Raw genomic sequence first — 57,671 nt, 5'->3', positions numbered from 1 at the left:
AGATTCTATTATATCAAATCCACAAGTTATTACTTTATCTCTTGTAATTTTTGCACTCAACTCTCTATTGTTATTTTTAGCCATATCAATAATTTTTTTAGCCCAATTTTCTGGTAATTCACCCAAAGATAAAAACTCAACATTTTCTGTCAGCGCGCACTCTTTTGATATCTTGTCTGACAATAGACATGGAAGGCCATTAATTTGCCATTCTATAACAACCAAAGGCACTCCTTCAAACAGGGAGGGAAGAATCATTCCATCCATTGCATTTAAATAATCTGAAATCAAATCCGTTGTTCCAGTAAATATTACTCCAATATTCGCTGCCTTTTGTTCTATCTCACTTTTTAACGGACCATCTCCAATCATATAAAGTTTTGCATCTGGCTCCATTTTTCTGATCTCTCTATATATTTCAACCAAAAAGTCATGGTTCTTTTGCGGATAAAATCCCCCCACATGACCTATGGCTATACCCCCATTTATTGATAATTTTTTGCGAAAAGCTCTTTGCTTCTCCTGGTTAAAAGAAAAATAGTCTATATTTCTTCCATTTTTTAAAACTTCGAAATTTCTATTCGGAAATAACCAATTCCCAGCTTCTGTTCCACATGATATAGCTTTTGTGCAAAAGCGGTAAAATAATGGTCTTAACATTTTATCTGCTTTAACTTGATCACATTTAGTATTATGAGAATGTGCAATTCTTATTTTACAACCACCTAGATATGATGCAATCATCTCTATAGCCATAGTCCCACTATTTCCATGAACATGTACAACATCAGTTTTTTTTCTTCTTATAAACATTGATAGCTCAATTGCATATTTAAAGGTGTGTGTTCTTCTATTAGGAAAGTCGACTATTGTACATCCTAACTCTTCAATCTGTTTTCTTAAATTTGGTTTAGAGTCTATTGTTGCTGCGACATATATCTTCAATCCAGAAAGATCCATCGCTTGCAAATATGAAATGATTACGCTTGTTATTCCATCATATATTAAACCCACTGTACTAATAATCAAAATATTTTTGTTATCCGTCATTTTCTTTTTTCCTTAAACATATCGTTTACTATCATCTCTAGCTCTTCACAGAACTTTTTATTATTGCTAGAACTACCACCATGCATATCTTCAACAATTTCATCGAAGTTCTTTATTACATCCCCCAACTTATCTACATCGACCACACTAATAATGGTTCCCATCCTCTTTGCAACTTCCTGCGTAAATTCAACTTGATGATCATTGACATGTTCATCATACTTCTTCTGCCTAGGAACTACAATCGGTATTTTTCCTACTTGTAACGGCATAATAAAACTAGACGGTCCACCATGAGTAATTATTATTCTTGCCTCATCTACAAACTTTGCCATCTGCTGAAATGGATACAATTTCTGCCACGTACAATATTTGGGCTCGTATGTACTATATCCAGTTTGAATTACAACTTCTTCTTCTATCATTCCATCTCGCTTCATACTATCTATATATTCAATTAGCCGATTAAAAGGTTGTTCATGTGTACCTACTGTGACAAAAATCATTTTTCCACCGCCTTAAAATATACTTCCTAGATTCACCGCTTTCGGATATACCTTTTTCATTTCTTCCCACTCAACAATAAACATATCTACAATTGGATATACCAGCTTTCCAGTCATAGTTGGTTTATCAATTCTATCAAAAACTTCTATGTAGATTAGTTTTGCTCCAAATAATTTTCCAATATAAAAAAATGGGATTGCAGGCGCAGCACCTGAAGATATAATAAGATTAGGTCTCTCTTTGAGGATAACCTTCAATGCTCTAACTGTATTGATTATGAGAGCCTTGATACTACGATTGCTTGGGTAATAACATGGATACATCTCTTCACCTTGCAGAAGACTTCTAGCATCTTCCTTATCAAATGTAACCCAAAATCGCTCTTTATCTTTCCAAAATGGTTTCAACATATATAAATGTGTGAGGTGTCCACCTGAGGAACCAACCAGGCATAATTTTAACTTTTTTTTATTGTTATTCATTAGTCCTATACTCCCGCTCAATATTTAATGTTGCGCAACTCTCAAAGATCTTCACCGCTTTATAGATTGGAACTCTTTCAGATGCGGAAATTTTCTCCCTTACTTTTCACCGTCTGCTCTTTGATAACCCAGCATTTCCACTGGAGTTCTTTAATTCATACTCCCTTTCATTTTTACAGCAATACCGGTTTACGGAATTTTCCTGTCAGACTAAGCTGCTCCCGTTTTACGTTGGATGTATCCCATCCTAACTGCACACTTCCGCTTCGCCTTGATAACACCAATTATTCATGGTACCTATTCGGATGCTTCTACAGCTACTTAAAGAACATCAAGCTGATTATGAATCATGGATATGATTTCACTAAATGCTTTACATTAATCCTTGCCGGAGAACTGTATCTGAATAATATCCTAGAAAAGCTGTTCATGAAGCCTAAAAAAGCGAATTACGGTTTGTTACACCTACGAAAACCTGAATGATTATGAAATCACTGACTACATCATCTACAATCTTTCTACTGAGCTACCAGCTAATCATCGAAGATGCTACCCTAAGTGCAGTTCATGGCTACTGCCAGGGAAACCCCCGCCTGATTAATAACCTAATGACGGATGCTCTTTCTTTAGTCGCTACTGGACAAGAAAGTTATTGATACTGATGTAATTATTGCTGATATTTATGCACATGCTCTTAATTAAATCAACTGAATAATTAACAGATAGTCTACGACAGAGTTTCGTTGTTATCGCAGCTACGGTATATTATTGCTAATTATCTCGACCCTCTCCCAAACACCACAACTCCAATCGTTTTAAATATCAACTTCACATCCAACCCAATATTCCAATTATCAATATACTCCAGATCCAACCTCACAACCTCTTCAAAGTCCTGTATATCACTTCTCCCACTAACCTGCCAGAGTCCAGTTAACCCCGGTCTTAAGTTCAGCCTCCTCTTATGTCTCGCCTCATACTGCACGAATTCATCCTGTGTAGGCGGTCTTGTTCCCACCAGACTCATATCTCCCTTTAAGACATTCAGAAACTGGGGGAACTCATCCAGACTTGTCTTGCGTATGAACTTACCAACCTTTGTAATACGGGGATCATCTGTCATCTTGAACATCAATCCCTGCATTTCATTCTGCTCCATCAGCTCCTTCTTACGCTCTTCTGCATCGATATACATAGAGCGGAATTTGTATATCTTGAATTTTCTGCCGTTCTTGCCCACACGAACCTGAGAGAAGAATACAGGTCCCTTCGAATCTATCTTAATGGCCGGGGCTAGAAAGAGCGTAATAATTGCAGTAATTAGTAATCCGACAAGACCTCCTGCTATGTCTATGATTCTCTTTAAGATTTCCTGCTTCGGGTCGAAGATACCGGTGGAGAAGGTTATTACCTGATGTCCGGCAAAGGTCTCAAGGGATTTCTCCTTGAAGCGAAACATTGGATTAACTTCGATATTAGCATGTACAATAACGCCCATCTTCTCAAACTCATAGATTGCATCGTTCATATTAAAATCATATCGATAGGGAAGGTTAATGAACACCTCGTCCACTACATTCAATCTGGCTATCTCAATAAGATTAGTGCTGCTGCCAAGAACCAGAATCCCCTCAATCTTCTCACCTATCATATCTTTATCTACAATGGCAATGTTGCTAAGCTGTATTGACCATTCATGTTCATTCCGTATTCGTTTAATAACATCAGAAGCCCTGTCTGAAGTGGTAATCAACAGAACCTTATTACTGGAAATGCTTTTTTTATAATATGCAAGCATGTATACCTTCAGGTAACTTCTAAGTACATATGTTATCAGATAATTGATAATAAAAAAGATTCCCACAAATAATCTTGAGAAGCTTCCACCTTGCTTTGTCACATACAGATAGATTACCAGGACTGCAAGCAGCATCAATTGATCCTTGAGAATGGCGATGCCTTCTTCTCCGAAACCCCTCTGAAAGATAGTCATTCGCTTATTATCTGCTTCAAATATTACAACGTAAGTCAGCAGTAAGACAAACAACGTACTGCCATACAGATTCGTCATGTAATCCGGACTTAATTTACTGTACCGAATAAAAACCGCTAGTATAAATGCTATTAAAAGACCTGTCAAATCAACTACAAATAGTACTAAATCTCCCACATTCTTTTTCTTGCTTCCCATATGTACCCCAGCCTCTTAAGTATATGCATAAAAAAATAAAGGATACAGTAGTAATGCCGGATCGCATCCACCACATATATCCAGTTAATTTGCTTCTATGTCTTACATTCTATATCCCCCATCACTATGCCTATGTATGCTTTAATATCTCCTGGTCCTTCTTCTTATCGTATAGATGATATTTCTTGGATAATCGTCTGCACAATACCAGTGCTATAATCAATCCAGTAATAAGAAGTAAGAGTAATAAAATATTAATACCGTCCATCTGAAGCTGATTTTCTGCTATAGCTAATAAGAATACCAATCCCTGTCTCATACAACTTCTCTCCCCTATAGGTGCTTATCCTATTTCTTGATGATCAAAGCTGACAATATTGAGATATATAAGCATAATACATAATCCTTTACCGGTTATATGGTAAACTCATTATATTCTTAATTCCAAATATTGTCAATTCAATGGTTTTGTGTTTACAAAAATTCTGCAATATGTATACTTTATAATCAAAATAAAATCTCTTTTTGAATATAATGTTCATACAAAATATTGTTCACATAGTTTGTGAATAGGGTTTACTGCTTTACTATGATATATTATAGCTGTATAAGATTCTTTATCAACCTGTGACAGGAAATGTGACGGACTTTTTTCCTATATCCTTTTTTATTTTTATCAGTTATCATTACCGTATGTGCCATAATATTTGCCATAGTACTTACCGTAATATTTTCCGTAATATCCCTTCTTCTCCAATTGCACTTTATTGAGTATTGCTCCTAATATTCTGCAATTCGACTTCTCCAGCTGAGCTTTTACATCCTTCGCAAAGCGATAGCTTATAGCATTGCTTTCTATTACAAGAACCGCTCCGTCGGATATCTTCGCAACCAGTGCGCTGTCAATAACAGAACCCAGTGGCGGTGTATCAATTAATACATAATCGTATACTTCCCGCAGCATTCCCACCATATCATGAAATCTCTGATGTTCCAGAAGTTCTGCCGGATTCGGTCCGAAAGTTCCTGCAAATATCACATCCATATTCTCGATGTCTGTCTCAAGCATTACTTCATCCAATTCATTCTGGCCGGATAGGTAATGAGTCAATCCGTACTCCACCGCTCCTACTTTATAGCGGCCTACCATAACAGATTTTCTGAGGTCGGCATCTATTAATATTACTTTCTTCCCCATTTGCGCAAAAGATACCGCCAGATTAAAAGAAACACTGGACTTTCCTTCATTGGGTGTACAGCTGGTAAAGGTTATTACCTTAATATCACTTCCACAGAACTGAATATTGGTTCTTAAGGTCTTATACGCTTCATTGGCTCTATAATCAAGTTCTGCTCTTTTCTCAAATTTAATCTTGTTCATTTTCAACCTAACCCCTTCCTGCCTTCTTTCTATTCCCCTTCTTCAACTGCCTTCTTCTCTTTCTCTTATCAAGCTCCATCTGTTTCTGTGCGCCGGTCTCTATAGGAATTAATCCAAGAGTATGTAAGCCAAGATATTTCTCAATATCTTCTGAATCCTTAATGGTATCATCTAACAAATAGAGAACAACAATAATTCCACCGGACAGCAGAATACCAATCAATGCTCCGATAATTGTATTCTTCTTTATATTGGGACTGGAGGGATTCGGCTGCAGATAACCTTCTTCCACAACGGTCGGTTGCGAGGTATCCATGATCTTAGCAATTCGGGTAGTAGATACAGTTGCAAATTCATCAACGATACGCTTCGCCAGATAAGGGTCCGGATAATCGGCTGTTATCTCAAGGATACGGGTATTCGCTGGGTTATCGATAGTAATTACATTTAACATATCTTCATAGGTCATATTTAATTCCAGGTTGTCAATGACTTGTGTTACTACCGGTCTGCTCTTAACCAGGACCATGTAATCCTGGGTAAGCTGGGTACCAAGCTGTAAATCCTGCAGCGCAAGGCTGGTAAGGGAAGTGGATTTATTTAAGATATATAGCTTCGTGGTAGAGGTGTAGATAGGTGTTAGTAAAAAGCTGCTTATAAGTCCCGCACAAACTGCCGTAAGAATACCGGATAGTATAATTATCCAGATACGTGCCCGAATCAGGTGGAATAGTTCCAGTAAATCAATTTCAATCTCGTCGTTGGTATTTTGTTCCATTGTGGTGCTCCTCATAAGTATTTATTTTCGATAATTTTGCCGGGGTTATCAAGAAACAGTTCCTTGGCATATTGGGAGTCTGTAAGTTTCTCCACAATCTGATAGGCTTTTTGCATTTCTGGAGCTCTGGTATCATTATTATGGCAGTCAGTTGCTATAAAATGAATGAGCCGATTCTTAATCAGTCTTCTATGCTGCGCAGTACGCTTATTAAGAAAACTGCCAAGGAGGCTATCAGCATTCATCTGAATATATACCCCCAGCTCTCTTATCTCCTGTATCAATTCTTCGTCTTCCATCAGACACTGATATCTTTCAACATGGGCAAGAATAGGTGCATAACCTGCCAGAACAAATTCTCTTAAGCCCTGATAAAGAGTGTTGTACTTCACACCTACGGAGAATTCTATCAGTACATATCTGCTTTCTGCCAGTGTGAGTGCTTCTCCTCTAACTACTGCCTCTAATATTGCTTCTCTATAATACAACTCATTGCCCAGATATAGTTTTATATCCGCGGACAGTTCATCGGCTTCTTTTTGAACCTTTTCAAGTACTTCCTTTAATTGTAAAGGATTTTTTTCTCTCTTACCGGTGCCATAATGCGGTGTGGCAATTATTGTCTGTATTCCTTGTTCCTTTGCCTGAAGAAGCATCTTCCTGGTTACTTCCATTGTGGAAGCACCATCGTCTACCTCCGGCAGTATATGAGTATGGATATCCATAAAAATACTTGTATTCATCTTTAAAACCCCTAAGATTTACTTATATTGTTTTTCATATGCTCAGTCAGCAGAAATAAAAGAATTGCTGCTATACTTCCAAGTCCCGCCAGATATAGGTAAACCTTGATATCCCAGCTGAAATAGTTACGTAAAAATGTATTGTAATACTTTGGCTGGACTGTAACTTTGTTATATATCTTTAGCAAGAGTAAAGCAATTGCCGCCCCACCGGTCAGTACACTGGCTGTAATAACACTGTAATTTATATAGCGGATTGCTCTGTGTTTATATTTGTGCATTCGAAATAGCAGAAAGCTAATAAGAAGTATTAAGCCTATTATGACAGGTAGTATAAAAGTTACTATTCGAATACTGCTGTATTTCAACCGGCTGATGGAATTAATAAAGTCAAACTGTATTCCTCTTCGATATTCCTGAATAATTCTTTCCGTAAGCTCTTTTGTCCCTGCCTCCAAATCCTTTGTTACTTCTATATTTTGCTGTTCAAGGTAATCTCCTATATTTGCTTCCAGTGTGGCTTTTAATTTGTCCGTCTTATAGGAGGGTCCTTTTCCCGCCAGTACATCCTCTACATAATATTTTCCGCCAATGTATACTCGTTGCAATGTAATTGCATCCTTTAATATACTTTCCGGTAACCCGGCCTCCTTAAGAATGGATTCCGACCGGTCATAGATGATGGAATATGTCTCATTGTAGAAATTGCTTTCATTTACCTTCGCTTTTATTACTTTGTCATTAAAGGCTCCGCTGAACAATCCCGCTATGAATAAGAGAAGTAATAACATAATTGCCAGCAGGAAGGAAAATACCGAGCTTATGAGGTTTTGTAACCGGTCTGTATTATGTTTCATCCGATGTTCTCCTTCAAACATGTAACGAATCAGCAGATATTCTTCTGCTAATCCTTCTGTCCATCTGTTTTGTCGCAATATACAAAAAACCTTTGATTCCTATCACCAATTAGCTTACCAAAAGGATAACAGGTATATAAGATCAGCTGCTCCTTTTCGCCTATTAAAGAATATGCGGTTGTATCCGAGGCCTCTGCCACCTTGGTTTCTGTAACTTTATAGGTAAATATCCCGTAATTGGTTTGGATTTCAATGGTATCACCTGCCGCAATCTTCTCCAGAGGCTTAAAGTAAATGGAATCATGTCCTCCTATCAGTATAGGTCTTCCCTCTCCCGGCAATCCGCTGGCTATGTACTGCCCTGCACCCTTTTCCAGTAACTCATCACTGTCACCATAATAAAGCGGTACCTTCATATCAATATTTTGACATAGGATATTACCATAATGAGCCCCATATTCGGGTATCTGTATATCTTTGATATTAAACTGCTTATCCGCAGTGAATAAATCTGTGAATTCACTATTATATTCGTTGGAATAGCTTGGAGCACCTTTTTCAATTAACATATTCATATTCGCTCTTGCCATTGCAAGAAGAGGTCTTCCGCCGGCATAAGAAAGTGCGGAAATAGCCAGTATAAAAATCACCGGATGCAGAAGATACTGCATCATTTTCTTATTCTTTCTCTTGCTCAAGATTTCTGTTCCTCCTGTCGGAAAAACCGGAATTTCAATGTAATGATTATGCTTATAACAAGCATTATTAGCAAGCCGATTCCAATAATGAAAGCTGTGGTTAAATCATATCCGGTATTCTTTATGACCGTGTTAACTACAACTATACTGTTATTCTTCTCATTCTTTACGGTTACTTTATTTTTATCCTGATCGGTCTTAGTTACTGTGACCGGTTGTTTTCTGATTTCATTAAGGATGACTTTATCATCCTTTTTATCTTTGTTATCGTTGTCTGAATCATTCTCCTTTGTTCCAGTTGCCTTATCCGGCTGCTTCGTATCGCCGGAAGACTTACCGGAATCCTTCCCATCGCCTACAGTATCTGTACTGCTGCCATTCCCGGAATCTGTTGACCCAGTATCTGTATCTCCCTCTATTGCCGGTACAAGATATCCTTCTGATATGCCTTGCCCAACATTGGAAAACATTGTTGCAATAGCTTCGTCTTTCTGCTCTGCTGTCAGATCAATTCCATCTTGATTCAGATAGCTGCTCAGCTGTTGGATAAAGGTCGGATCTACTTTATACTTCTCCCCGTTTAATTCAAATACCCCCTGTGCCGCACTGACTACCGCCGCTTCGTTTGCATTCAGATCACCAGCCTGCACCATCTTAACATTCACGAAGAATGAAAACAGGATGCCAAGAGCAATGATATATTTCGTTCTATTTGTCAAGTAAGTCTTTGGCACTATATACTCTCCCTTAAACAAGAAAATGTACACCAAGCAGGCCGCTTAAAATGCGTCCTGCCCGGTATACTGTTTTATAAAATATTGTAATTACATCTTAATAATAAGTTACTGTAAAAGTAGGAACTGTGTTAGAAGTTGAGTTTGTAACTTTAAATACCAAAGTCTTATTGTCACTCAGCTTAGATAACTCATAAGTACCAGCCTGTCCAACAATAGTTATAACTGCATCACCTGATCCCTGAGGGGTAACTGTTACGGTGTATTCTCTGTTATTTAAGTCTCCGCCTTTAAAGGTTACATGCTTTACACCTGAACCTGCAGTACCTGTAATTTCAGCAGTGGTAGTATTATCAATTTTATAACTTAATGATCCAATACTATTCCATAAAGAAATGGTTCCATTGCTGTTGTTCAGCAGACTAACCAGTTCATTCAGCATTGCCTTACTTACTGTATAAGGCTTATCATAGCTGACAACTACACTTTCAAGGCTTGTATAAGCAACCGGAAGAGTATAATTATAACCGCCGGTAATAGCACTGCCGGTTACTGTTGCAGTCTTTAAGATAGGTGTTGAACCACCAGTTGATCCGCCTGTAGTAGTTCCGCCTGTATAGCCCTCACCGGTAACTTCTTTTGTTGTCGCATTGGCACCTGTACCAACGGTAACAGTAATCTTTACATCACCTGTAATGGTAGGAATAGCTGCTTCTGTTGCAGCTGCTACGGTTGACTTCTCAGCACCTTTTAACAGATTTAATGCTACGGGAGCATTAGCCTGTAATGCAAGGGGAAGAGATGAGGTTACCTTTGCTTTTTCTGCATTAGCAACTACAGGAATCGGTGCGGTAGAAGTTCCGCTAATTGTAAGTGTAACAGCTGTATCTACAACGACATTGCTTACAGCACCATTATTTACAAGAGTAAGAGTACCGGCACCGGCACTAACAGTAATTGCGGTGCTTCCGCTCTCTGCAACAACGATTCTTGCACTGGGTGCAGTAACTGTAAGTTTGTTTCCCTTAGCAGCTTCTGTCCAGGTGGATGCTTTAATTGCTTTTATTTCGATGTTCTTAAATACTCCGCTGTTCTCAACATCTGCCTTGGGTGCATCTACTACTAATTTCTGAGCAGTATATTTGCCAGCTGCGATCTTAAAGGTATCAGCAGCATCAGTCTTTAATGTAATAAGTGCTGCTCCGCTGCCTAACAGGCTGTTAAGTTCTTTCTGTGTTGTAACGGTACCCGCTTTATCAGTTACCTGAACTACCACCTTAACGCTCTTGCCGCTTAAGGTCTTTGCTGTTACGGTTGCTTTACCAGTCTTTACTGCTGTTAATTTGCCTTTGGCATCTACTTTTAAGACTTTGCTGTTGCTGCTTGTCCAGCTAACTAAGTCATTGGATGTTGCAGGCTTTAATGTAGTCTTTAAGCTGTATACCTGTCCCTCATTCAGAGCAGTAACTTTGTTACTTACAGCAACAGAAGTTGCAGGGGTTCTAACTGTTATCTTAGCGGATAACGGGTATGTAGACTTAGAAGTCTTTACCGTACAGGTAATGGTTACAGAACCTTTTGTCTTACCAACGATAAGTCCATTCTTATTAACGGTTGCAATCTTAGCATTGCTGGATTTCCATGTGTAGGAAGCTCCTTTAACCTGATTGTTTACATCCAGGTCAAGTTTCTTACCAACTAGTACGGAAGCTGTTGCTTTTGATAATGCAGGTTTTGCTGCTGCTTCTGCGGTATTAGTAATACCAACTAAAGACAGAACCATAGCGAGAACCAAAAGCTTAGCAAGCATGCTCTTCAACATAGTTGCGCTCTTTCTCATCATTTCGACACTCCTTTTTTGTAATATAACCCTTTTTTATGTCCATCGGCAGAACATATTCTCCCGCAAATGGCAAAACTTAATTATTAAAACAATTATTAATATTATATACTTATAATCTAATATGGCAATGTGTGACAAAATATGTGACAGGTTTTTCTTGACATTACAAATCTATACATTATAATTTAACTTGATGGTACTAATAGACTATATACTTGTTTTTATTTTTGTTTTACAAATTTATCTACAGCCAAAAACAAACATATAATCTTTTAATCTCTCATTTTTTACTGTTACTCCCCTGTTCAGAACCTCATACTTCGTTTACCATCCTTTGCTGAATCTCCGGGTAATAACAATTAACATATAAGATTGAATGCTTTTCAGCTTACAAATTACTATATGAAAAGGACCGCTAGCATTCTCAACTGTGATGAATCAAGCTATTCTTCAATAATTAGCTAAGCGAATGAAAGGATACGACCAATGAGCCAATTCAGTAAAACCTTAAAAAGCTTTGTGGGCACATCTAACTTATCTATACAGGCCTTGTCTAAAAATAGTGGAGTGGATAGAAGTTTTATCCATCATATTCTGACCGGAAAGCGTATTCCGTCAGATAGGGCCGTATTAGAAAATATTATGAGAGCCCTGGCTTTGACTCCTTCCCAGGCAGACGAAATTAGGTCTTTATATAACATGGAGAAAATTGGAGAGAGTCTGTTCAAACGGAATACGCTCATAAAAGAGCTCCTTGAAAACTTAGTTGGCTTTGACACCACTCCGCCACATATCCCGTCATACTATAAGCATGATTTTACTCATTATCCGGCAGCTACAATGCTCACCGGAACTTTACATATTAACACGGTTGTAAAAGCCGTCCTGGAAGAGGAATCCTCCAAATCACAGGGATTCGTGAAATTGATTATACAGCCGGATTATAAATTCCTGAATGATATACTGCTTACTCTGGGGAATTCAGGCAGCCCCTTGCAGATTGAGCATGTCTTCTGCCTACAGAATGATCTAAAAGAGGATAGTGAGAATTTATATAATATCACGGCATTTCAGTCTGTTTTACCTTTATTACTGTCCTGCCCCCATTATGAGTCCTATGTGTATTACGACAATATCGGTTCTAAATTCAATTCCACCACCCTTTTTCCTTACTTAATTATAACCTCTGATATCGTTATCGCATTAACGGCAGATTATCAGAATGCAGCTCTTTATATTGATGAGGATTTTTATGATGTTTACAGTGATCTTTTCAATAATGTTTTAAGAAGAAGCTCTGCGTTAGCAAAAAAAATAATTGATCCAATGGATTTTTATATGCAGTACTCCGTTTATGAATCCGGCGCCAGCGAAAGAAAAGAAGGCCTGACTTTTACGTCTTCCTTGTTTTCACAGCCTCGCCTGGAATATTTCCTGACTGACGATATATTAAAAAGATATATAATTGACTTTCCCAGAAAAGATGAAATACTGAAGTTAATGATAAACAGAAATCATTATTATGATGAGAAGCTTCGTTCCGGATATGAATGCACATCTTACTTTACAACTGAGGGATTGGATGCTTTCTGGAATACAGGGCTTATTGCTGAAATACCAGCTCAATTCTACCATCCCCTTGCTAAAGAAGATTGCCTTATCTTGTTAAAGAAATTATACGATAGTATTCTTCTCAAATCCTATAAAGCATGTATTATAAACACTCGTAAATTACGTATATCGGAGAAGTTTATAATATCAGCTATGAATGAAGTAAATGTATTTTTAATGTATAAACATCCGACGAATGGAACGTTTCACTTGGAAATTAATGAGCCAAGTATATCTATGTCCTTCTACCAATTCCTGACTCTTCTAGGAGATAGTGATATGATATACACGGAAGAAGAAACAAAAAGCATTCTGCTTCAGAAGATTGATGAATATGAGAATGAATTATGTAAAAGAAAGAGGGAGGCATAAAGCCTCCCTTTTTTACTATTCTTGATGTTCTTTATCACTGGCTACTTTTGAAGCTAATGGCAATAGGCATCCGCCGACAAGATTTCCAAGAGCGATTACATTAATATATAGAAACGCCTTGCCGCCCCAGGCATTTGCAAAGGAAAAATAGAACATATCCGCAATACTATGCTCATAACCTGAAAGAATAAAGACCATGACCGGCAGAATCAATGCCAGATATTTTCCCACACCATCTTTGATATTCGTAAATCCAAGTACTGCTATACACATTAACAGTCCGCACATAACTGCCATGATAAAAGTACTGAATAGATTATCTGATAGCTTAAGTCCTACCAGTTCTACTGCATGCTCTAAGTATTGGGATTGTTTCGTAGCCCGGAGGAGATAGCCACAGGCTGCTGTACCTACTGCATTCCCCAGGTATACTAACAATACCGTACCAAGAAATTTAACAGGCTTGTTTAAGATCAAACATACCTTACCGGTAAATAAGTCCAATCCGAAGGTATAGATCGTAAATAATCCGATTGAGAATAAAAGAGCACCTACTACATGATTCTCTGCCCTTATGTATATCATTCCTCCAACGCTGATGGCAACTCCGCCCATAACCGCTCGTATAAAAGTCTTCACAATAACTCCTTTCGCAAATACATCATTCCTTATGTCATATTTTCTATTAACTGTATCTAAATGAAGGATAAGCTCTTCTTTGGTTTCTCATACCTCCACAGGACACAGACCAGTACTATTATAGCACATGTGTTTCGTATGATAATCCCCATTATACATAAATATTTATCAATAAGGCACCGAAGATTTATGAAATCTGTTCGTTTATTGCCGACATTTTCCCACAAAAAGGAAGTTCATTGGCTAAGGAAGGAAATATCTCCTTCCTCCGATTCAGAATCCCTAAAACCTTCGATGCCTTTCTATTACAAAACCATAAAAATCAACTATTTACCGTAACTGTTTCTCAATCAGACGCCCATGTATAGCTCTGATGGCTTTTAAGGTATCTTCTTCATTGACCAGCACAGTAATTCGCAGCTCAGATGCATAAATCATCTCGATTGTAATACCTGCTTCATAAAGAGCTTCAAACATACTTACCGCAATTGAAGGATTCGACATCATTCCTGCTCCGACTGCAGATACTTTCGCAATGTTATCTTCTATTCCTATCTCCACTGTCTGTGTACTTTCTTCACTGTATTTTTTCAGTGTATCGGCGGTTTCTTTCAATCGGTCTCTAGGAACTGTAAAGCTGATATCTGTGGTATTATCACTTCCCGGTGACATTAGAACCGAATCGGCTCCGATATGCTGTTCTGATAATTTCAAGAAAATCTTATACATTTCCTTTGTTGTCTCTTTGATGCCTTTTAATTGAATTCTGGCTGTGTTCTTATCCGCTGTTACACCACTGACAAGCATTTCCTCCATTGTGGTACTCTCAAGGCTCTGTGTTATGCTTATCATTCCTCTTTCCAAGACACCTGTAACATCCTTTCTGCCGGTCCAGTCACAGACTCTTGTACCTTCTATATCCTGAAAGCTTGATTTCACTATAATTTCCACTCCAAAGCGCTTCGCCAGCTCCACAGAACGGTTATGAAGTACCCCTGCTCCCAGGGTAGCTAACTCCAGCATCTCATCGTAGGTAATTTCCTTTAATTTAACGGCTGTGGGCACTAGTCTGGGGTCTGCTGTGTATACCCCGTCCACATCGGTATAGATTTCGCAAACATCTGCTTTTAAGACTGCCGCCAGCGCTACTGCTGTTGTATCTGAACCGCCGCGCCCCAGAGTTGTATAATCCCCTTCTTCACTTATACCCTGAAAACCGGCTACAATTACAATCTTCCTCTGAGCCAGAGCTTCTTCCATTCTGGCCGTATCAATCCGCTCAATTCTTGCATTTCCATAGGCTCTGGTGGTGTAGATTCCTGCCTGAAATGCATGAAAAGAAATGGCCGGGACTCCCATCGATTCCAGAGCCATGGCCATTAACGCTACAGATACCTGCTCCCCTGTGGTGAGCAGCATATCGATTTCTCTTTTAGGTGCATTGGGGTTTATCTCTTCTGCTTGTGTTAAAAGTACATCGGTTTGCTTTCCCATAGCGGAAAGCACCACCACTATATCGTTGCCTTTGTGATATTCTTCGGCACATATCCCGGCTACATGCAGTATCCGTTCCTTATCGGCTACTGACGTCCCACCGAACTTTTTAACAATAAGCATATAATGCCTCCTTTTATACTCATAAAAGGCTTTCAATGCTCCTGCACAGAAATTAATTATTCTATACCAACGTCTTCTGGTTAACTGTAAGTATATTAAAACTATTGCATTTCAAATAATTTCAATATCATTTCATATCCGTTTTCCACCAGATTTCCGCTGCCAATAGCAGCCTCTTCCGTGTATTCCCAGGAGTTATCAAGCTTTTTAGTACTGTCATAGAGTACGAAGGGAACAGGATTTCCTGTATGGGTGCGCAAATGAATCGGTGTCGGATGGTCAGGCATTATTAACATTCTGTAATCCACCCCTTGTTTATCAAGCTGTTCTTTTACTATCCCTATTACCCTTTTATCTAAATACTCTATTGCTTTTATTTTATTCACAGTACTGCCTTGATGACCCATCTCATCGGGGGCTTCTATATGAATATATACAAAATCTTGATTATTTTCTGTAAGTTCTTTTACTGCTGCCAGCGCCTTGCCTTCATAATTGGTGTGAAGGGTTCCATCGGCTCCTTCCACTTCTACTACCTGCATCTTTGCGCCAACGGCAATTCCTTTTAATAAATCAACTGCAGATATCATTGAACCTTTTTTCCCGAACTTTTCTTCAAAGGCGGTAAGGGAAGGCTTCGTGCCGGCTCCCCAGAACCAAATGGAATTGGCTTTATGTAAGCCCTTTTTTGCTCTTTCTAAATTAAGGGGATGATTATTCAGGATATCAAAGCTCTTTTCCATCATCTCTCTTAAAGCTTTTTCTTCCGGAAGATATTCTCCGATTGCTTTTCCCAAAATATCATGGGGAGGTGTTAATTCTACAACCTCTCCTTTATCCCATATCGTCAGATGACGATAGCTGGTTCCAAGGTAATACTTATATATATCTGTTTCCAAGGCCTTTTTCACTGCCTCTAATAACACAGCTGCATCCTCTGTGGTTATTTCACTGGAGCTGTGATCAATAATAGTCCTATTGGAATACGCAGTATCTTCTTCTGACAGGGTAACGATATTGCAGCGCAGGGCAATATCCGTAGCTTTCATATCCACTCCGATGCTTAATGCTTCAAGGGGTGACCGACCCGTGTAATTTTCTCTTGGGTCATATCCAAGGACGGACAGGTTGGCGGTATCACTTCCTGGCTTCATCCCAGCAGGGACCGTCTTTGCAAGACCGATTTCAGACATCTTTGCAAGTTCATCCAGATAGGGAGTATGTGCGTAAGCCAATGGTGTTTTACCGCCAAGCTCTTCCAAGGGTTCATCTGCCATTCCATCACCAAGTACAATCACGTATTTCATAAAGCCTTCTTTCCCGGAATTCTTCTTTCCGCTGACACTCTTACTTCATTTATCAACTTATATGTGTTTTTCTTAGATTCTGTTAACAGTTAATGAAATGATAACTGCGCTGTTATCCCAATTACTTAAGAATACTTTTTAAAACATAATGCGTATACGATTTAATGTTTTTCCGATTCTTTCTGCTTTCTCCTCATAAAGGGCTTCACTTAGAAATTCAGTAATAAATGCATAATCAGAATCTCTGCCCTCAGCTTTTATTTCTTCAATCTCCCCGAAAGTCTCCTGTATTAGTTCTTTTGTCTTATCATCGCAATCTGCTATCCGTACAAAGAAACGATGCTCCACAGCCTTAATATCTGTTAATTCAAGCTTTCTGCTGCTCCAAAAGGTCATAATATTCGTACCGATATGCTTTGCAGCATCTACAACATCTGCTACAACAGCGCTGGCAGTGGGAAGCTTTCCGGCTCCGCTTCCATAAAACATAACGTCTCCGATTACATTTCCTCTGACAAATATTCCGTTAAATACTCCGTTAACACTAAACAAAGGGTGAGTTGGTTTTATTAACATAGGTGCAACCATTGCATATACCCTGTTACCGACTTTTTTACTGGTAGCAAGGAGCTTAATACTTGCTCCCATAGTAGCAGCATATAACACATCAATATCTGAGATTTCCGTTATACCCTCAATATAGATATCCTCGAAATCCACCTGCATGCCAAAGGCCAAAGAAGAGAGAATTGCAATCTTTCTGCAGGCATCAAAACCTTCCACATCCGCTTTTGGATTACGCTCTGCATATCCCATAGCTTGTGCTTCCTTTAAGGCTGTATCAAAGTCTGCATTGTCTGAGCTCATCTTCGTTAAGATATAATTCGTGGTACCATTTAAGATACCTGTTATTTCTTCAATCTCATCTGCTGTCAAAGACTGATTCAAAGGACGGATAATTGGGATTCCCCCTCCTACACTGGCTTCAAAGAGGAAGTTTACCTTCTGTGCTTTCGATAACTCCAATAATTCAGCGCCATGCTTCGCCACCAGCTCTTTGTTGGAGGTGCAGACACTTTTTCCTTTCAGAATAGCTTCTTTCACAAAAGAATAGGCAGGCTCTACCCCTCCCATTACCTCTACAATGACTTTAACTTCAGGATCATTTACAATAATACTGTAATCATGAACAATTAGATTCTCAACAGGTTCTCCTTTAAAATCTCTTAAGTCCAATATATACTTCACATTAATATCATGACCACAGCGCTTGCTGATGCTTTCGCCATTCATATGCAAAACCTCAACTACTCCTGATCCCACTGTGCCATAACCTAAAATTGCTATATTTACCATGTAAAGCTCCTTTCTGTCAATCCATCTTATGATTTCATTCTGTCGGCTTTTCCAGTCTAGTCTGTGTTTCAAGTCTGTGTCGAGGATTTCGCAGGCACATACTTGCGCAGGAAAAATATCTTTTCTTTTTTCTTCGATATTCAAGTCTGTGCCGAGGATTTCGCAGGCACATACTTGCGTAGGAAAAATATCTTTACATTTTTTCTACTACTCTCTAGCCAGGATTTTCGTATAATGTATTCCTTCCAGAGCCTCAATGGCTTCAAAGATAATTGCTGTATCTTCGAACTGCCCCGGTATCTCTATACTTAAGGTCAGAGAAGCAATTCCATTTACGGGAATACTCTGATGAATGGTTAATATATTCACGCCATTCTTTGATACGCAATTTAATACGCTGGATAAGATACCTGGTTTATCGTCTATCTGCAGCATGAAGGTAATTGTTTTTCCCCTCGTATTCTCATGGAAAGGAAATATATCGTCTTTATATTTATAAAAAGAGCTTCTGCTGATACCAACTATATCCGCAGCTTCCTGAACGGTGACTACCTTCTCAGAATCTAAAAGCCTTTTTGCCTCCACTACTTTTAGAAGAACCTCCGGCACTGCTTTTTTCTTAACAATGAAGTATTTGCCTTCATCCATGGACGCCCCTCCTGTATTTTCATTTTCGTTTTGTATGTATACGAAATACAACTGTCTTTCACAGAAAGATATCTTACCATATTTTCCACTCATTTGCAACAGCTTTTGAATAAATTATCAATCTTAAGACAAATTATTCATTTTACAAGCTTTTTATCCACTCTTTTTATCCATTATGCACTGTAAATTGCTGTCTATACACTTTTCTTCCCCGTGACTGCAGATATCCTTAAGCCCTAATTGATTTTAGAAACAAAAAAAATCTCCAACCATAATTGATGGTTGGAGATACTTGATTTTATTCTATCTTGCCAATATACCTTCTATATTTTCCTGCTCATTTATGGAAAGTATTCCGTCATGATCTAAAAGTATGACCATTCTTCCGTTTAAATTAGCAACATTTCGAATATAGCTTGTGTTAATTCCCCTTACAATAGCAGGCGTCTCACTGATATTTTCAGGAGGTATCTCAATGATTTCCTTTACGCCATCCACTTCAAAAGCCATGAGTATTCCATTGGATTTTGTTATAATCAATCTGGAATCCTCAGTTACAGGTTTATCCGGTAAGCCAAACTTTCTTCTCAGCGAAAACACCGGAATTACATCACCTCTCAAATTCATAATACCATGAATATAGGAAGGTGCATTAGGAACGGGAATTAAATCTGTGAACTTTTCAATAGCATTTACAACCATTATATCCAGTCCGAATTCTTCATTATCCAAAGTAAAGATAACCTGTTTTGACAATAGACTTTGTTTCGTCTGCAGACTGCCATTCGCCTGCGTAGACTGTTTTGTAATCATTTTAGGTACCCCCTTTTCATTTGTATACCAATAGCTTAGTCTGATGGTTGGCCTATACTGGCCCACTTTAAATAAGCATTAATAAACGGATCTAAATTACCATCTAAAACACTGGCCGCATTTCCAATCTCCATGTTAGTCCGATGGTCTTTTACCAAAGTGTACGGCTGCATAACATAAGATCTTATCTGACTTCCCCAGCCAATTTCTTTTATTTCACCGCGAATTCCGGATTCCTTTTCCAGGTTTTCCTGCTGCTTCAAGAGATAAAGCTTCGCTTTCAGCATCTGCATCGCTTTGTCTTTGTTCTGGAACTGAGAACGTTCATTCTGGCATTGAACTACAATTCCGGTAGGAATATGCGTGATTCGGATAGCTGATGAGGTTTTGTTAACATGCTGACCACCGGCACCGCTGGAACGAAAAGTATCAATCCTTAAATCCCCTTCATCGATTTCAATTCCGGTATCCTCTTCAATATCAGGCATTACATCACAGGAGACGAAGGATGTCTGCCGTTTTCCTGCCGCATTAAAAGGTGATATACGAACCAGTCTGTGTACACCTCTTTCAGACTTTAAGTGACCGTAAGCATTCAGACCGTTTATCTGGAAAGTTACGGATTTTATACCGGCTTCTTCTCCATCCAGATAATCTATTACCTGAGTTTCAAAACCTTTCTTATCCGCCCACTTCTGGTACATACGGTAAAGCATACTCGCCCAGTCACAGCTTTCTGTCCCACCTGCTCCGGCATGAAGGGTCAATATGGCATTGTCCTTATCATACTCCCCTGAGAGAAGTGTATTCAGTCTCATCTCATCCAGGTCTTCCGTGAATTTATCAAGCTCGGCTTGTATTTCCGGTATTAAACTCCCATCTTCGGTCTCATAAGCCATCTCAAGGAGAGTCTCAATATCTTCATATTCTCTCTTCAGACCATTGTACTCATCTACAATATCCTTTAGATTCTTTAGTTCTTTTACATATCCCTGGGATTTCTCAGCACCGTCCCAAAAGTTCGGCTCTTCCATGATATGTTCTATCATATCGATACGCTCTAGCTTATTAGCCAGGTCAAAGTGAATCCCCCACTTCAAGTAATGGCTGTTTGTAAGTACTTAGCGTATATTTCATCTGGTCTAACTCAACCACTCTATCACCTCTTTTCGAAATTCTGTTAATTAATTTTTCCATGGCAGAATTTATATTTCTTTCCGCTTCCACATGGGCAGGGATCATTAGGCTGAACCTTTTTCGTGGTTCTTCTTACAGGTCCTTGCTGAACAGAATCATCTTTATTCGTACCGGTAACTTTTGCTACCTGTTCTCTTTCAACATTCTGCTCTATTCTTACATGCATCAGAGCTTTCACGGTATCTTCCCTGATTGCATCTGTCATTTCATCGAACATTTCAAAGCCCATAAACTTAAACTCTACTAAAGGATCTCTCTGTCCATAAGCCTGCAGACCGATACCCTGACGCAGCTGATCCATATCATCAATATGATCCATCCACTTACGGTCAATTACACGCAGGAGGATAACACGTTCTACTTCACGAAGCTGTTCTTTCTCCGGGAATTCCGCTTCCTTCTCTTCGTAAAGCTTAATAGCATCTTCTTTTAACTTCTGCATTAATGCAGCCTTTTTCATACGGTCAAGTTCCTGTGCATCAAATGCAATGGTCTCTAAAGGTATGATAGGAAGCAGCATTGTATTAAGTTCTTCCAAATCCCAGTTCTCGGAAAGCTGATCATCACTGATACAGGTGTTCACACAATCCTCCACGGTATCTGTTATCATCTTAAATACGGTATCTCTCATGCTTTCGCCGTCGAGAACCCTTCTTCTTTCCTTGTAAATAATCTCTCTTTGTTCATTATTTACCTGATCGTATTCTAACAGGTTCTTACGGATACCATAGTTGTTATTCTCTATCTTAGTCTGAGCCTTTTCAATTGCACTGCTTAACATCTTGTGCTCAATCTGTTCTCCATCGGGAAGCCCCAGGGAGTTGAACATATTCATAAGACGCTCAGATCCAAAGAGTCTCATTAAATCATCTTCCAGGGATATATAGAAGCGGGATTCTCCGGGATCTCCCTGACGACCGGCACGTCCTCTTAACTGATTATCAATACGTCTGGATTCATGGCGTTCGGTACCTATGATCTTAAGTCCGCCAAGGTCTGTCACACCTTCTCCCAGTTTAATATCAGTACCACGGCCTGCCATATTAGTAGCTATTGTAACAGCTCCTACCTGTCCAGCATCTGCTATAATTTCAGCTTCCAGCTCATGGAATTTCGCATTTAAAACTTTATGAGGAATGTTCTTTTTCTTTAACATATCACTTAATTCCTCAGAAGCTTCGATGGTAATCGTACCAACCAGAACCGGCTGGCCCTTCTTGTGAGATTCCATTATTTCAGATACTACTGCATTTAATTTCTCTTTTTTGGTCTTATATACGGCATCCTGTCTGTCCACACGTGCTACAGGGATATTCGTAGGCACTTCGATAACATCCATACCATATATATTACGGAATTCTTTTTCTTCAGTAAGAGCTGTACCGGTCATACCGCATTTCTTAGCATATTTATTAAAGAAGTTCTGGAAAGTAATTGTTGCTAATGTCTTACTCTCTCTATTTACCTTAACTTTTTCCTTTGCCTCAATTGCCTGATGAAGTCCATCTGAATATCTTCTTCCGGGCATAATACGTCCGGTGAACTCATCTACGATAAGAACTTCATCTTCTTTTACAACGTAATCCTTATCTCTGGCCATCAGGTAATGCGCTCTTAAAGCCAGAATAATATTATGCTGTATTTCAAGATTTTCCGGATCTGCAAGGTTCTCAAGGTGGAAGAAACTTTCAACCTTTTCAACACCTTCTGCTGTAAGGTTAACTAATTTATCTTTTTCATTAACTACAAAATCGCCTTCTTCTTCAACATCCTCATTCATAAGAGCTGCCATCTTGGTAAGTTCACCGCTGACCTTACCCTTTGTAAGCTGTCTTGCAAGGATATCGCAGGCTTCATAAAGCTTTGTGGATTTTCCGCTCTGTCCGGATATAATAAGAGGGGTTCTTGCTTCATCGATTAATACAGAGTCCACTTCATCGATGATAGCGAAATGCAGGCCTCTTTGTACCAGCTGCTCTTTATAGATAACCATGTTATCTCTTAAATAATCAAATCCAAGTTCATTGTTGGTAGCATACGTAATATCACAGTGATAGGCTTCTCTTCTCTGATCATTATCCATGCTGTTTAAAATAACGCCAACTTTAAGACCTAAGAATTCATGAATTTGTCCCATCCACTCGGAGTCACGTTTTGCAAGGTAATCATTTACTGTTACAATATGAACACCCTTCTCTTCAAGGGCATTTAAGTATGCAGGGAAAGTAGAGGTAAGGGTCTTACCTTCACCGGTCTTCATTTCAGAGATTCTTCCCTGATGTAATATGATTCCGCCAAGTATCTGTACACGAAAGGGTCTCTGTCCCAGTGTTCTTACTGCTGCTTCTCTTACCACAGCATAGGCTTCCGGCAAAATGTCGTCTAGTGTTTCACCGTTCTTTAACCTATTTTTAAATTCAACGGTTTTATTCTTTAATTCCGCATCGGAAAGTGCCTTGATGGATGGCTCCAATGCCTCAACCTTGTCAACTATAGGCATAACAAGTTTGACTTCTCTTTGACTGTGGGTACCAAAAATTTTCGTTACGAGACTCATGTTTTTCACTCCTGTATTTATTCAATGGATACAATATAAGTTAAACTAAGTTTCTTTCCGCAAAAAAACTGCTTTCAACTTATATAAGATAAATTCTGGTCAAATAATTTTTTCATAAAATACATTGTATCATTTCCCCAGTTAGTTAGCAACCTTTTTATACGAAATGCCTTGCTAACTGCATGGCGGGAGTTTATGGAAGAAATCTGAGACAGCTTATCAGATGTTCAAATTTCCTCTTTAAGAGATTAAGAAAAAGGGGGAACTGTATTAACAGTCCCCCCTTTCTATATTATTAAATCCTATAAATCCTTAAGTATCTGACTAAAATTCCGGTTCAATCAAACCGTAGGTATTGCCTTTGCGCTTGTAAACCACATTTACCTCATCGGTTTCTGCATTGCGGTATACAAAGAAATTGTGGCCTAAAAGTTCCATCTGAACACAAGCCTCTTCCGGGTCCATTGGTTTAATAGCAAACTTCTTGGTACGAATAATCTTGATATTGTTCTCTTCTTCATAAGCATCATCAATAAACTCTTGATTTAAGTTTATAGTTGCCTGCTTTTGTTCAATTAATTTATTTTTATATTTTCTTAACTGGCGTTCAATAACTTCTTCTACAAGGTCGATGGAAACATACATATCTGTGCTTGTCTGTTCTGCTCTTACCATGCTGCCTTTCATAGGAATCGTTACTTCTATTTTCTGCCTTTCTTTCTCAACACTCATAGTTACATGAATTTCAGTATCAGGAGTAAAATATTTTTCAAGCTTTCCAATCTTTTCATATACAGCTGTTTTGAGACCTTCAGTTACCTCGATGTTTTTGCCGCTTATTATAAAACGCATATGAATCAACTCCTTTTAGCTTTTTTACTATTGCTTAACATTATTATAACACATTGCAGAATATGTGACAAGTTCTTTCCGTCAAAGCAATTCTATAAAAAGAATTATTACTACTATCAAACTTGTACATACTCTATCTAAAATATTCGGCCAACTTCCTATCATTGTACGTCTTATTTTATAATTATTTGACAGTTACATTTATTTACATATCATTACATTAAATTTACATAATTATGATATTATCATAATCTACAAAACAAATATTCTACCTTGACACTCCCCCTCATATTCCACAACCGTGGTGAAAACCTGTGGATAATGTGGATAACTCAGTGTATAACTTTTAATAGCCGAAAAAAACGGGCTTTTTATATGTGGATAACTTTTGGATAAACACATATAAACTTTTCACTCCCATCTATCAACAATTTTGGAGTGGTATATTTTGTGCATTTTGTACAGGCCTTCTTTTGTCAATCATATTTCTACTAAAATCTTATTTTCTTCAAATAAAGAAATTCACCTTAATTATCTAAAAATTCTATTAAAAGAGCTTTTTAACCGCCTTTTTTAGAAAATTAATTTTATTCAAAAAAATACCGCAGTTAGTTTAACCTAGCTGCGGTTTTAATATACTATTTTACAATTCTTTTTACTTTATATGGTGTACGGTAATTGTACTGTGATATCTTTATGCCATCTCTTTCATTGCTGGCATTTACTACCTTACCATTACCAATGTACATTGCTACGTGATTTACAGTTCCGCTGGAATTTGTATAGTAGATTAAATCTCCTGGCTGTATATTGCTTACACTGACTTCATATCCTGCACCTGCTGCCTGAGATCTGGAATCTCTTGGTATGCTGTAGCCGAAATGAGAATATACAGAATATACAAACCCGGAACAATCCGCTCCGTTTGTTAAGCTTGTTCCGCCCCATACATAAGGATTACCGACGAAATTCAATGCGTAGTTTGCGATTGCTTGTCCGTTTCCGGATCCTGAAGAACTACCGGAGGAGTTGTTTGAACTGCCTGAGTTAGAACTACCTGAGTTGGAACTGGAGCTCTGGTGGGACTGCTGATTGGATGATTGTCTCTGTGCTTCCCTCTCTTTGGCAAGCTCTTCCAATCTATCTGCTTCTGCCTTCTTAGCTGCTTTTTCTGCTGCTATCTTAGCCATTTCTTCTTTTATTGATATAGCATATTTGAATTTAACATTGATTGTGATGAAATCCTTTGATACAAAGCCATCTTCTCCCTGGTCAATTTCAATCTTGGCCCACTTGTTAAATTCTTTTGATATGTAATAGGTTTCACCCTGAGGTACCATGGTAACGATTGTTTTATCTGTTCCCGGCTTCTCTCTTACAAATAATGTTTCCGTATTTACTGTAGCATACTTATCAGCATATTTATCAACCAGCTTCTCAGCTTCAGAACCGATTGCAAGGAATTCTTTATTAATATATCCCTTTACATCACCTGATTTAATCTTAACCCAATCACCTTTTGTAGCCAATATATCTGTTGCACAACCCTTGTAGAGTTTACCGACAATCTTGCTGTCTGTGTTAGGTTTCACTCGAATATTAACATAATTATCCGCTATGGAGATTCCTAGATTTGCATAGGGTGATTTTACTTTTTCAACTTTGTCACTGCTTGGCTCTTCTTTTTCTTTCGCAAAAGTATCAAGCAACTTTTCCGCTTCTCCCTTTTCTACCTCGGCAGTAGCTACATAATAGTTATCAAGAACTGGCATGATTCCGGCCAGCCCGGTATCTGAGACACTCTCAGCCGCCTGTACTCTGACTCCTGCACCCAGGGTAAGTAACAGCGCAGCAGTACATAAAGACGCCTTAACAGCAGTACTTCTAAGCATTTGACATGTAACCTCCTTACGGTTTTTTGCGAATGTAACAATTCAATTAAATATATATTATCATTAGTATAAATCTTTTTTAAATGTTACAAATTTATTAAAAATCATAAGGTTATTATATCAAAGCATACTACTGCTGTCAACGCATAATTTAACAAATAACATGGTTTATTTATCCATTGTTGCAAAATCAATCAATTAATTCTGAATTTTCTATTAATAATAACCATTATAAACTATTAAGATACTTTTCTACACCTGTAATGGCATTGGCACCATCTGAGGCGGCGGTTATTATCTGCCTTAATTCCTTTGTACGGATATCTCCTGCTGCAAATACTCCTGGAATATTAGTCAGACAGGATTCATCTGCCTTAATGTACCCGCCGGGAGCCAGCTCCAGGACATCTTTATATACTTCAGAACTGGGGTTGTATCCAACTGCAATAAACACACCATCCACTGCTATTTCTGTTTCTTCTTCCTTTTTAATATTCTTTACTTTTATCTTATCAACTACTTCACTGCCTTGAATCTCTTCAACCACACTATCCCAAAGGACTTCCACATTCTCCATGGAAAGAAGCTTTGTCGTATAAGTCTTGGCAGCTCTGAACTCATCCCTTCTATGGATGACATATACCTTTTTGCAAAGCCTTGCTAAAAATATAGCATCTTCAACCGCTACATCACCGCCTCCTACTACTGCGGTAACTTTATTCTTAAAGAAAGCTCCGTCGCAGGTAGCACAATAGGATACTCCCATGCCGGAAAGTCTTTCTTCCCCTTCCACCATAAGCTTTCTTGGGTTTGCTCCCGTAGCGATAATAGCTGTCTTAGAGCGGTAAACCGTACCATCTTCCAGTGTTATGACCTTTATTCCATCCTCAACTTCAAAGCGTTTTACTTCACCGGTTACAAAGGGCAGGTTCATCTTATCACAATGTTCTCTGAATCTGGTGGCAAGCTCAAAGCCGCTTATCCCAGGAATTCCAGGGTAGTTATCTACTTCGTAGGTGTTGATTATCTGGCCTCCGCTAATAGGTGCTTTCTCTATTACAATAGTATCCAGTTCTGCTCTTCCTGCATAAAGAGCTGCTGTTAATCCTGCAGGACCGGAACCTATCACAACTAATTCATAAATCTTATCCATTAATAATTCCTCCGTTTCAATTTCTATCTTCATTTTTTGTATTACCGGTGATAATTATACTTCCGTACTCAAGCTGCAATGCTGCCGTCAGAAATTCCACCCGCATACTGATTGTTTACAATCTAATTGTACTTATATTGTAACATATTTTTTGAAAAAGAAAAGCCCCTAGTGTATTTTGATTTACACTATGGGCATTTATTTAAAAAAAGAAATTCTGTACACCGTGTATGATACCATATATTACGGTAACAAACCCCTCATCCTTTGATATTCCTGTAGAGAATCTTCCCTGATATTCAACTATTATCATGATAATAAGACAGATGGCCATTCCTATAATCAGGCTTGGTGTTAAAAAGTGTGTCTTTGTCCGTTCTTTAAAGATACTCTTCACATGTTCCCACCTTCCAGAATTATCTGCCAGGACACGGAACACAAAGAATGCAAGAAGCGTGGAAATTGCAGCAATAGGAATCATGTAGATAATGGTAGTTCCTAAATCAACCTTCTGCGCACTGTCTAATATAGCTTCTGTGCCCGCAAGACCATTTATCCTTGACTGAAGTGCCAGGCTCATTACAGAAGAACTATTAATGATAAAATGTATTATCATCGTAGAGAGTATAGAACCAGTTGCTTCTATTACTAATGCAAATACTACACCCATTACAAAGGCATAGGAAAATTGATTGAAATTCTGATGAATAAGTCCAAATAAAAAGCCGCTTAAGAATATCCCTTTTAAAGTACTGGTCTGACGGTAACTTTGAAACAATACACCCCGGTAAACGCTTTCTTCCATAAGGCAGGGTACCAAAGCTACCATAACCAGACTGACCAGAAATCCATTTTTCCCTACCAAATTGCTGATTACCTGAGTGGTGTCATTATTAACAAAAAGCATGGAGATGGCATTAATGAGTCCCATAAGAGGCATAATCAAATAGGCAAAAATAATGACCAACACTATGCTGCCAACACTGATTGACCGAAAGCCAATGGTTTCGGCTAGTCCTTTTCTTTGTTTCACCAAATAAAAAACGGAAGGAATGATTAATAATAACTGCGAAATGATTAATATTAATAAATAATTACCTGTGCCCTTATATATTAAGCGGTTGATTAGCGCTCCTGCCAACGTCATCAATACGGTAGCCAGATATATTCTGCCAGCTGATTTAGCCTGTTCCATGAGTCTACTCCTGTCTGTCCTCACACTTTTTCACTAATACATGCAGCCATTCATCCAGATTCGCCTCACTCAAATCGTCATTGCTTTTCCAGATGTCCAGCAATTCTAGTTCAGAATGCCCAGAGATGAACTCTTTCATGGCCTTCGTCTTAAAATCTTTAAAATACCTGCCATTGCGAAATCCATCGAAATCACCATGCCCAAAAGACATATATAATATTCCCTGTGGTTTCAGTGCCTTTATCACTTTTTGAAATACTCCATCAAAATCATCGGAATTGATATGTAGGAGTGAAGCATTGGCCCATATACCATCAAAGACCTCGTCAAAATCCAGTTCTTCAAACCGCATACAAAGAACATCCTGTCCGATATGAATGGATGCAAGTTCACAAAGTTCTTCCGCTCCGTCAATTGCAGTTACATCATAGCCTCTTTGAATGAATTCAAGGCTGTCCCTGCCGGAACCGCAGCCTAAATCCAAAATGGCCATACCATCTGAAAGCGCTGCTAAAAATTTTTCTCTGTTATCTTCTGTATTGCTGTCTACCGTGTTTTCAAAGTAAAGATTTGCATTCTTATTATAATAATCTATCGAGTCCAAAAATTTCCATCCTTTCAATTTAACGGACATTTGGCCGTGAGACCATTCAATGCCGGTTGTTCCCCATGCTTACTTACAAATGAGCTATGGCTTCTATTTCAATTAATACATCTTTCGGTAATCTTGCTACCTCTACACAGGAGCGGGCCGGAAAATTATCTGTGAAGAAAGATGCATATACCTCATTCACCAAAGGGAAATCTTCCATATTTTTAATAAAAACAGTGGTCTTTATTACTTTATCAAGATCTGAGCCGCTGTCTTTTAAAAGTGCTGTAAGACTTGTTAGTACCCGTTTTGTCTGTTCCTTTATATCACCATTAACAATAGTACCGTCCACCGGATTAATCGGTATTACACCAGAGGTATAGACCAGGTCATTCAGAATAACAGCCTGTGAATAGGGGCCAATTGCTGCCGGTGCATTGGATGTGCTAACTATTTGCTTCATTGATATACCCTCCGTTTTTTCATATTAAGAACTATTATATACTATATAGAAAGTATTTTCACTACTTTTTATAAAAATTACATTTTTTATATATTTTTATGAAGCTTGACCCAAATTCATGACATACTAATTACAAGATGAAGAGTTGCCAGGCACCTTAAACAAAAAGAACTTGTATCATAAATAGGAAAGGTATGATACAATAAGATAAATATGTTATATTTTAGAAGAGGTCATTATGTATAGTTTTAACAGCAGAGTACGATACAGTGAGGTATGTACCAATAAAGAGTTGGACTTTTATTCCATCATAAATTATTTCCAGGATTGCAGTATATTTCACTCAGAAGATGCAGGTGTAGGGCTTGACTATCTTGAAAAGTACCACAGAGTGTGGCTGATGAACGCCTGGCAGATTAAGATAAACCGCTTCCCCGTCTTTGGAGAGGATATTACCGTGTCAACCTGGGCTTATGATTTTAACACTTTTTATGGTTACCGTAATTTTATGATAGAAGATGCGGATAAGAAGGTTCTGGCAATTGCTAATTCTGTATGGGTGTATATGGATACCCAAAAGAACTGTCCTGCTAAGATTGAAGAAGATGTTCTAAAAGCTTATAAACCGGAGGCTGCCTATCCCATGGAATATGCTCCCCGTAAGATTCTTCTGCCAGGTAACTTTGCTGAAGCTCCAGGCTTTTTCGTACAGCGAAGGAATCTGGATACCAACAACCATGTAAATAACGGCGAATATATCCGTATGGCAGAGGAATACCTTCCCGAAGACTTTTCTGCTACCCAGATGAGAGCGGAATACAGAAAATCAGCTGTCCTCGGAGATGAAATTATTCCACTAATTCATAAAGATGATGATACCTTTATGGTTGTGCTGGCAGATATCAATCGAAAACCGTATACTATCATAGAATATACCAAAAGATAATAAGGTGTAGTTTCTATGTTTTTTAGGGCAGTATCCCAGACAAATCTGCGATATGCAAAAAGTTAGCTTCAAAAATATCCAATGCGCAAAAGCGCATCACATGGAGGTAATATGATAAAATTAGGTGAATTACAGGAACTTGAAATGAGTAAAAGTACCGATTTCGGTATTTATTTAAAGGAGCAGGGCTCCACAACAGAAGAACGTATCCTTCTGCCAAAAGCACAGGTTCCAAAAGATATAAAACCCGGGGACACCCTTTCCGTCTTTATCTATAAGGATTCTGATGACAGGCCCATTGCTACTACCCTTACCCCAAAAGTTACATTAGGTACGGTTGCCTTATTACAAGTAAAGGAAGTAACCACCATCGGTGCTTTTCTGGACTGGGGACTTGCCAAAGACCTATTGCTCCCTTTTAAAGAACAAACAGAGCGTGTCCATACCGGCGAACAGGTTTTAGTTGCCTTATACATTGATAAGAGCACCAGACTTTGCGCTACCATGAAAATATATGATTATTTGCAAAAGGACTCTTCTTATAAAAAGGGTGACAAAGTCATCGGTACTGTATATGAAGTCATCCGAAACTTTGGGGCTTTTGTAGCTGTGGATAATCTATACAGTTCACTGATTCCGGAAAAGGAATTAAAGAAAAGTCTAAAACCCGGTGACAGCGTTGAGGCACGTGTTACCGCTGTAAAGGAAGACGGCAAGCTGGATTTGAGCTTAAATGAAGAAATCCCTGTTCAGATTGATGCAGATGCGGATATGGTGTACAAGCTTCTAACAGAAGCCGGCGGCTTCCTGCCTTACCATGACAAGACGGAGCCTGCCCTTATCGCTGAGAAATTCGGTTTAAGTAAAAATGCTTTTAAGAGAGCCATCGGAAGGTTAATGAAAGAACAAAAACTTCGTATTACAAACGATGGAATAGAAGAAATCAAATAAAATAAGGTTCTGACTATAAATACAAACAAGGGCAACGAAATATCTTCCCTTGTTTGTATTTATCTCACAACCTTTTCGCCTTAAAGATTCCCTTTCGTACCACCGCGATTTTGCAGAAATCTCATCTTGGAATTTTCTTTGAATTCTTTCTTCTTCTCTTCCGGTATCTGCTCGTACAGACTGCCAAAATGGCTGGAGAGTTTATCCTTGCAGTTCTTGCAAAAACGACCTGTCAGTATTGCTGTTCCACATAACTCACATTGCAGGGAAACCATAGAATCTTCCGTAAAAGAAAGTCTTTCCTCTCTGATCCACTTATGAATCTGCATGGTCGTAACTTCATTCTCTTCTGCAACTTCCTGTACCCCTGCTTTGGGATGATTATAGATATACTCTTTTACCTGGTCGAATTTATTATCCAAGGCTTTCAAGCAGGCCGGGCACAATGGCTGCCCTCCTATATAATTAAAAAGTTTACCGCAGCTCTTACAATTTCTAACATCCATATTTTATCCTCCTTAGTAACCTTTGCCTATGCATATACTTGCAAAGTAAACCTCATCAATACCGTTTGCCTTAAGTATCTTCGCACATGCATCTATGGTGCTCCCTGTGGTATATATATCATCTACTAAAAGTACTCTTTGAAGCTTGTGTTTATACCTGCTTCTCTCTTTATGAGAAAATGCAAAAGCCTCTGAAATGTTACGAAAGCGCTCTCTGTCATTTAATTCCTTTTGCGGCAGAGTTTCCTTTGTTCTGATAAGTAACTCAGATAACACCGGTATATGAAGTCTTTCTCCCAATCTGTCGGCCAGAACTTCCGCTTGATTATAACCTCTAATCAACTTCTTATTCCTGTGGATGGGCACTGGTACAAGGACATCCGGCGATATATCCTTAATTGCTTTTCCATACTTCTTTAATAATTCATCTATATAAAAGGCTGCATATTCCTGTCTTCCTTTATATTTAAAGGCAGCCATGGATTTTTGCATGTCCTGGTTATAAAGCCATAGACTAAATCCTCTTTCAAAGTAATGCTTACGTCGTTCACAGTCATAGCAATATTCCTTTTGTTCCAGCTCTACGGGTTTTCCGCACCTGCTGCATTTAGGTTCTGCAACGGGAATTAATTTAGTCCTGCAGTCTATGCAAGATAACTCTCCTCTGCAGTCAATAATCTCAGAGCATACAGGACACCTTCTGGGGTACAGGATATCAAGCAGCGCATCCAGCATAGACAGCACCTTTATCTAATATCTGATATCCCGTTATTTTCCTTATATCCTTCTCTCTTTTTCTTTCAATGACCACCAATATTGTTTCCCCCATATTTAAAACAATAACTTTTCCTTTACAAATAGCAATCAATATTTTACAAATTATTTATAATATGATTATACCTTAAAATTACAAAATTTGCACTAGTTCTTTTTGTCCTTACAGGAATACACATACTATAGTTCTTTTATTCTCTCGGTAAGACCCGAGTACCTTCTTTGTTCACTTTCATTATCAATCATCATCTGTACGGTCTCGGTACTGCCTACAATGGTTACACAATTCTTTGCCCTTGTAACAGCAGTGTAGAGAATATTTCTGTTTAAAAGCATCCTGGGGCCGGTAAGAATCGGCAGCACCACTGCAGGGTACTCACTTCCCTGGGATTTATGGATTGTGATAGCATAGGCAAGCTCCAGCTCTTCCAGCTGGTTAAAGGGATATTCCACCATCTTTCCCTCATCAAATTCAACCGTTAACTGCTCTGCAAAATGGTTAATTTCTTTTATAATTCCGGTGTCTCCATTGTAGACACCCATTCCGCTTTCAGTGGTAATACCATATCGGCTTTTACTCTCCCATGCTAACTGATAGTTATTTTTAATCTGCATGACCTTATCCCCTTCACGCAGAATAATATTATGATATTCCTTCTCACGCTTCTCAGGGGAAGGTGGATTCAGATATTGCTGTAACACTCCGTTTAACTTTTCTACCCCAAGTTCTCCCTTTCTCATAGGTGTCAGCACCTGGATTTCAAAGGGAGATGCATTGACATAGGCAGGCATCTTATCTCTTACAAGAGCTATGGTGACACCAATGACATCTTTTACTTCTTCTCGCTTTAGAAGGAAGAAATCCTTGGACTTATTGTTGAAAGCTATTTGCTCTCCGGCATTAATCTTATGAGCATTTACAATAATATCACTCTCTTTAGCCTGACGGAAAATCTTTGTCAGCTTTACTACATTAAAGGCATGGGAATTAATTATATCTTTTAGCACATTACCGGGTCCCACAGAAGGCAGCTGGTTTACATCTCCTACTAAGATCAATCTGGTTCCTACCGTTACTGCCCGTAGGAGTGCGTGCATCAGAGTAATATCTACCATCGACATCTCATCAATAATGATGACATCTGTTTCCAGAGGATTTCCTTCATTTCGCTCAAAGATCTGTTTTCCATCCATATCTCCGGACATTTTGGAGATTTCTAAAAGCCTGTGAATTGTCTTCGCTTCATAGCCGGTAGTTTCTGTCATCCTCTTCGCTGCTCTTCCCGTTGGAGCTGCTAAGAGTAAATCCATCCCCTCTGCTTCAAAGAAACGGATAATGGTATTAATCGTTGTAGTCTTACCGGTTCCCGGCCCTCCTGTAATTACAAGTATGCCGTTCTTGGCGGCTTCTATTACAGCAGTTCTTTGCAATTCGTCCAGTTCTATCTCAAACTGTTTCTCAACACTTCTTAACCGCTGCTCAATTTCTATCAGAGGCAAATCATATTTGATATTCAAATCACTTAACATCTTTGCCGTATTCAATTCTAAGTAATAAAGACCTGCACTGTAAATATGTCTTTCTTCACCATTGGTCTTTATAATTATTTTTCTCTCTACGGAGAGATTATTCATCTGCTCTTCTATGCCTGCGGAGACGATTCCGAGCAGTTCGCAAACCTTTCGGTGCAATAAGTTCTCTGGCAGATAGACATGTCCATTTGCGCTTCCCTGTAGCAGTACATATAATATAGCTGCTTTAATACGGTAATCTGATTCGGTACCTATTCCGACTTTGGCTGCTATTTCATCTGCAAGCTTAAAGCCTACTCCGTTGATATCCTCTGCTAAACGATAAGGATTCTCCTTAATGACCTGATACATGCGCATTCCATATTCCTTATATATCTTTACAGCCAGTGCTGTAGTTATACCATATTGCTGCAGAAATATCATTGCTCCACGCATGTCTCTCTTATCATTAAACTGCTTGGCAATCTCCCTTGCCATATGATCGCTGATACCTTTTACTTCTGCCAGACGTTCCGGTTCTTCTTCAATAATCCGAAAAGTATCACCTTTGAATTTTCTTACAATACGAGCGGCTAGTGCACTGCCAACACCCTTTATGGCTCCCGAACCCAAATATTTTTCCATAGAGTCTAAATCTTCCGGTTCTTTAAATTCGTAGGTTTCTATTAAAAATTGTTCTCCGTAAAGCTGATGGGCGGTATATTTACCGGTACATCTTATAAATTCTCCCTCGTTAATAAAGGTAAACGTACCGACGCAGGTGGTTTCCTCCTCTTGCTTTACAAGTGTCAGAACAGTATATCCATTTTCTGCATTACGGAATACAATCCTTTCCACATAGCCTTCTATTTCTTCCGCCATTTTTACACACCTGCCTTTTACACTGATTTTTACCGTTTTAACCTGATCTAACCTTTTAATACATGATCTAACCTTTTAATATGTGATCTAACCTTTTAATATGTGATCCAACCTATTTAAACTTGGTAAATTATAAATTACGCCCAGATAATAATCATACCACCATCTTTTATAGAATGCAGTATAATTATTTTCTAGGCGTAAAATATATTCTATGTAACTATGTTAAGAATTACGCTTCATGGATTCATACAACATCTGTGCAATCCCCATTCCGCCATTATCAACTATGTCTTCTGCGTATTTCTGATAAAGAGTATCCCCAAAATAGGATACATAAGGACTTTCTTCTTCCTCTGAACCAACTGATTTTTTCATTTCTTTAAACATCTGTTCCACCATATAAGATTCAAAGGTCTTGCAGACATCCATCAATTCGTCATCCGAGGCATTTTTAAGGTTTTTATTTAAGGTATCCTCAATCTTTGAGCTGCTCTTAGTCGAATTCGCCTGAGCCAAAGCAGCATCTACCGAATAATTACCGCCAATGCTAATACTCATTTCTTATCTCCTATCTGCGAAGATTGTTTGCCTGCTGAAGCATCTCATCCGCTGCATTAATTGCCTTGGAGTTCATTTCATAAGCCCTTTGAGCAACAATCAAGTCTACCATCTCTGTAGCTGCCTGAACATTGGAATTCTCAAGATATCCTCTCTTCACGGTGCTCTTCTTTAATGCCGCATCCTGACCTTCAATTCTGGCACCGCCGGAAGCTGCAGTTTCTTTTAAAATACTGTTGGAAGTTTTCTCAAGTCCTGCAGGATTATTAAACTGAACAAGTCCTATCTGAGCTAATGTCTTCACTGTTCCGTTCTCTGTGTAATAGAAGGTTCCGTTCTCATCCATCTTAAGCAGGGAAGTATCAAGATCACTGTCAAATACTATAGGTGCACCGGAAGCATCCAATACCGGATAACCCTCTGTGGTTGCAAGGGCAATTCCATTGGTTCCCATAGAAAGTCCGAAGGTTCCGCTTCTGGTGTATCCAACGCTTCCATCACCTGTCTGAACCATGAAGAAGCCATTTCCTTCAATTGCAAAATCGTAATCGTTATCTGTCTGCTTCAAAATGCCTTGTGTATATTGGGAAACGATAGCTGAGTTTTTAACACCAAGACCGGTCTGTGCGCCTACAGGCTTTACACTGCCGGTATTATCTGTCGTTTTATTCTGAATTGTCTGATACAACAAGGATTTAAACTGAGCAGTTTCCTTTTTATAACCTGTCGTGTTAATATTGGCCAGGTTATTTGATATGGTATCTACATTGGTCTGCTGGGAGATCATTCCGGACGCTGCTGTCCATAGTGAACGCATCATAGGTTTCATTCCTTTCTTTTGCATAAAACTCTCTTACTATGCTAAAATCAAATGTTTAGTACTGAATTAGACCTTGCCTACTGAATTGGCAGCCAAATCAAGAGTTCCGTCAATGGTCTGAATTACCTTCTGGTTGGCTTCATATGCTCTGGTGATAGCAATCATACTGGTCATTTCCGTTATTACATTCACATTGGATTGCTCTGTATAACCCTGCTGAATACCTGCTGTACTGTCCTGTGCTGTTGCACCTTCCAAGGGCAGATAAAAACTGTCCCCCTGTTTCTTAAGGTATTTATAATCCGTAAAGTCTGTCAGCTTTATCTTATCAACATAAACTCCGTCTGCGTATATACGACCGCTTTCATCCACCTTAACATCTGCGGTATCATTGGGGATCGTTATCTCTCCGCCTTCGCCCATTAAAGTGTTGCCATTTACATCTACCAGCTTGCCGTCCTGATTCATCGTAAAGGAACCGTCTCTTGTGTACTTTAAGACTTGATTTCCGTCCTTATCCGCAGTGGATACGTTAAAAAACCCTTTTCCTTCTATTGCAAAATCGAAGGTATTGCCTGTACTTCGAAGGGAACCCTGATTATAATCCGTATAGACTTCCCCTATTTTGACACCAAGGCTCATCTTGCCGATTTTTTTATCTGTATAGCTTTCAGACATGTCCTTGATCTTATATGTCAATAAATTATTGAACGATTGATTACTGACCCCATCCTTTTTATATCCTGTTGTAGCTGCATTGGCCAAATTATTGGTAATAACATCAAGGCGTTTCTGCTCATTGACCATACCTGTCCAGGATGAAAATAACCCTTTAACCATCTTAACTCCCATCTGTGCCCTTCAGACAGCAAAAAATCTGGGGCATACTCCTGTGGTTTTCTCTAACTTATCAGTTAACTTCATTCAGGAATATCAAACTTTCATCTGATATTCCTGAATGAGAAATGTTCTATATTTATTTATCGGATGGTTTACAATTTTTCTTAATCCCTGGAGCCACTTAAATATTCAATATATTTTCCGGTACCGATAGCTACAGCTGTCATTGGATCTTCCGCTGTCATTGTATTAATACCTGTTTTATTTTCAATTAATTCTTCCAGTCCGTAAAGAAGGCAGCCACCGCCGGTTAAAACAATACCCCTGTCAGCAATATCTGCTGCCAATTCCGGAGGAGTTTTCTCCAGTACGCTGTGCACTGCTTCTACAATCTGAGAGGTTGTCTCTTTTAAAGCTTCTTCTGTTTCATCAGAAGTTACGGTTATAGTCTTTGGAAGTCCTGTAACCAGGTTACGTCCTCTTACATCCATGGTAACAACTTCCGGTCTCTTATAAGCAGAGCCGATATTAATCTTAATCTCTTCGGCAGTTCTTTCACCGATTAGAAGATTATGCTTCTTACGCATGTATCTGACAATCGCCTCATCAAAGTCATCACCGGCTATCTTAATAGAGGTGCTGACTACGGTTCCGCCTAATGAAATAACCGCGATATCTGTGGTACCACCGCCTATATCAACAATCATATTACCGCAGGGTCTGTAAATCTCGATACCTGCTCCGATTGCTGCTGCAATAGGTTCTTCAATAATTTTAACGTCTCTGGCGCCGGCCTGATAGGTGGCATCCTCAACCGCTTTCTTCTCTACTTCCGTTACACCGCTGGGTACGCATACACTGATAATAGGCTTACGGAAGCGATGTTTGCCTACTGCCTTCTGGATAAAATACTTCAGCATCTTTTCTGTAACGGTATAATCGGATATAACTCCCTGTCTCAAAGGACGGACAGCAACTATATTACCGGGTGTTCTACCAAGCATCAGTCTTGCTTCTTCCCCGATTGCTCTTACTTTGTTTGTGTCCCTGTCAAAAGCAACAACGGAGGGCTCTTTTAAAACCACACCTTTGCCCTTTAAATAAACCAATACGCTCGCTGTTCCTAAATCAATACCTATATCACTGCCTAACATATCTTTATCTCCTTTCAGATTCTATCCTACCTGTGGCGCCTCCGGCAGACAAAAAATTCTGAGGCGTTCTCCAATCAAAAGTGAACATTATGTTTCTTCCGACTCTTTTGTCATTTTCTCGTATGGCCGGTATCTATGTCATGTTTGGAATTTACATTTCTGGTTTCCGGTTGTTCTTCTTTCGGAAAAATATTCTGACCCGGATATATTTTGACAGTATTACAGCTTTCACTCTAATTTTTTCCATAAAACTGTCAATTAAACATACTCTTTTCTATTATATACATATTTATGGTTTTTTTCAAAGGAAATTTTAGAAATAATAGAATCTTAAGATTTTTTCATGTTTTATAGGACAAGAACAGAAAAAGTATGGGGATCTGCTGAAATCTAGGAATACAATGGAGGGGCAAAAAATATAGGCTTTCACAATGGGACGGCAATTTGCACAAAGCAGAAAGACTCATGCGCTGGTTCCAAGGCGCATTCGTTCTTTCTGCTTTGTGCAAATTGCCTGTGTATATATTGACGTAAGGTTTTGATGCTTAGTTTTAAAATATCATAAGGTATTTATTATTTATACATTGACATTAGCTGTGAGATCACGGGGTTTCGGATGTGAAATGTTCATGCTATTCTCCAGCAATCTGATTGTAAGTATTACACATTACTTTTCATCAATATATAATAAGGTCTGCAGCAGAACATTGGCACCTTTCAGACAGCTTTCCACAGGGGTGTACTCGATTTCACAATGGCTGTGCCCCCCTATGCTTGGAACAAATATCATGGTTGCCGGTACTATGTCAATTAGGAACTGGGCGTCGTGTCCGGGACCGCTGTAGATTCTTCTGTTTGTATATCCATACTCTTTGGCGCTTTTTTCTACTAGATTTACTAGCTCTGGGGTAAAAGCAACCGTATTTCTGGTCCAGGCTTTTTCATAGGTCAAATCGCATTTCTCAACAACAGAGGGCAGACTCTCGATAACAGCAAGTACCTGTTTTATCACATCCGTGTCTTGATGTCTGGCATCCAGGGTAAACTTTACTTCATCCGGTATGATGGTATGGATATTCGGATGGCAGGATATCTTTCCGGTGGTATATACTAATTTCTTATCCAATTTATCCAGTTCATCATGAATATACTGAATTGTTTTTGCTGCTGCGTACAGTGCATCCCTCCTGTAAGGCATCGGCGTTGTGCCGGCGTGCCCTGCCTGACCGGAGAGTGTGAATTCATAGTTAATCATACCACAGACACCTTCTACAATTCCGATGTCTATGTTTTCCGCTTCCAATACCGGTCCCTGCTCAATATGAAGTTCTACCAAGGCAGCACATTTTTCAGGAGTTATCCGGTTCTTCTCTTCTCCTTTATAGCCGCTGGCCTCCAGGGCTTCACCAAAAGTATAACCTGGGATATCCTTCGCAACGGATGCCAGCATGGATGCTTTATCAAATTTTCCACAAATAACACCGGAGGACATCATAGCAGGTTCAAAGCGGGCACCTTCCTCATTGGTCCATACTACCACTGTTATTGGGTGCTTATGGGGAATCTTCTCACTTACTATGGTCTCAGCTGCTTCCATGGCAGAGATTACACCAAGAATACCATCATAATTCCCCCCTTGCCTTACTGAGTCCATATGGGAACCTGAATAAATCGCCGGTAAGTCTTCTGTTCCAGGAATAGTGGCATAGATATTTGCCATATCATCTGTCACTACTGCAGCGCCGATTGCTTCCATTCTCCGAACAAATTCTGCTCTTGCCGCCAGGGCTTCTTCCGATAGGGAGAACCTTGTAATTCCTCCTTTTTTTGTATCCCCGAATTTACTGAACGTCTTTATTTTATCTTCCATTCTTACGAAACTGCATGCCATATTAATTTACCTCCATTTTCGTTTATCCTATACAACCTGACTAAACATAAGCTTACCGGCAGTATATACTTAGCCAGTAACATTTACTTAACCGGTGGCATTCACTTACCAGCGGCAGTCACTTACCGGTGGCAGTCACTTAGCTGACGGCAGTCACTTACCAACGGCAGTCACTTACCAACGGCAGTCACTTACCGGTGGCAGTTATTAGCCGGTGGCCTCTGCCAGTTTGCTTATCCTCACTCCCGGGGTAATTGCCTCTGCCGGGCAGACTGCAAGACAAAGATGGCAGCCGACACATTTTCCCGCATTCATAATCGGTTTTCCTGTTGCTTCGTCCTGTCTTAAGGCCTGATGCCCACCGTCATAACAGGATATATAACACCTCCCGCAGCCAATACATTTTTCACGGTTGAACTTGGGATAGCAGATACTCACACGGTTTAATTCCTCTGCGGGTATTATGTTAGGAAGTGCCTTTCCAACAATATCTGAAATACTTTTTAAGCCCTGTGAACTCAGATAAAGCTGCATTCCCTCTATCATATCTTCTATAATGCGGTATCCGTACTGCATAACGGAAGTCGTTACCTGAATATTCTCACAGCCAAGTGCCAGGAATTCTGCCGCATCTCTCCAGGTCTCAATGCCACCCATGCCGCTAACCGGTATATTCTTTAGCTCTTTGCAATTCTTCATGGAATAAATGAACCGAAGAGCTATGGGTTTTACGGCTTTACCGGAATAACCTCCTACGCTGGTTTTCCCCTCCACATCGGGCCCGGAGGAAAAGGTATCGAGGTTTATATTCATAATACTTTTTATGGTATTAATTGCAGCAATGCCATCCGCTCCGGCTTTTACCGCAGCGACAGCCGGTATTTCCATGTTGCCGAGGTTTGGTGTCATCTTTGCAAGAATTGGAAGGTGAGTGCCTTTTCTGACAGCTCTGGTATAAGCTGCAACCAGTTCTGCATTCTGCCCCACATCAGAGCCAAGACCGTCGGCTGCCATGTGAGGACATGAGAAGTTACATTCTATAATATCTGCTCCGGCATCTGTCATGAGTTTTGCCAGATAGGTCCACTCTTCTTCTGTCTGCCCCATAATTGAAGCTATAATAACCTTCTCTGGATAATCTCTCTTTAGCTTCTTAAGGAAAGCAATATTCTCCACCAAGGTATGGTCTGAAATCTGCTCTATATTCTTAAATCCTACAAAGGGTACAGATTCCTTTCGCAGTGCATCAAATCTTGGAGATACTTCTTTTGGTACAAAGGTTCCTATGGTCTTAAAAGCTACTCCTGCCCATCCCATTTCAAAGGCTTTAGCAACCATCTCGTAATTACTGCCTACTACGGATGAGGATAGGAAAAAGGGATTTTCACAGGGTATACCGCAGAAGCTGATGGACAAATCTACCTCTTTCGGATTCGTTTTTTCATAAGAAGCAGTCTCTTCCATAATCTTATCTATTGGCACCGGCCGGTTGATTTTTTTCTTCAAGCAGGCATTCATACATGCTTTTGTGGTACAGTTCTTACAGTCAGCCTCCCCTGACAGTCTGTTTGCCGCTCCCTTGGTGTTCTCAAAACGCAGGGACCGGATAATAGAGTCTACGGGCAGACCATAAGGGCAGGCTTTGGTGCAGGGAGGATTGTTACAAAGAAGACAACCACCCACCTCTTCTGTCATTGCTATTTCTCTATATACCAGATTGCTCATAGGGTATCCCCCTTTCATACTCATATATTATCAAGGTTTAATCTCATCCAAGTTTTTAATTTGATTTTGATTTTGAATTTGATTTTGATTCTAAATTCGGTTTTAATTTAATTTCTTTAGCTTCTTATTTATATCCGCTGAGTGCCGCTTTGCGCTTTACAAATTGACCATATCCCGCCTCTCCGGTAAATTCTCCATTGTCATATACCAGTCTGCCTCTAACATAAGTCTGTACCGGGTATCCGTGAAGCTCCTTCCCTTCCCAGATGGTATGGTCATAATCGGAATGCATATTATTTACGGAGATAGTAAAGTCCTTATCCTTATCATAGATAACAATATCCGCATCCTTTCCCACCGTTAAAGAGCCTTTGGTATCACAACCAAAGATTTTCGCCGGATTTTCTGCACAAAGCTCCACTGCACGGTTAAAGCTGATTTTTCCGCTGTTTGCTGCCGCAAGCATATAAGGATAAAGGTTTTCAATCCCTGCACAGCCGTTGGGAATCTTAGTAAAGTCGTCTTTTCCCCAATCCTTTTCATAACTCTGGAAGGGGCAGTGGTCTGTAGCTACGGTATCTATGGTGCCTTTTCTGATTGCATCCCATAAGGCCTCCTGACTGTCCTTGCCCTTAATGGGAGGGGAGCATACGAAGTTCCTTCCGTCTTCCCTTTTGTATACCTCACTGGTAAATTCCAGATACTGAGGACAAGTCTCAATAAATATCTGATGACCTGCAAGCTTTGCCTCTACTGCTGCTTCAAGACCTTCTTTATCTGCCATATGAACGATGTAAAGGGGAGCATCTACGGATTTTGCCCAGTGAACCGCTCTTTTGTCCGCCTCCGCTTCCACATACTCAGGTCTGCTCAGGTAATGATACCAGGCGGAGGTATTACCCTCCTTCAGAAACTTTTCTATATTCAGGTCGATTACATCGGGATTTTCCGCATGTATATTGGTAATCGCACCAACCTCTTTCGCTTTTAATAAGATTTTTACAAAGGTTCCGTCATCCACCATCATGCCTTCTTTCTTATATACAAAGAAGCATTTAAAACTGGTGACCCCCATATCTACGGAGGCTTGGAATTCATCCAGTAACTCTCCTCCATTTAAATCTGTAACAATACAGTGAAAAGCATAGTCAACGCAAGCCTCCGGGTCGCACATGGCTTTTCTCTCTTCTAAGGTCTCTATAATACCTTTTCCCTTACGCTGCATAGGATAATCAAATACTGTTGTAACACCGCCGCAGGCAGCTGCTCTTGTACCGGACAGATATCCGTCTGCCGATACGGTTCCTCCAAATGGCATAGCCAAATGGGTATGTGCATCAATAGCACCGGGTAATACCAGTTTTCCTGCCGCATCTATAATCTTTACAGCTTCCATGGAAAGATCCGTTCCGATGCAGGCAATTTTACCATCCTTCACTGCAATGTCCGCAATAAAGCTCTCCTTTCCTGTTACAACCGTTCCGTTTTTTATGATCAAATCCATATTCTGTACCTCCTATTGCGATAGATTAATGGGATAGGCAGAAATAAAAGAAATTCCGCCTCTAATTCCGGCATTACCACGCAGACTGTCAGCAATCTGCTGACCTGCCTGCGAAATGCACGGATTAATTCAGAAAAATAAAAGGACAGTGCTGCCGCTGCTATACTGCGACTACCCTGTCACTGAAAAATACCTTATTTATTAACTTTATAAACCAATACAAGACCTGATCTCTGGTAAATCTGCGCGATTTCTGTTAAATCCATTCCACCTGCTTTTGCAGCTATTAAATTGGATACCCAAGTTACACCAAAGTCAACCTGGCCGGTATATACTGCTGTAGTTTCACCAATATCACCACCGCCTGGAACAATGGTCACATTTAAACCGGCATCGGTGTAATAGCCTTTATCCAGTGCTACGTAATATCCCATGAACTGCGCCTGAGGCAGCCATTTTAACTGGATGGAAACATCTTTCTTCTCCGGTGAGAATTTGCCATCGGAAGCTGCTGCTGCAGTAAAGAAGGAAGTATCCCTGATATCGTCAAGAGTGAGGGTCTGCAGTTTATCTGCTGCCGCAGAGTCATCTAACTTAATATACTTCTTAGCAAGGTCAAGGGTCTGCTGCATTGCTGTATCGTCCATGTTACCATAATTGCTAACAGCTTTACCGTTCATATCTGTTTCTACTAACTTTTTAACCTCACCTGCCATATATGCCTGGTGGTCTGCCGATACAGAAGAGCCATACTTATATACGATTTTTGCTGCTTCCTCCGGATTGGCACAGGCATCTGCCCAGCCTTTCATGGAGGCATAGATAAATGCCTTTACTGTTTCAGGATTTTCCTTTGCAAATTTGCTGGTAGTGAAGATATTATCTTCCAGCATTGCCACGCCTTCATCATTCATATCGATGTATTTTACACCATCTCCGTAGCCATACCCGCCATCGTAAGAATTCTTAACCAATCCCAATTCGTTATAAGTCATGGCGGATGCTAGGAGAATAGAATCATCATCAAAACCGTCCATATCAAATGCCTGACTTAAATAAGTGGTCGGCTGGTTATATTTTGTTAAGAGTGCCTGAATCTCGTATTCATTGCCAATTCCCCAGTTACCGACTTTCCCCTTGCTTGCCGCATCGGTGACAATACTTTCAATGGATGCATCTGCAGAATAGTATGGACCTGCTGCTTCTGTAGCTGCAGGTGTATCGGTAGCTGCAGGCGTATCCGTTGCTGCTTCAGTTGCCGCCGGTGTTTCTGCGGCAGTATTTCCAGATGCATTTTCTGCCTTTTTACCACATCCGGCAAGTGCAGTGATTACCAGTACGCTAATAAGAAATAAGGCACTGAGCTTTCTTGTTATAATTTTCTTCATAATTAAGCCTCCTTTTAATGAAATCAACGGTTGTTTATTATAAAAAGCAATTAGCTTTTATAATCTTTGGCATTACCGGGTTATAGACGACGTCCCTTTAATAGTATTCCCTCCGTAATTAACAATAGGACATACATAGCAATTCCTATTACGCAGGCTACAAGAATATAGGCCCAGGCTGTTGCATACTGTGCCAGCACAATATTTTCACGTATCTGGCGTCCGACTCCGATTACATACTCAGCAAAATACTCACTGACCAATGCACTGATTACACAAGCGGGTACACTGACTCGTAATGCAGTAAATACATAGGGAATACTGTTTGGAATCCGCAGCTTAAAGAACACAGTGGCTTTTCCTGCCGCATAGGACCTCATCAAGTCCAGGGAGAAGGGTTTTAATTCTGTAAAACCACGGTAGGCATTGATGCTCATGGATACTGTACAGGTAACCATAACCACCAGCATCTTGGCAAACATGCTCCGGATATTTGGGTCCTTGCTAAAATCTTTTGTCAGGTTGTTTAGTATAGGAGCAATCGCAATAATTGGTATTGCATTGAAGGCGGAAGCTATGGTAAGCCCTCCGGCACCCCACTTGGGAAACACAGTTGCTACAATAGCGAGCAGATACCCAAAGAATGAACCTAATACCAGACCTCCCAGCGCTACGATGACAGTTGCTCTTACATTGACCATAATTCCGCTCCAGTTATCCTTTATGATTCCGAATATCCTTTTAGGGAGAGGAAGAGTAAAAGTATCTGCTCCTACGATTTTATGAAGAAGCTGTGTTTGCCATAAAACAGCTATAAATACACCAAACAAAACGGGATAGACAATGGTGGTGATGTTCTGCCGGTTCAACTTATTACGCAGCTTTTTCATCTGCAATCACCTCCATCTTTACCTTCGGCCCCTTACGCTTATAGGGTGAAAGTACTTTCTCAATAACCGTCATAAGATAGAAACTAAGTATTCCGATGATGGCACTAAAGAAAACGATCTGCCAGAATACATAGATAGACATGGCATGTTTTAAGGATTGGGACAACATGGTTCCAAGTCCTCCGCCTCCCTGCAAGGTATCTACTAAGATAGATGCCGTAATTGCCATAGGTGCGGATATCTTGAGTCCTGTAAAGAAGTAAGGCATACAGGAGGGTATTAAAAGCTTACTGTATATCTGGTATTTGGTAGCCGCAATGGAATACATCAGTTCATGCTTTTCCTTTTCCACCGCTTTAAACCCTGCAAGGGTATTGGTAGCAACAGGATAAAAGGTCAGTATAGCTGCTATAACAATACGGCTTTTGTTAATATCCTTGGTAATTGCCAGTACAATTGGTGCCATTCCAAGAATAGGAATCATCTGGATTATCATCAGGTAGGGAAACACTGTCTTTTCAACCGCCTGGAACAGATTCATGAAAAGTGCCAGAAGAAAGCCAATGGCAATACCAATCAGAAAACCGATTCCTGCCCGCAGAAGTGTTATTCCTGCGTTACTAAGCACTAGCTCCAGTGCCGTTTGGGTACTGTTGACTTTTTTTGTACTGAATACCGATTCCAAAATCTGATACAAGTGAGGCAGCACATTTTCCGGTGTACGTTTTGTCTGTGCTATGGCAGACGCACCGATTTCCCATATAATGATTAATCCTAGAACCCACACTAGCGTTACCAGCTTTTTTGAATTAAGAATCTTATTTCTCAGGCTCATATAATCCTCCTTCCTCATAACAGGTAACTTCTATTGTTCCTACAGGCTCTCAAAACTGTTTCGAACCTTAACCACCAGTTCATTGAATTTCTGTGTGTTCTTAAGCTCCAAGCTTCTTGGCCTGTCAAGGTCAATATCTACTATGGCTGATACCCTTCCAGGATGCGGTGACAACACTACCACTCTGTCAGATAGAAAGACTGCTTCCTGAATGTTATGGGTTACAAATAGAATTGTCTTATTGGTTTTCTTCCAGATACGAAGCAGGTCTTCATGGAGCTTTTCCTTCGTAAATTCATCCAATGCCGAAAATGGTTCATCCATTAAAAGAATCTCCGGTTTAATAGCCAAGGCTCTGGCAATACCAACTCTTTGCTGCATTCCGCCGCTTAGTTGATGAGGGTATTTCTTCCCAAACTCCATAAGCCCTACCAGCTCTAACATCTTAGTGACTCTTGCGGTTCTTTCTTTCTTCGGTATTCCCATCATCTCCATAGGCATACAGACGTTACGCCGGACGGTTCTCCAATCATATAGAACAGGATTTTGAAATACAATCCCGTATTTCTTCTGAAGTCTGATTTCTCTTGGTGACTGGCCCCTTACGGATATGCTTCCTGAAGTAGGCTGCTGAAGATCAGCAATTGTGCGAAGTAATGTAGTCTTGCCGCATCCGGAAGGCCCCAGCAGTGAAATAAATTCTCCCTGCCTGATGTCCAGGTTAATATTCTGCAAAGCAGTAATGGGAAGGCCTCCTTCCTTATCCGGAAAACTGATACATAAATCCTCTATCTTTATCTCAACATCAAAGCTGCTCTCAGCCGATGCTTCTTCCATATCACTTTTAAGTACCATTGCATCCATAAAACACCTATCCTTTCTTGAACCTGCGCTTTATTCGCTCGCAGATACAAATTTACAATTTAACAGCTTAATTTTCTCACTTCCCAATATAATGACGAATAGATTTCTTTCCTTTTAACACATACTTCATATCTTTATCACAAAAAAAATAGCGTAGGGGTCATTCCCCTTTACGCCATCGTAATTTGTATTCTCTATAATGTTTTATTCCCAAAGTTTTTTATAGATTTTTAAAACATCTGCCTTCGATACTTCCTTGATAGTATTAGCCGGACTGCCACTTGCCAGGGCATCCTCTGACATCTTCTCAGTGGCATTCTCAAATTCCTGTCTGTTTATTCCGTATTCCTCCAAGGTCGGGATATTGCAGTGTCTGCATAACTTTTCAAGTTCCGCAATAAAACTCCATGCTGCTGTTTTATCATCGTCTTCTTCCGTTGCTGCTCCAATTATTCTGCCTAAGGTTCCAAATCTTTCATAACAGCCATCCAAAGCAAAAGTAAGGCATTCCTTGATTAGCATCGCATTGGATATGCCATGGGGAACATGGAACAAAGCTCCGATTGGCCGGCTCATACCATGGACTAAGGTTACAGACGCATTATTGATACTCACTCCTGCTTCAAAAGCTGCAAGCTGCATTTCCTCTCTTGCCTTCTCATCACTTCCATTACTATAAGCGGTGGGAAGATACCGAAAGATTCTCTTTACAGCTGATAATGCATAAGCCTCAGTCAATGGAGTGCTTTTTCTTGAAGTATAAGCTTCTACAGCATGAGTTAATGCATCCATGCCGGTAGCTGCTGTAATACCCGGAGGAGAGGTCAATGTAAATGAGGGATCAATTATTGCAAGCTCCGGTAACAGGGAATTTCCTTTCAAGAGCATCTTGATTTCCTTAACAGAATCAGTTACTACCGTGAACTTCGTGGCTTCCGACCCGGTACCTGCAGTTGTGGGTATTAATACCATGGGTGGAAATTTACCGCTGATTTCTTTTCCAAGATAATCAGATATTTTACCTTCCAATACAGTCATAGCTGCAATGGCCTTCCCACTGTCTAAAGGACTCCCTCCGCCGATAGCAATCAGAAAATCACATCCGGTCTGCTTATATGCCTTTACTCCTGCTTCAACCATGAAATCCGTCGGCTCTCCGGTAATATCATTGAACACAACATATTCAATTCCCCAGTTTTCAAGATAACCTGTAAGTGTGGCGACGATTCCGGCTTTGGTAACAATTCTGCCTGTTACTACAAAGGCTTTTTTACCAAGCCTTTTCACGGCATCCTCACTTGCTTCCAAGGCATTCTTCCCTATAAAAATACTTCGCGGTAATGTAAATTGATATGCCATATGACCTCCATTCTGCCGCAGCTGCTTAAATCATTACTACTTACTAGTTCACACTTTCCTGAATATACAAAAGAATAAGCAGCGGCGGAATCTTCCTAAGATAGCTCCGTCGCTGCTTTAAATAGTAGTTTTAATGTCCCTTAAAATAACATAGACGAATTATATAACATGGACAAGTTATAAATCAATTGATATCTGACCAATATTACATGTTCAATTGCACAGTCGGCTTTATAGAAACTCTTCATCAACACCGGTGAGTACTTCATCAAGCTTCGCTAGTTCTTCCAGAAGCTGCTCTTCTGTGATTATTAAAGGCGGTGCCACAAGAATCATATTCTCATGTGTATATGTCATAAATCTTTTTTCTTTTAGTTTACCAAGGATTTTACCCATGATACCTTCCGAATCCTTTCCATAAGGCACAAGGGGTTCTTTCGTTTTCTTATCCTTTACCAGTTCTACCGCGGAGAAAAGTCCAATGTAGCGAACATCTCCCACGCAAGAATGATTTTCCTTTATCTTTTCCAGGGCTTCCCCCAGAACTTTGGCGACCTTGCTAACATGATCCAGGATATTAACCTCTTCATAATAATTTACACAGGCAACTCCAGCTGCACAGGCAAGTGGATGTCCGCTGTAAGTTAAGCCGCAGGATAGCAGATTATCCTCGAAATACTCTGCAATTTTCTTACTTACGACCACACCGCCAAGAGGTACATAGCCGCAGGTGACACCTTTTGCGAAGGTAACTATATCAGGCTTTATATCAAAATTCTCGAAGGCAAACATCTTACCGGTTCTGCCCCAGCCAGCCATTACTTCATCACAAATCAATAAGATCCCGAATTCATCGCAAAGTGCTCTTAACCCCGGCAGGTAACCTTTCGGCGGGATCAGTATACCATTGGAGCCGGTTATCGTTTCAACTACAATGGCTGCAATACTGCCCGGTCCTTCATAGAGAATCTGCTCTCGTAGTTTTGCAATATAATACTTCGTAGCTGCTTCCTCTGACTCAAAGTCAATGGCTTCTCTATAAAGATAAGGATCGAAGAACTTTATAAAACCCGGAATCCCCGGTTCCAGGGGATACCTTCTCGGTTCACCGGTCAGATTGCCCGCTCCAAAGGAGGAACCATGGTAACTGCGGTATCTGCTGAAGACCTTGAATCTACCGGTAAACATCCGCGCCATCTTAATGGCATTCTCATTAGCTTCAGCACCGGCATTGGTAAAGAATACTTTACCCATATTATCCGGCATTAACTCTATAATCTTCTTGGCCAGCTGTGCTCTTGCTTCCACGGCATAGGAAGGAGCCGCATAACAAAACTTATCAACCTGCTCTTTAATTGCTTCATTAATTGCTTTATTACCAAAACCGACATTCATGTTTACCAACTGTGCGGACATATCTGTATAACGATTTCCATCGTAGTCCCAAAAGTATATTCCTTCTCCTTTTTCCACCGGAATAGGATTAAGTCCTTTTTGTTTGCTCCAGGATTGCAGATTATACTCCTTTTGCATGCTTCTCACTTCTTCACCCGTCATAGCATCATCCTCCTTATAAAAAAAGGGAGCCGCTCTGATGAACGGCTCCGTCGCAGTATCTTTTATGTAGTCTCATTATAAACATACATAAATTGATATTCAAGAAGTAGGTGACCATACTTTCTTGTGCGCTTGCACATATGACTGCAGGTTATATTTTGATGGGTGGCAAAAGGCTAGTTTTTTTAAGTGGGACGGCAATTAGTACAATGCAGAAAGACTCATGCGCTGGTTCCAAGGCGCATTCGTTCTTTCTGCATTGTACTAATTGCCTGAAACACACTGAAATAGGGCTTTTGATACTCATATTATGGATACGCCCGATAAAATGGTATCAATTTTAAATCGTCTTGGCAAAATAGGCGATATGTCTTTTTTAATTGCAGATAAGAAATATGAAAATAAGGATTTTCGATAATCCACCATTTTTAAAGGAATATAAAATTTGGAAACATTCATGTTCTGTCCACTTTTGAAGATTTAAAATGCCCCTTTTGCCAGGTTAATCATAATATATGAGCATTAAATCTCTACTTCAATATGTATACATGCAATTTCTCCAAAGCAGAAAGAACGAATGAACCTTGGACACCAGCAAAGGCGCTTAAAATAAGCACATGAGTTTTTCTGCTTTGGTCAAATTTGCCGTCCCATCTAGAAAGACTGACTTTTCTCCCCCTATTCATATTATGATTTGAGCATTAAAAGCCCTGTTTAATATGTATACAGGCATTTTACCCAAAGCAGAAAGAACGAATGCGCCTTGGCACCAGCGCATGAGTCTTTCTGCTTTGGGTAAATTGCCGTCCTACCTAGAAAGACTGACTTTTCTACGCACATTTCATATTATGTCCTGTATCATAAAGCCAATACTAAAGCGCACCTTCTCCTCCAGATTCAATATGTTGTACCCAGTAATTTTCTCGATTTTCTTTATCTGGTTGTTGACGGTGTTGCGATGGATGAACTGTTCTTCGGATACCAGTCTTGGACTGCCGTTATTCTCCAGATATGCATGCAGAAAACCCATTAAATCACTTCCGTTTTCCATATCATACTGTTCAAGCTTGCCAAAGACTTCCTGATAAAAATTCCTTAGTATCTTCTTATCTTTTACTGCCAGAAGTACCTTGTAGATATCCAGCTCATCATAATAAGCAGTTCTTACTTTACGCTTTTGTGCCATTTCATTAGACGAAACAGCATTTTCAAAGTTAATATCCTGGTTCAAAAATCCCTGCATGATGGAGCTTACTCCAATGTTTACAGTGAATTTATCCGTCTTTTTTCGTATAAGACTTACCAAATCATCCACAAACTTACGGACATTATACATATCACTTTCTGATAAGACTACTATAAGATTGGACTGATAGGTAAAGGAGATGAACATCCGCTGGCTGGTTCTGGCTATCTGTTCCACAAAAAGTTTCAATTTCTCCATATTCTCGGTGCTATAGTTCACGTCTTCATTATTAAGAGAAATATTTACAAAACACAAGTGACAATCACGCTTGTAACCATTACGTTCCATGTGCTGTATCTGTGTCTCCGGATCTCCCACTTTGAAAATAATATCTTTTAGTGTAGAGGCTACACTGGCTTCTACACTTTCATTATGCATAATGCGGGTACAAAAATCCCTTGTTACATCTACCAGTCTTATCTTCCAGGGAATAGTAAAAAGAGGCATGTCAACTTCATTGCAAAAGTCAACTACCTCCTTTGGTACACTTTTTATATACGGCCCAAGATTTATTACAAAGGCGCTTGTATCACTCTTATAAAGCTCCTTGGTAAAATTTAAGAGCCATTCATTATTATGGCACATATATCCTGCAATAAATATCAGCTCATGGCCATGTAAAAAGGAGGAAACCTCCTGGTCTTCTACAATATGCACCCACTCTACCAAATTACCTAAGCCCTTATGTCCTGCAAGAAGCTGCATCTGATAAAGTGATGCACAATTCCGGTAAAGCTTACTAACTGCAATCGCCATCTTACTCCTCCTTGCTGCCGTTCTGCTGACTGCCGGATTTCTACTTTCAAACAGTCTGAAAGACAACGCAAATTAAAAAGACCAATTTTTATTTGGAAATTATAACATACTACGTGGCAAAATGTAAATGCCAATATCTAACACCTCTTAAACTCAGTTATAGCGCAGTTTTTATTTAATATGAAAGACTTTCCTGTACAAAGCTTGTTACTAATTTACATTGTGTTAAGCCTCTTCGTAATGTATGATATAAATAGCATGAAAGCCTTAATATACAGCCTTACTAAAGATAAACCTTCTTGGAGGAATAACTGAAATGTACGGATCAATTTACGGATCAATCTATTTTATTGGCTTACTTATTTCATTTATACTTTTGTTTTTACTTTATAGAGTGAAAGCAGTCAAACTTGCGAAGTATCTGTTTATTGGAGATCTTATACTTTCTTTTTGGATTGCTATGGAGACTCTAAGTTATTTTATTATGTCTGCTGACCTTGCTCTTCTTTTTCAGAAGTACAAACTTATCAGTGCAATTTTTATACCACCGATCTGCATGGCATTTGCAGTTGAATATCACAATGCGAAGTATAAATCCCTCCTCTTCAAATTAGCCTTTTTTATTATACCGGTATGTTCCCTCCTGTCGTTATTAACAAACAGATTCCCGTATAAATTTATATCAAACCCCAAAATTGAGTATATAGATCATATTCCATCCTATACATATCATGTAAATGCCGGTTTTCGTATTCATACTTATTATTCCTATATTGTTATCCTCCTTGTATGTATTATGTTTTTGATTCGAACAATTCATTCCCCGCAGATGTATAAGCGTCAGAATCTGTTTATATGTATTGGTTCTTTCCTGGGCTTTCTTATGAACTTTCTGGTTTTAAGCCTAACTTTCGGTTCAACCTTTATTGATTTAACCTCATTATGTATACTTTTCACCATTATTGTGATGTATTGGGGAATCTTTCGGTTTCCCAGGACAGCTTTGGTTCCGAAAGCGAAAAATTTATTTTTGGAAAATATCAGTGATGTTACCATTATATTAGACGCAAATGATACGATAATTGACATGAATCCTGCTGCAATTGATTTTGTCTTAAACAATAATAATTTATCAACCCTTTCGTATTCCGTAGCAAGTACGAACTTTACCGGGCTGAAGCTCCAGGAACTATATAAGTTATTTCCTGCACTTCTACCACTTAACACCGTCAGCGAGAATGCCAGCAGCATAACTTTTCATTTTAAAGATAAAACCTTATACTATAACGCCGAGCAAACACCGATCCTGGATAAAGACCAATTTCTGATTGGGAAATTGATAATATTACACAACATAACAGAAATACAAAAGTATATTAATAATCTAAAAGTCCTTAATAATGATCTTATCTTATCCGACCGAATTATTGACTCTGCATTAGAGGGTGTACTAATTACGGATACCAATGGTGTCATTGTAAAGACAAATAAATCCTTTCAAAAAATGTCCGGTTATACAGATCAGGAGCTCTTAGGTAAAAATCCCCGGATATTCAAATCCGGCAAGCATGATTTATTATTTTATAAAAACATGTGGGATAGTTTGATTGCCAACGGCTATTGGAACGGCGAAGTCTGGAACCGAAGCAAAAACGGAAACGTGTATCCGGAATGGAAATCAGTAACCGCTTTACATAATTCTGACGGATCCGTGCAGAATTATATATCGATCTCGACAGATATCAGTCAGTTAAAAGAAACAGAAGAAGCTCTGCACAATCTGGCATACTATGATGAACTTACCGGGTTAGCCAATAAAAATTACTTCTATGAAAAACTCCGTGAACGTATTGAGATTCCTGACAAACAGACAGGTTTTGCATTATTGCTTATGGATTTGGACGGATTTAAGTTAATCAATGATTCACTGGGCCATACGGCAGGAGATGTTCTGTTAAAAGAGGTTTCCATGAGACTTCAGCTTAACCTTGGTAATAACTGCTCTGTTTACCGGTTCGGCGGTGATGAATTTGTTATATTAATTGAGACAATTAGTGATTCGATTGACGCTGTAAAAGTAGCACAAAGTTTTATTGAAATGATGGAAACTCCTTTTCTTATACTGGAACGGCAGATTATTCTGGGTATAAGCATTGGAATCACGATAGCTCATAAAAATAGCTATAATATAGATGAACTTGTAAGAAGAGCCGATGCTGCCATGTATGCAGCAAAGGAAGCCGGCAAAAACCGATATGCTTTCTTTTCAGAGGAAATAGATAAAAAAAATCACGATACACTTGATATGCAAACACAATTAAAGTCAGCTCTTGACAAGAAAGAGTTCCGTTTATACCTACAGCCTCAGGTTAGTTCTCAGGACGGCAAATATGTTATTACCGGCGCGGAGGCTTTAATACGTTGGAGAACACTGGATGGAAAAATCTATACTCCTGATAAGTTTATACCAGTATCCGAAAGTAATGGTATGATTATCCCCATAGGTAATTGGATTGTAGATGAAATCTTTCGAATCGATAAACTGTTAAAAGAACAGGATATTGATATTAAATTGTCTATCAATGTCTCATCTAAGCAATTAGAAGATAACAGTCTACTCTATAAAATAAAAGATATGTATCAGAATAATGCTTTACAACGCATTAATCTTGTAATTGAGATAACAGAAAGCATTCTTCTGCAGGATATTGATAAGGCAATCGAAGTACTAAATGAGATCAAAAGTATGGGTATAGGAATTTCCCTGGATGATTTCGGAACAGGCTTTTCCTCCCTCAGTTATCTAACACGCTTACCTCTTGACTATATCAAAATAGATAAATCCTTCATCGATGACTTTGCAAAGCCGAATACTACTAATTTGACTGCAAATATCATAGCCATTGCCAAAACTTTGAATCTTAAAACAGTTGCAGAAGGGGTAGAAACCTTAGAACAGGTAAATAAATTAATAGAAGAGAAATGTGATCAGTTACAAGGTTATTATTTTAATAGGCCTCTTGATATTCCTGACTTTATTGAATATGCGAATAGTATGAAACAATAAAAATCCGCAGCATTGACAAAAGATACCCCCTTTGCTGGTTTTATCCAGTAAAGGAGGGACATATCAAATTCTAACGAATGGAGGTGGGTTCAAAAGGGTTGTGGGGTATTTTTACAAAGCTAATAAACAATGATAGTAACAACTTTACCGGATAATTATTGGACTTTACTAATGGTTGGCAAATTGGAGTTTGTCATTATGCTATATATGACATATCGCTTAATCTCTTTATAAAGCGTTTTCCTTCATTATTTTGGAACATATAGCTCACTCCGCCTGCTAAACCAAATAATTCAAACTGATTAAGTGTTTCAACTCCTAATCCAAGCCACATCGCATTAAAAACACTCAATAAATCTCCATGTGATACAATAATAATGTTTTCATCTTTGCTTGAAATTATATGCCCAAAAAGTGGAAGTAATCTATTCCACTCATCTCTACGACTTTCTGCATCTGAAAACATTCTATCATCAATCGTTTTTTCTTGACATTCAATGTTATCTTTAAGCCATTGTACAGATTTCCCTACACACTTTCCGAGATTACGTTCCCTTAATGCCATCTCAAAAGACGGGACAACATCTAAATGTTTTCCCACAATTTCGGCTGTTTGCTTTGCTCTTGCCAAGTCAGAAGAATACATAGCAATGTTTCTTCCTTGTAATTCTATAGAAATCTTCTTACCAATGTTCTCTGCTTGCTGTTTACCCAATTCAGATAAATCCCAATCTGTCCAAGAGCCAATCATACCGTTAGTATGATGAATTGATTGAGTGTGTTGAATTGTAATAATTGTTTTCATATAAACCTCCCCATAAAATATGATACAAATTCAAATTTGACTATAACTACTACTTTACACAATTTATTTCATAATATAATTGGAAACGCATTACTCTTCTTATTTATTTTTATCATAATTGATAAAGTATGTCTTTTTAATATATCACTTAATGGGTAATTTTACAAATTGAATCCTTTTTAAACAAAGAACAAATGACGATAGCCACAAACTAATTGTATTTATCTACTTTTTGTAATATTCTCCGTCATTATTTCATTGACTTTTACATTGAGAATCTTATTATTATTTTCAATTCCTTTTAATAATAGCGCCTACTGCCCGCCGTCTGTTGCTAATACTTTTTACATGTTATAAGCCACGATAATACATGTCTGTAATACTTTAAACATAACTTTTATACTGATTCTTTTCACATTTTCACCTCCTGTTCAATTGAATAATGTATAAGTTAATTTAAATTCTATACAAAGAATAATTTATAGAACCGAAATAGAACCAGTGCGATTTAATTATAAAAACTAAACGCTCTGGTTCTATTATCTTTATTACTTATTTTACATAAAAGAAAAGCCGCAGTCCCTCAAAAATCAAGGGATTGCGGCTTTTAATATTTTATTAATATTGATTAAGCAATGATAGTAGCAACTTTACCGGAACCTACTGTACGTCCACCTTCACGGATAGCGAAGCCTAAACCTTGCTCCATAGCGATAGGATGGATTAATTCGATAGTCATTTCGATATTATCGCCAGGCATACACATTTCTACACCTTCAGGAAGGTTGCAAACGCCTGTAACGTCTGTTGTTCTGAAATAGAACTGAGGTCTGTAGTTGTTGAAGAAAGGAGTATGACGTCCACCTTCATCTTTTGTTAATACGTAAACCTGAGCTGTGAATTTCTTGTGGCATTTGATTGAGCCGGGTTTGCAAAGAACCTGTCCTCTTTCGATTTCGTTTCTCTGAACACCACGAAGAAGTGCACCGATATTATCACCAGCCTGAGCCTCATCAAGAAGTTTTCTGAACATTTCGATACCAGTAACAACAACTTTACGTGTTTCTTCTTTGATACCAACGATTTCAACTTCTTCAGATACATGAAGAACACCACGCTCAACACGTCCTGTAGCAACAGTACCACGTCCTGTAATAGAGAAAACATCTTCAACAGGCATTAAGAAAGGCTTGTCTGTTTCTCTCTGAGGATCGGGAATCCAGCTGTCAACTGCGTCAAATAATTCAATAATCTTATCGCCCCAAGGACCTGCAGGATCTTCAAGAGCTTTTAAAGCAGAACCCTGAATA

49 protein-coding genes (2 of these 49 only partly in view) are annotated in these 57,671 nt (G+C 39.2%); 4 read left to right on the top strand and 45 right to left on the bottom strand.

The features are described 5' to 3' along the window. The 12 genes from bsdcttw_RS02055 to bsdcttw_RS02000 form a co-directional block, all read right to left on the bottom strand. On the bottom strand, positions 1 to 1,050 hold the 5' portion of the coding sequence (locus bsdcttw_RS02055; RefSeq protein ID WP_185257795.1) for a glycosyltransferase family 1 protein. Its footprint begins 33 nt before the window's first position; the window shows 1,050 of its 1,083 coding nt (coding positions 1-1,050); its start codon is at positions 1,048 to 1,050; its stop codon lies off the left edge, out of view. Then, positions 1,047 to 1,556 carry a glycosyltransferase gene (locus tag bsdcttw_RS02050; protein WP_185257794.1) on the bottom strand — a complete coding sequence of 170 codons (510 nt, stop codon included), beginning with the start codon at positions 1,554 to 1,556 and terminating at the stop codon, positions 1,047 to 1,049. The genes bsdcttw_RS02055 and bsdcttw_RS02050 overlap by 4 nt, the downstream gene beginning before the upstream one ends. Before the next feature lie 12 nt (positions 1,557 to 1,568). Then, on the bottom strand, positions 1,569 to 2,039 hold the full coding sequence (gene pssD, locus bsdcttw_RS02045) for a PssD/Cps14F family polysaccharide biosynthesis glycosyltransferase (RefSeq protein ID WP_185257793.1): 471 nt from the start codon (positions 2,037 to 2,039) through the stop codon (positions 1,569 to 1,571). 775 nt (positions 2,040 to 2,814) lie between these two features. Further along, positions 2,815 to 4,230 (bottom strand): sugar transferase, encoded by a 1,416-nt coding sequence (locus bsdcttw_RS02040; protein ID WP_185257792.1) that lies wholly within the window; start codon positions 4,228 to 4,230, stop codon positions 2,815 to 2,817. A 130-nt stretch (positions 4,231 to 4,360) separates the two neighbouring features. Beyond that, positions 4,361 to 4,549 carry a hypothetical protein gene (locus bsdcttw_RS02035; protein WP_185257791.1) on the bottom strand — a complete coding sequence of 63 codons (189 nt, stop codon included), beginning with the start codon at positions 4,547 to 4,549 and terminating at the stop codon, positions 4,361 to 4,363. Positions 4,550 to 4,906: 357 nt separating this feature from the next. After that, a complete protein-coding gene (locus bsdcttw_RS02030; protein WP_185257790.1) occupies positions 4,907 to 5,611 on the bottom strand; it encodes a CpsD/CapB family tyrosine-protein kinase in 705 nt (234 codons plus the stop codon). Positions 5,612 to 5,618: 7 nt separating this feature from the next. Then, a complete protein-coding gene (locus bsdcttw_RS02025; RefSeq protein ID WP_185257789.1) occupies positions 5,619 to 6,389 on the bottom strand; it encodes a YveK family protein in 771 nt (256 codons plus the stop codon). Between the two features lie 11 nt (positions 6,390 to 6,400). Beyond that, on the bottom strand, positions 6,401 to 7,132 hold the full coding sequence (locus tag bsdcttw_RS02020) for a CpsB/CapC family capsule biosynthesis tyrosine phosphatase (RefSeq protein ID WP_185257788.1): 732 nt from the start codon (positions 7,130 to 7,132) through the stop codon (positions 6,401 to 6,403). An 11-nt stretch (positions 7,133 to 7,143) separates the two neighbouring features. Further along, on the bottom strand, positions 7,144 to 7,989 hold the full coding sequence (locus tag bsdcttw_RS02015) for a hypothetical protein (protein ID WP_185257787.1): 846 nt from the start codon (positions 7,987 to 7,989) through the stop codon (positions 7,144 to 7,146). Between the two features lie 47 nt (positions 7,990 to 8,036). Further along, on the bottom strand, positions 8,037 to 8,687 hold the full coding sequence (locus tag bsdcttw_RS02010; RefSeq protein WP_185257786.1) for a class D sortase: 651 nt from the start codon (positions 8,685 to 8,687) through the stop codon (positions 8,037 to 8,039). Further along, positions 8,684 to 9,421 (bottom strand): hypothetical protein, encoded by a 738-nt coding sequence (locus tag bsdcttw_RS02005; RefSeq protein ID WP_185257785.1) that lies wholly within the window; start codon positions 9,419 to 9,421, stop codon positions 8,684 to 8,686. The genes bsdcttw_RS02010 and bsdcttw_RS02005 overlap by 4 nt, the downstream gene beginning before the upstream one ends. Before the next feature lie 97 nt (positions 9,422 to 9,518). After that, positions 9,519 to 11,264 (bottom strand): Ig-like domain-containing protein, encoded by a 1,746-nt coding sequence (locus tag bsdcttw_RS02000; RefSeq protein WP_185257784.1) that lies wholly within the window; start codon positions 11,262 to 11,264, stop codon positions 9,519 to 9,521. 486 nt (positions 11,265 to 11,750) lie between these two features. Here bsdcttw_RS02000 and bsdcttw_RS01995 point away from each other — a divergent pair, with 486 nt between their 5' ends. Further along, positions 11,751 to 13,247 carry a helix-turn-helix domain-containing protein gene (locus bsdcttw_RS01995; RefSeq protein ID WP_185257783.1) on the top strand — a complete coding sequence of 499 codons (1,497 nt, stop codon included), beginning with the start codon at positions 11,751 to 11,753 and terminating at the stop codon, positions 13,245 to 13,247. Between the two features lie 15 nt (positions 13,248 to 13,262). On the opposite strand, the gene bsdcttw_RS01990 is transcribed toward bsdcttw_RS01995, so the two are convergent. The 14 genes from bsdcttw_RS01990 to bsdcttw_RS01925 form a co-directional block, all read right to left on the bottom strand. Continuing rightward, complete coding sequence (locus tag bsdcttw_RS01990; RefSeq protein WP_185257782.1) at positions 13,263 to 13,886, bottom strand: formate/nitrite transporter family protein; 624 nt, start codon at positions 13,884 to 13,886, stop codon at positions 13,263 to 13,265. 330 nt (positions 13,887 to 14,216) lie between these two features. After that, the gene (locus tag bsdcttw_RS01985; protein WP_185257781.1) at positions 14,217 to 15,503 is read right to left on the bottom strand and encodes an aspartate kinase; all 1,287 of its coding nucleotides are present in this window, start codon (positions 15,501 to 15,503) and stop codon (positions 14,217 to 14,219) included. Between the two features lie 101 nt (positions 15,504 to 15,604). Beyond that, positions 15,605 to 16,810, bottom strand: coding sequence for a cofactor-independent phosphoglycerate mutase (locus bsdcttw_RS01980; RefSeq protein WP_185257780.1), 1,206 nt, complete (start codon positions 16,808 to 16,810; stop codon positions 15,605 to 15,607). A gap of 138 nt (positions 16,811 to 16,948) precedes the next feature. Beyond that, on the bottom strand, positions 16,949 to 18,166 hold the full coding sequence (locus bsdcttw_RS01975) for a homoserine dehydrogenase (RefSeq protein ID WP_185257779.1): 1,218 nt from the start codon (positions 18,164 to 18,166) through the stop codon (positions 16,949 to 16,951). Positions 18,167 to 18,373: 207 nt separating this feature from the next. Beyond that, the gene (locus bsdcttw_RS01970; RefSeq protein WP_185257778.1) at positions 18,374 to 18,814 is read right to left on the bottom strand and encodes an ACT domain-containing protein; all 441 of its coding nucleotides are present in this window, start codon (positions 18,812 to 18,814) and stop codon (positions 18,374 to 18,376) included. Positions 18,815 to 19,117: 303 nt separating this feature from the next. Next, a complete protein-coding gene (locus bsdcttw_RS01965; protein WP_185257777.1) occupies positions 19,118 to 19,627 on the bottom strand; it encodes a chemotaxis protein CheW in 510 nt (169 codons plus the stop codon). 35 nt (positions 19,628 to 19,662) lie between these two features. Beyond that, positions 19,663 to 20,782 (bottom strand): peptide chain release factor 2 gene (gene prfB, locus bsdcttw_RS01960; protein ID WP_185259661.1). Its coding sequence is split into 2 segments (ribosomal slippage): positions 19,663 to 20,706 and positions 20,708 to 20,782, totalling 1,119 coding nucleotides; the frame shifts between segments, so codons are not numbered across the junction. Between the two features lie 25 nt (positions 20,783 to 20,807). Further along, positions 20,808 to 23,381: a preprotein translocase subunit SecA gene (gene secA, locus bsdcttw_RS01955; protein ID WP_185257776.1), complete on the bottom strand. Its 2,574-nt coding sequence runs from the start codon at positions 23,379 to 23,381 to the stop codon at positions 20,808 to 20,810. A gap of 324 nt (positions 23,382 to 23,705) precedes the next feature. Next, entirely contained in the window at positions 23,706 to 24,233 is a 528-nt protein-coding gene (gene hpf, locus bsdcttw_RS01950; RefSeq protein ID WP_185257775.1) for a ribosome hibernation-promoting factor, HPF/YfiA family, read from the bottom strand. A gap of 638 nt (positions 24,234 to 24,871) precedes the next feature. Then, entirely contained in the window at positions 24,872 to 26,125 is a 1,254-nt protein-coding gene (locus tag bsdcttw_RS01945) for a C40 family peptidase (RefSeq protein ID WP_185257774.1), read from the bottom strand. Positions 26,126 to 26,354: 229 nt separating this feature from the next. Then, positions 26,355 to 27,278, bottom strand: coding sequence for a thioredoxin-disulfide reductase (gene trxB, locus bsdcttw_RS01940; RefSeq protein ID WP_185259660.1), 924 nt, complete (start codon positions 27,276 to 27,278; stop codon positions 26,355 to 26,357). A gap of 202 nt (positions 27,279 to 27,480) precedes the next feature. Continuing rightward, positions 27,481 to 28,473 (bottom strand): CPBP family intramembrane glutamic endopeptidase, encoded by a 993-nt coding sequence (locus tag bsdcttw_RS01935; protein WP_185257773.1) that lies wholly within the window; start codon positions 28,471 to 28,473, stop codon positions 27,481 to 27,483. Positions 28,474 to 28,477: 4 nt separating this feature from the next. Continuing rightward, complete coding sequence (locus tag bsdcttw_RS01930) at positions 28,478 to 29,077, bottom strand: class I SAM-dependent methyltransferase (RefSeq protein ID WP_185257772.1); 600 nt, start codon at positions 29,075 to 29,077, stop codon at positions 28,478 to 28,480. A 73-nt stretch (positions 29,078 to 29,150) separates the two neighbouring features. Continuing rightward, positions 29,151 to 29,528, bottom strand: coding sequence for a RidA family protein (locus bsdcttw_RS01925; RefSeq protein WP_185257771.1), 378 nt, complete (start codon positions 29,526 to 29,528; stop codon positions 29,151 to 29,153). A 238-nt stretch (positions 29,529 to 29,766) separates the two neighbouring features. On the opposite strand from bsdcttw_RS01925, the gene bsdcttw_RS01920 reads away from it, so the two are divergent. Together bsdcttw_RS01920 and bsdcttw_RS01915 are read left to right on the top strand one after the other, a co-directional pair. Then, entirely contained in the window at positions 29,767 to 30,474 is a 708-nt protein-coding gene (locus tag bsdcttw_RS01920) for an acyl-[acyl-carrier-protein] thioesterase (RefSeq protein ID WP_185257770.1), read from the top strand. Positions 30,475 to 30,585: 111 nt separating this feature from the next. Then, on the top strand, positions 30,586 to 31,425 hold the full coding sequence (locus bsdcttw_RS01915) for a CvfB family protein (protein ID WP_185257769.1): 840 nt from the start codon (positions 30,586 to 30,588) through the stop codon (positions 31,423 to 31,425). An 80-nt stretch (positions 31,426 to 31,505) separates the two neighbouring features. Here the strand turns inward: bsdcttw_RS01915 and bsdcttw_RS01910 are convergent, their stop codons facing one another. The 17 genes from bsdcttw_RS01910 to bsdcttw_RS01830 all read right to left on the bottom strand — a co-directional run bounded on the left by bsdcttw_RS01910 (position 31,506) and on the right by bsdcttw_RS01830 (position 52,489). Next, positions 31,506 to 31,931, bottom strand: a complete 426-nt coding sequence (locus bsdcttw_RS01910; RefSeq protein ID WP_185257768.1) for a flagellar protein — start codon at positions 31,929 to 31,931, stop codon at positions 31,506 to 31,508. A gap of 12 nt (positions 31,932 to 31,943) precedes the next feature. Next, on the bottom strand, positions 31,944 to 32,666 hold the full coding sequence (locus bsdcttw_RS01905; protein WP_185257767.1) for a ComF family protein: 723 nt from the start codon (positions 32,664 to 32,666) through the stop codon (positions 31,944 to 31,946). A 219-nt stretch (positions 32,667 to 32,885) separates the two neighbouring features. Next, positions 32,886 to 35,099: an SF1B family DNA helicase RecD2 gene (gene recD2 / locus bsdcttw_RS01900; protein WP_185257766.1), complete on the bottom strand. Its 2,214-nt coding sequence runs from the start codon at positions 35,097 to 35,099 to the stop codon at positions 32,886 to 32,888. Positions 35,100 to 35,324: 225 nt separating this feature from the next. Continuing rightward, a complete protein-coding gene (locus bsdcttw_RS01895) occupies positions 35,325 to 35,660 on the bottom strand; it encodes a rod-binding protein (RefSeq protein ID WP_185257765.1) in 336 nt (111 codons plus the stop codon). 10 nt (positions 35,661 to 35,670) lie between these two features. Beyond that, complete coding sequence (locus bsdcttw_RS01890) at positions 35,671 to 36,480, bottom strand: flagellar hook-basal body protein (protein ID WP_185259659.1); 810 nt, start codon at positions 36,478 to 36,480, stop codon at positions 35,671 to 35,673. A 66-nt stretch (positions 36,481 to 36,546) separates the two neighbouring features. Then, positions 36,547 to 37,332 carry a flagellar basal-body rod protein FlgF gene (gene flgF / locus bsdcttw_RS01885; protein WP_225903767.1) on the bottom strand — a complete coding sequence of 262 codons (786 nt, stop codon included), beginning with the start codon at positions 37,330 to 37,332 and terminating at the stop codon, positions 36,547 to 36,549. Between the two features lie 152 nt (positions 37,333 to 37,484). Continuing rightward, a complete protein-coding gene (gene mreB / locus bsdcttw_RS01880; protein WP_185257764.1) occupies positions 37,485 to 38,474 on the bottom strand; it encodes a rod shape-determining protein in 990 nt (329 codons plus the stop codon). 667 nt (positions 38,475 to 39,141) lie between these two features. Then, positions 39,142 to 40,365 (bottom strand): Zn-dependent hydrolase, encoded by a 1,224-nt coding sequence (locus bsdcttw_RS01875; RefSeq protein WP_185257763.1) that lies wholly within the window; start codon positions 40,363 to 40,365, stop codon positions 39,142 to 39,144. A gap of 207 nt (positions 40,366 to 40,572) precedes the next feature. Beyond that, positions 40,573 to 42,090 carry an NAD-dependent dihydropyrimidine dehydrogenase subunit PreA gene (gene preA / locus bsdcttw_RS01870; RefSeq protein ID WP_185257762.1) on the bottom strand — a complete coding sequence of 506 codons (1,518 nt, stop codon included), beginning with the start codon at positions 42,088 to 42,090 and terminating at the stop codon, positions 40,573 to 40,575. Between the two features lie 124 nt (positions 42,091 to 42,214). After that, positions 42,215 to 43,594 carry a dihydropyrimidinase gene (gene hydA, locus bsdcttw_RS01865; protein WP_185257761.1) on the bottom strand — a complete coding sequence of 460 codons (1,380 nt, stop codon included), beginning with the start codon at positions 43,592 to 43,594 and terminating at the stop codon, positions 42,215 to 42,217. A gap of 194 nt (positions 43,595 to 43,788) precedes the next feature. After that, positions 43,789 to 44,982 carry an ABC transporter substrate-binding protein gene (locus bsdcttw_RS01860; RefSeq protein ID WP_185257760.1) on the bottom strand — a complete coding sequence of 398 codons (1,194 nt, stop codon included), beginning with the start codon at positions 44,980 to 44,982 and terminating at the stop codon, positions 43,789 to 43,791. An 80-nt stretch (positions 44,983 to 45,062) separates the two neighbouring features. Continuing rightward, the gene (locus bsdcttw_RS01855; RefSeq protein ID WP_185257759.1) at positions 45,063 to 45,872 is read right to left on the bottom strand and encodes an ABC transporter permease; all 810 of its coding nucleotides are present in this window, start codon (positions 45,870 to 45,872) and stop codon (positions 45,063 to 45,065) included. Beyond that, on the bottom strand, positions 45,856 to 46,707 hold the full coding sequence (locus bsdcttw_RS01850) for an ABC transporter permease (RefSeq protein ID WP_225903766.1): 852 nt from the start codon (positions 46,705 to 46,707) through the stop codon (positions 45,856 to 45,858). The genes bsdcttw_RS01855 and bsdcttw_RS01850 overlap by 17 nt, the downstream gene beginning before the upstream one ends. A gap of 39 nt (positions 46,708 to 46,746) precedes the next feature. Continuing rightward, the gene (locus bsdcttw_RS01845; RefSeq protein ID WP_185257758.1) at positions 46,747 to 47,571 is read right to left on the bottom strand and encodes an ABC transporter ATP-binding protein; all 825 of its coding nucleotides are present in this window, start codon (positions 47,569 to 47,571) and stop codon (positions 46,747 to 46,749) included. A 204-nt stretch (positions 47,572 to 47,775) separates the two neighbouring features. Continuing rightward, the gene (locus tag bsdcttw_RS01840; protein WP_185257757.1) at positions 47,776 to 48,930 is read right to left on the bottom strand and encodes an iron-containing alcohol dehydrogenase; all 1,155 of its coding nucleotides are present in this window, start codon (positions 48,928 to 48,930) and stop codon (positions 47,776 to 47,778) included. 231 nt (positions 48,931 to 49,161) lie between these two features. Continuing rightward, positions 49,162 to 50,487 (bottom strand): aminotransferase class III-fold pyridoxal phosphate-dependent enzyme, encoded by a 1,326-nt coding sequence (locus tag bsdcttw_RS01835; protein ID WP_185257756.1) that lies wholly within the window; start codon positions 50,485 to 50,487, stop codon positions 49,162 to 49,164. An 841-nt stretch (positions 50,488 to 51,328) separates the two neighbouring features. Further along, a complete protein-coding gene (locus tag bsdcttw_RS01830) occupies positions 51,329 to 52,489 on the bottom strand; it encodes a PucR family transcriptional regulator (RefSeq protein ID WP_185257755.1) in 1,161 nt (386 codons plus the stop codon). Between the two features lie 316 nt (positions 52,490 to 52,805). Here bsdcttw_RS01830 and bsdcttw_RS01825 point away from each other — a divergent pair, with 316 nt between their 5' ends. Beyond that, a complete protein-coding gene (locus bsdcttw_RS01825; protein ID WP_185257754.1) occupies positions 52,806 to 55,556 on the top strand; it encodes an EAL domain-containing protein in 2,751 nt (916 codons plus the stop codon). Positions 55,557 to 55,752: 196 nt separating this feature from the next. On the opposite strand, the gene bsdcttw_RS01820 is transcribed toward bsdcttw_RS01825, so the two are convergent. Together bsdcttw_RS01820 and tuf are read right to left on the bottom strand one after the other, a co-directional pair. Continuing rightward, positions 55,753 to 56,361, bottom strand: a complete 609-nt coding sequence (locus bsdcttw_RS01820) for a histidine phosphatase family protein (RefSeq protein WP_185257753.1) — start codon at positions 56,359 to 56,361, stop codon at positions 55,753 to 55,755. A 628-nt stretch (positions 56,362 to 56,989) separates the two neighbouring features. Beyond that, positions 56,990 to 57,671 carry the 3' portion of an elongation factor Tu gene (tuf, locus tag bsdcttw_RS01815; protein ID WP_185257752.1) on the bottom strand. The gene runs 512 nt beyond the window's last position, so only the last 682 of its 1,194 coding nucleotides appear in the window; the start codon falls outside the window, past its right edge — the gene reads right to left on this strand; its stop codon occupies positions 56,990 to 56,992.

The organism is Anaerocolumna chitinilytica, assembly GCF_014218355.1.
GTDB classification, from domain to species: Bacteria; Bacillota; Clostridia; order Lachnospirales; family Lachnospiraceae; genus Anaerocolumna; species Anaerocolumna chitinilytica.
Note: the sequence above shows the minus strand (reverse complement) of the source record. Positions and strands in the feature narration are given on the sequence as shown.

Excerpts from the sequence above, each read along its gene's own strand:
- bsdcttw_RS01825 (WP_185257754.1), top strand. The coding sequence starts at position 52,806 with ATGTACGGATCAATTTACGGATCAATCTATTTTATTGGCTTACTTATT.
- bsdcttw_RS02020 (WP_185257788.1), bottom strand. The coding sequence starts at position 7,132 with ATGAATACAAGTATTTTTATGGATATCCATACTCATATACTGCCGGAG.
- bsdcttw_RS02025 (WP_185257789.1), bottom strand. The coding sequence starts at position 6,389 with ATGGAACAAAATACCAACGACGAGATTGAAATTGATTTACTGGAACTA.
- recD2 (WP_185257766.1), bottom strand. The coding sequence starts at position 35,099 with ATGGCGGAAGAAATAGAAGGCTATGTGGAAAGGATTGTATTCCGTAAT.
- bsdcttw_RS01890 (WP_185259659.1), bottom strand. The coding sequence starts at position 36,480 with ATGATGCGTTCACTATGGACAGCAGCGTCCGGAATGATCTCCCAGCAG.
- bsdcttw_RS01920 (WP_185257770.1), top strand. The coding sequence starts at position 29,767 with ATGTATAGTTTTAACAGCAGAGTACGATACAGTGAGGTATGTACCAAT.
- bsdcttw_RS01835 (WP_185257756.1), bottom strand. The coding sequence starts at position 50,487 with ATGACGGGTGAAGAAGTGAGAAGCATGCAAAAGGAGTATAATCTGCAA.
- trxB (WP_185259660.1), bottom strand. The coding sequence starts at position 27,278 with ATGGATAAGATTTATGAATTAGTTGTGATAGGTTCCGGTCCTGCAGGA.
- bsdcttw_RS02035 (WP_185257791.1), bottom strand. The coding sequence starts at position 4,549 with ATGAGACAGGGATTGGTATTCTTATTAGCTATAGCAGAAAATCAGCTT.
- bsdcttw_RS01820 (WP_185257753.1), bottom strand. The coding sequence starts at position 56,361 with ATGAAAACAATTATTACAATTCAACACACTCAATCAATTCATCATACT.
- bsdcttw_RS01980 (WP_185257780.1), bottom strand. The coding sequence starts at position 16,810 with ATGAAATACGTGATTGTACTTGGTGATGGAATGGCAGATGAACCCTTG.
- bsdcttw_RS02030 (WP_185257790.1), bottom strand. The coding sequence starts at position 5,611 with ATGAACAAGATTAAATTTGAGAAAAGAGCAGAACTTGATTATAGAGCC.
- bsdcttw_RS01915 (WP_185257769.1), top strand. The coding sequence starts at position 30,586 with ATGATAAAATTAGGTGAATTACAGGAACTTGAAATGAGTAAAAGTACC.
- bsdcttw_RS01935 (WP_185257773.1), bottom strand. The coding sequence starts at position 28,473 with ATGGAACAGGCTAAATCAGCTGGCAGAATATATCTGGCTACCGTATTG.
- bsdcttw_RS01975 (WP_185257779.1), bottom strand. The coding sequence starts at position 18,166 with ATGGTAAATATAGCAATTTTAGGTTATGGCACAGTGGGATCAGGAGTA.
- hpf (WP_185257775.1), bottom strand. The coding sequence starts at position 24,233 with ATGCGTTTTATAATAAGCGGCAAAAACATCGAGGTAACTGAAGGTCTC.
- hydA (WP_185257761.1), bottom strand. The coding sequence starts at position 43,594 with ATGGATTTGATCATAAAAAACGGAACGGTTGTAACAGGAAAGGAGAGC.
- bsdcttw_RS01925 (WP_185257771.1), bottom strand. The coding sequence starts at position 29,528 with ATGAAGCAAATAGTTAGCACATCCAATGCACCGGCAGCAATTGGCCCC.
- bsdcttw_RS01945 (WP_185257774.1), bottom strand. The coding sequence starts at position 26,125 with ATGCTTAGAAGTACTGCTGTTAAGGCGTCTTTATGTACTGCTGCGCTG.
- bsdcttw_RS02015 (WP_185257787.1), bottom strand. The coding sequence starts at position 7,989 with ATGAAACATAATACAGACCGGTTACAAAACCTCATAAGCTCGGTATTT.
- bsdcttw_RS01985 (WP_185257781.1), bottom strand. The coding sequence starts at position 15,503 with ATGCTTATTGTTAAAAAGTTCGGTGGGACGTCAGTAGCCGATAAGGAA.
- bsdcttw_RS01855 (WP_185257759.1), bottom strand. The coding sequence starts at position 45,872 with ATGAAAAAGCTGCGTAATAAGTTGAACCGGCAGAACATCACCACCATT.
- bsdcttw_RS02040 (WP_185257792.1), bottom strand. The coding sequence starts at position 4,230 with ATGGGAAGCAAGAAAAAGAATGTGGGAGATTTAGTACTATTTGTAGTT.
- bsdcttw_RS02050 (WP_185257794.1), bottom strand. The coding sequence starts at position 1,556 with ATGATTTTTGTCACAGTAGGTACACATGAACAACCTTTTAATCGGCTA.
- bsdcttw_RS01860 (WP_185257760.1), bottom strand. The coding sequence starts at position 44,982 with ATGAAGAAAATTATAACAAGAAAGCTCAGTGCCTTATTTCTTATTAGC.
- bsdcttw_RS01850 (WP_225903766.1), bottom strand. The coding sequence starts at position 46,707 with ATGAGCCTGAGAAATAAGATTCTTAATTCAAAAAAGCTGGTAACGCTA.
- bsdcttw_RS01910 (WP_185257768.1), bottom strand. The coding sequence starts at position 31,931 with ATGGATGTTAGAAATTGTAAGAGCTGCGGTAAACTTTTTAATTATATA.
- flgF (WP_225903767.1), bottom strand. The coding sequence starts at position 37,332 with ATGGGAGTTAAGATGGTTAAAGGGTTATTTTCATCCTGGACAGGTATG.
- bsdcttw_RS01845 (WP_185257758.1), bottom strand. The coding sequence starts at position 47,571 with ATGGATGCAATGGTACTTAAAAGTGATATGGAAGAAGCATCGGCTGAG.
- bsdcttw_RS01895 (WP_185257765.1), bottom strand. The coding sequence starts at position 35,660 with ATGAGTATTAGCATTGGCGGTAATTATTCGGTAGATGCTGCTTTGGCT.
- bsdcttw_RS01965 (WP_185257777.1), bottom strand. The coding sequence starts at position 19,627 with ATGATTACAAAACAGTCTACGCAGGCGAATGGCAGTCTGCAGACGAAA.
- bsdcttw_RS01840 (WP_185257757.1), bottom strand. The coding sequence starts at position 48,930 with ATGGCATATCAATTTACATTACCGCGAAGTATTTTTATAGGGAAGAAT.
- bsdcttw_RS02000 (WP_185257784.1), bottom strand. The coding sequence starts at position 11,264 with ATGATGAGAAAGAGCGCAACTATGTTGAAGAGCATGCTTGCTAAGCTT.
- bsdcttw_RS01995 (WP_185257783.1), top strand. The coding sequence starts at position 11,751 with ATGAGCCAATTCAGTAAAACCTTAAAAAGCTTTGTGGGCACATCTAAC.
- bsdcttw_RS01830 (WP_185257755.1), bottom strand. The coding sequence starts at position 52,489 with ATGGCGATTGCAGTTAGTAAGCTTTACCGGAATTGTGCATCACTTTAT.
- pssD (WP_185257793.1), bottom strand. The coding sequence starts at position 2,039 with ATGAATAACAATAAAAAAAAGTTAAAATTATGCCTGGTTGGTTCCTCA.
- secA (WP_185257776.1), bottom strand. The coding sequence starts at position 23,381 with ATGAGTCTCGTAACGAAAATTTTTGGTACCCACAGTCAAAGAGAAGTC.
- bsdcttw_RS01905 (WP_185257767.1), bottom strand. The coding sequence starts at position 32,666 with ATGCTGGATGCGCTGCTTGATATCCTGTACCCCAGAAGGTGTCCTGTA.
- bsdcttw_RS01875 (WP_185257763.1), bottom strand. The coding sequence starts at position 40,365 with ATGGCATGCAGTTTCGTAAGAATGGAAGATAAAATAAAGACGTTCAGT.
- bsdcttw_RS01970 (WP_185257778.1), bottom strand. The coding sequence starts at position 18,814 with ATGGATGAAGGCAAATACTTCATTGTTAAGAAAAAAGCAGTGCCGGAG.
- mreB (WP_185257764.1), bottom strand. The coding sequence starts at position 38,474 with ATGTTAGGCAGTGATATAGGTATTGATTTAGGAACAGCGAGCGTATTG.
- preA (WP_185257762.1), bottom strand. The coding sequence starts at position 42,090 with ATGAGCAATCTGGTATATAGAGAAATAGCAATGACAGAAGAGGTGGGT.